Below are 55290 nucleotides of genomic sequence, written 5' to 3' on the forward strand. Positions count from 1 at the left end.
CGCTGCCCGCGACGCCCTGGGTGAACGCTGTCAGGAGGTCCTTGCCGAAGTCGTCGTTCTGGTAGAGCACCGCCACGGTCGCGTTCGGCCGCTGCGCTTTCACGTACTGCGCGTAGGCCAGGCCCTCGGTGCGATAGCTGGGCTGCCAGCCGATGGTCCACGGGTGCTCGGTGCCGGATCCGAATTTGTTCGCCCCGGTGGCGACGAAGATCTGGGGCACCTTGCGCTGGTTGAGGTAATCGGCCACCGCCGAAGACGTTGCGGTGCCCAGGGTTTGGAAGACTGCGAACACCTGATCCTGTTCGACCAGCCGACGGGTCTCCTCGACGGTCTTGGGTGGCTGGTAGCCGTCGTCGCGCACGATGTACTCGACTTTGCGTCCGTCGATGCCGCCCTGCTCGGCGTTGATGTAGTCGAAGTAGGCCCTGATGCCCTTCGGTACCTCGCTGTAGGCCGAGGCCGGGCCCGACAGCGGGTACGCCCCGCCTAGTTTGATGGTGCTGTCGGTGATGCCGGTAGTCTGCTGACCCTGGCAGTCGCCGAGCCCGGCGGTACCGGTCTGCTCGCCACGACCGCCACACGCGGTCAGTGTCGCGAGAAGCGCGGCCGCCATGCCGATGGAGCGGATTGCCCTAGTGCGCATGAGTTTTCCCTTTCCGGACACGATGTCCGAGCCATTGCGTCCACTGGGTGGCCAAGCCGGCCAGACCCTTCGGCGCGAGGTACATGACCGCGATGATCAGCAGTCCGAAGATGACGCCGGGTGCGGCCTGATTGACGTCCTGGGCGAAACTGGGCACGAACATCACGAACAGTCCGCCCAGCAGCGGGCCCCAGGTGGTGCCGAGCCCGCCCACGACCAGCCCGGCCAGCAGCGTGATCGACAGCGTCAGCGCGAAGGAGTCGGGCGAGACGAACGCGATCACCCAGGTGTAGACGCAGCCCGCGACGCCGGCCAGCAGCGCGCTCCAGGCGAAGGCGAGCGTTTTGTAGTGCGCCAGGTTCACCCCGAGCACCTCGGCGGCGATCTCGTTGTCGCGCACCGCGTGCAGTGCGCGGCCGACTCGCGAGCGCAGCATTCCGGCGACCAGCACGAAGCTGATCACGGTGGTGGCAAGCGCCAGGAAGTACAGCCACTGGTCCTCGGCGAGGCCGGTCCACGCGGGCGGTACCGGCTTGTCGACGACGAGTCCCATGGAGCCGCCGGTGACCCCGTCGAATCGCTTGAGCAACGGCACCAGGAAGATCGCGATGGCCAGGGTGACCAGCGCCAGGTACAGCCCACGCAGTCGCAGCGCCGGGACGCCGAGGGCGAAACCCAGGACGAAGGTGACGGCCGCGGCGATCGGGATGGTCGCCAAATACGGTGTGTCCCAATGCTCCATCGCGATTGCGGCGGTATAGGCCCCGACGGCGAAGAACGCGCCGTGGCCGAGCGAGATCTGGCCGGTGTGGCCGACCAGCAGGTTCAGCCCGAGCAGGGTCACCGCGTAGATCATCGCCATGGCCAGCTGGAAGGTGTGGAACGGCACCAGCTGGAACGGGGCCGCGCAGGCGAGCAGCAGTAGCGCTGCCGTCGCGAGCAGTGGCCACCGGATGGCACTGATACGAGTGTGGACGGAATTCTTCTGTGGGACAGTCGGGTTCGCGGTGGCGGGCTTGTCGGAGAGTTTCACTTCGCTCATACTCTTTCCACCGCCGCGTGTCCGAACAGACCTTGCGGGCGCAGCAACAGCACGCCCAGGATGATCACCAGCGGCACACCGATCTTGAGTTCGGTGCCGATCGCGTCGACGTAAGCGCCGGTGAGGGTTTCGGCGACGCCGACGATCAGACCGCCCGCCACCGCGCCGCCGGGGGAGTCGAACCCGCCCAGCGTCGCCGCCGCGAAGGCGTAGATGAGGACCCCGCCCATCATGTTGGGTTCGAGGAACAGCAGCGGCGCCGACAGCACGCCCGAGACCGACCCGACCAGCGCGGCCAGCCCCCAGCCGAGCGCGAGCACGGTGCCGACCCGGATGCCGACGAGCTTGGCCGACTGCGGGTTACACGCCACCGCCCGCATCGCGAGCCCGATCCTGGTGTAGCGGAACAGCAGATACAGCAGCGCCATCACTGCGGCGACGACGAGCAGAACGCCGAGACTGCCGTAGCCCACACTCAGGCCGCCGCCACGTAAAGCCCCCTCCGGGAAGGGATTCGGGAACGATTTGGTCTGATAGGACCAGATCCAGCCCGCGGTGGCATGGATGGTGAAGAACAGTCCGACGGTGACGATCACCAGCGTGATCTCGGGTGCGCCCTCGACCGGACGGATCACCACTCGTTCGATCAGCATGCCGCCGGCGAAGGAGATGGCGAGGGTGAGGATCAGCGCCGCCCAGAACGGCATGATCTGGCTCAGCTGCCAGGCCAGGAACGCCGAGAACATGGCCAGCTCACCCTGGGCGAAATTGACGATCCCGGTGAATCGGTAGATGAGCACCAGGGCCAGCGCGAGACCCGCGTAGATCGCGCCCGCGGAAAGGCCCTCGACGAGTTGCTGCAAGAATTCGATCACGGCTTCACCTGGATTCCCAGGTAGGAGCGGGTGACCTGCTCATCGGCCCTGATCTGCTCGGCGGTACCCGACAAGACGATGCGCCCGGTTTCCAGGACGTGCGCCTGCTTGGCGACACCGAGTGCCAGGTGGGCGTTTTGTTCGACGACGATCACCGTGGTGCGTTCCTCCTCGTTGATGGTGGCGACGATCCCGAACAACTCCTGGGTGACCAGCGGTGAGAGGCCCAGCGAGGGTTCGTCGAGCAGCAGCACGCGCGGTCGCAGCATCAGCGCCCGGCCGATGGCGAGCATCTGCTGCTGGCCGCCGGACAGGCCGCCCGCGGCGTCGCGTTGCTTGTCGCGCAGGATCGGGAAGTAGTCGTAGACGCGGCGCATATCGGTGTCGACGGCGGCGCGGTCACGGCGGGGGTAGGCGCCGAGGCGCAGGTTCTCTTCGACGGTGAGTGGGGCGAAGGTGCCGCGCCCCTCGGGAACATGGGCGACGCCGAGGCGCGCCATCGATTCCGGTGCGCGACCGGATACTTCGTCACCGTCGAGCAGCAGACTGCCGCGAACCTTGATCATCCCGCACAGGGCACGCAGCAGGGTGGTCTTGCCCGCGCCGTTGGGGCCGAGGATCGCGCACACGGCGCCCTGCTCGACCGAAAAGCTGACGCCGTGCAGGACTTTCGCCGCACCGTAGCCGGCATGCAGATCGGTGACTGTCAAGAACGCGGTGCCGGTCGTCGGCCAGTGCTCGCTCATGCCGAAGCCCCCAGGTACGCGCGGATGACGGCCGGATCCTGCTGCACCGCTTCGGGTTTGCCCTCGGCGATCACCTGGCCGAACTCGAGGCAGATCACCCGATCGCAGGTGCCCATCACGAAACCCATGTGGTGTTCGACGACGATCACGGTGAGCGCGAGGTCGGCTTGCAGGCCGCGCAGGCGGTCGGCGAATTCGTCCACTTCCCCGTGACTCAAACCGTTCACCGGTTCGTCGAGCAGCAGCAGTTGTGGCCGCACCGCCAGCGCTCTGGCGAGTTCGATGCGTTTGAGGGTGCCGAAGGGCAGCCCGGCGGCGGGGTGGTCGGCGACCGCGGTCAGGTCGAGGCGTTCGAGCAGTTCGTCGGCCTCGGCATGCAGCAGCTTCTCCTCCTTGCGGACCTTCGGCAACCGCAGTCCGGCTGACACGAAGCCCGCACAGGCCCGGTGGTGCGCGCCGACGAGCACGTTCTCGCGCACCGAGAGGCGGGGGAACAGGCCGAGGTTCTGGAAGGTGCGGGCGATGCCGAGCGCGGCCAGCGCGTCGGGCCGCACCGTGGACAGATCGGTGTCGAGGTAGCGCATGGTGCCCGACGTCAGCCGGTTGCGCCGGGTCATGCAATTGAACAGGGTGGTCTTGCCCGCGCCGTTGGGTCCGATCAGGCCGACCATCTCGCCGGGGGCGACCGTGAACCCGACGTCCTGCAGGGCGGTGATGCCGCCGAAGCGCACCGTCAGGTTGGTTATCTCGAGCATGCGACGAACACTAAGATCGCAGGTCGGACCCCACATCGGACGTTACGGACCAAGAACTGGGCCGTTGCTCGTCCGCTGCGGACAGTGTGACGTGGTTGACACCATGGTCGTGTCCCTGCACACTCCCCGGATATGTCAGCTGGATCACGTTTATCCGTTTCGCCCGAGTCTGCTCAGGTGCAGGCCGAGCGCAGGCGGATAGCGGGCTGCGCCTACGAACACGCCGACGAGATTGCCGACGACGTGATGGCCAAGATCCGCGCCCAGCTGCCCGGCTACGCCACCGCGGGCCCCGGCGTCCTCGACGACGTACACGATCAGCTCGCCCGGCTCAGCCGTACCGGACTCGGCGCGCTGCTCGAACATCGACGCGTGTGCCCGGCCGATGTCGCCTACGCCCGGCAGGCGGCGGCGCGACGCGCCCGCACCGGGCTGCCGCTGGTGGACTACATCGCCGCGTTCCGCCTCGGTCAGCGCGCCATCTGGAAAACGCTGCTCGCGCACGCGGGCGATTCCGAGGCAGGTCAGGCAGCCGTGCTGTCCCTGGCCGGGCCGCTGGCCCGCTACACCGATCTGATCAGTACTCAGGCCACCGACGCGTACCTGGAGTTCCAGCAGTACGTGGCCGCCGAATCCGGGCGCGACTCGCAGGCGCTGATGGACGCGCTGCTCGACGGCGCGCTGCCGGCGAGCGGTCCGCATCTGTCGGTGGCCACCGCGCACGGAATCGGCGCCGAACGCACCGCGCCGGTGGTCGTGGTCACCGCGGTCGTGCTCGATCGGGCCGAGCGCAGCGAGGATTCGTCCGAAAGTCTCGTTCAGGCACGGCAGTTGGTGTCCGCCGCGGTAGCCCGGTGCACGGTCAACGGATTGCGGACGCTGTCGGTGGTACGCGGATCCGAGATCGTCGCGGTGCCCGCGCTCGGTGCGGGCGGCGTGGCCGACGGACTGTGCGAGCGACTGCGCGCGACGCAGGACGAGTTGGGTGCCGAGGGCATCACTCTGGCCGTGGGGGTGAGCACCGCGGTCACCGAGGTCGCCCAGATCCCGCGTGCCTACCGGCAGGCGCAGGCCGCGCTCGAACTGCTGCCCGAGGGTGGCGGGGTACTCGCGCTACCGCAGCTCACGCCGTTCAAATACCTGCTCCTGCGCGCCGATGACACCACCCGTCAGCTGGTGGATCCCCGAATCGGGAGCGCGCTGGCCGAGGACCGGGTGCGCGGCGGGACCCTGGCCGAGACGATCCGCGCGTTCGCCGCCGCCGACATGAACCTGCGCGAAGCCGCCGACACCCTCCACATCCACCTCAATACGGCCAAGTACCGGCTCGGCCGGATCCAGGAACTGACCGGTCGCAATGTGCGCAGCGTGAACGACCTCGTGGAACTGCTGGTGGCCATCGAACTGGCTGCTGTTATAAACGAGGCATGAGCCTCGATCCCGCCATCGCCGCCCGCCTCAAGCGCACCGAGGACGGACTGATCGCCGCGATCGCGCAGGAAAAGGCCACCGGCGACGTGCTGATGATGGCCTGGATGGACGACGAGGCGCTGTCTCGCACGCTGGAAACCCGTAAGGCGACCTACTATTCGCGTTCGCGTCAGCAGTACTGGGTCAAGGGCGAGACCTCAGGACACACTCAGTACGTGCACGAGGTACGCCTGGATTGCGACGGCGACACCCTGCTGCTGATCGTCGATCAGGAGGGCGCCGCTTGCCACACCGGCACCCACACCTGCTTCGACGCCGACGTGCTGCTCGTCGCCGGCTAGTCGCCGTCTTCGACGAGGATTCGGTTCAGCCGGTCGGACAGGGTTTCCCCGAGCACCGCCAGTTGCGCGGTCTGCTTGTCGGTGAGGCCGTCCAGCACGAGCCTGCGTACGGCGTCCACATAGCCGGGGGCCGCCTCGATCACCTTCTCGAAACCCGCGTCGGTGAGAACCGCGTACACCCCGCGTCGGCCCGCGGTGGTGTCGCGGCGCACCCAGCCGAGGCGTTCCAGCTTCGAGACCACATGGGACAGTCGCGATAGCGACGCATTTGCCTTGTGGGCGAGGTCACTCAGTTGCAGCCGATGGCCGGCTTCTTCGGAGAGCAGGCTGAGCACCCGGAACTCGAAATGGGTGAGCCCGGACTCACGTTGCAGCCGGGTGTCCAGCGCCCCGGGAATCCGGGTCATGAGCGCGACGATCGCCTGCCATGCGCGTTGTTCGACGGGGTCGAGCCACTGGGTCATCGACGGTACTGCCTCGCGGCCGGGCGGCGGACATGGTGGGGTGAGGCGCGCACAGTAAAGAGTTTGCCACGACGTCGCTGTGGCGTCCGCGAGTTGGCGGTGGTCGTGAGGTCACTCACATCACCGCGGGGTGCGGGCGAGGGTCACCGATCGCCGGTCATCGGCGGTGTAGTGGGCACCGGCTCCCGCGCCGCGGCCTTGGCGGCCTTGTGACGGCTGAATCCACGCTTGCCCATCAGGGCGAGCACCAGCACGAACAGCACCGCCGCGATGATCGCGCCGACCAGGCAGGCGCCGCGGAACGCGGGCGCGTCGACATCCAGAATTCGCTGACCGGCGTGTGCGGCATTGTTGCCACCGAGCACGATCGTCAAGGTCATCAGATTCGGCAGCGCACAGGCCAGCGCGACGATCACCGCCGCGCCCGCCATGAACTTGCCGCCCTTGCGCTTCCACACCCGCACCGCGAATATCAGCAGCAGCAGTGGTACCAGGGTGAACGCGAACCCGTAGACAAGGCCCCACCAGATGCCCGAGCTGAAACTGCCGTGCACCGTGTTGGCCAGCCGCTGCGCCCACCAGCGGGGGATGAACGAGGACAGGATGAAGTAGGCGGCCACCAGCACCGCCACCGTGGCGAGCGTGATGATCGCCCGGTTGCGCCATACGACGGCGGTGGATTTTTGACCGCTCGACTGCACCTCGCCGGTTGTCATCTGCTCAGCGTAGGTGCGTCGGGGTCGCCGGGCGTCGATCCACCGCCCGGCGATTCGCCGACCGGTACTACTCCCGGGTGGTGCTGCGTTCGCGCAGGAAGGCCAGTGCTTCGTCGGCGTGCACGGCCGCCCGCAGCTCACCGGTGACGATCTTGAGAATCGTGCCGTCGGTGTCGATCACGAAGGTGTGCCGCTTCACCGGGGCGAGCTTGCCGAGCAGTCCACGCTTCACACCGAAGGCGGCGGCCACCGCGCCGTCGCTGTCGGACAGCACGGGGTAGTCGAGGCGCTGCTTGGTGGCGAAACCGGCCTGCACCTCGGTGCTGTCGGTGCTGATGCCGACGCACGAGGCGCCCAGCGCGGCGAACTCGCCGCTCAGATCACGGAAGTGGCACGCCTCGGCGGTGCACACCGGGGTATTGGCGGCGGGGTAGAAGAAGAGCACCACCGGGCCGTCGGCGAGCAAGCCGTCGAGCGAGCGGAGCTGGGCGGACTGATCGGGGAGCTCGAACTGCGGAGCGCGCTGGCCTGGCTGCATGCCCAGACAGTAACGACCGGCGGCCGAGTAAGGAAGATCCCCGCTCGCGGTGGCGAACGGGGATCTTCCGGGGCCTACTGCTCGAGCAGCGCCGCGATGTCGGGATTGCGGATCTGCATCACGTCGAGGATGCCGTGCGCGCGCAGCAGTGGTTCCAGCTCGCGGATGCGGTCGCTGTGCCCGGCGTACTCGTCGGGGAAATTCTTCTTGTCGAGGTCCTGGATGGCCTTGGCGTAGGTGACGAACGAATTGATCGCGCTCGTCGCCACCGCCTGCTGGCCCGGACCGTAGTGCTGCTGCGACGGGACGGCCAGCAGGCCGTCCTGTGCGCCCTGGTGCGAGGGGTACAACATTGCTCCTCTCGGAAAGGGGATACCGCATGCGACATGGAACCCGGGCGAGTGTAGTGATGCCGGTCACTGCCCGATTCGGCGCGGGGTCGGGTCCGCGCGCGTCGGCGGTGGCGCGCCTGGGATGATGGGCAGATGCAGGGCGCGTCGACACCAACCACCACGACCCGCGAACAGTTCCGGCTGCTCGCCGCCGAGCACCGGGTCGTCCCGGTGACCCGAAAGGTGCTGGCGGACTCCGAAACTCCGCTCTCGGCCTATTCCAAACTGGCGGGCGACCGGCCGGGAACCTTCCTGTTCGAATCCGCGGAGAACGGGCGTTCGTGGTCGCGCTGGTCGTTCATCGGCGCGGGCAGCCCGTCGGCGCTGACCGTGGTGGACGGCGAAGCCGCCTGGCTCGGCACGGTGCCCGTCGACGCGCCCACCGGCGGTGACCCGCTGCGCGTGCTGCACGAGACCCTCGAATTGCTGCGCACCGAACGGCTGCCCGGGCTGCCGCCGCTCACCGGCGGCATGGTCGGTTTCCTCGGCTACGACGCGGTGCGCCGGATCGAACGGCTGCCCGAACTCGCCACCGACGATCTGCAGCTGCCCGAACTGGTGCTCATGCTGGCCACCGATCTGGCCGCGTTCGACCATCACGAGGGCGCGATCACGCTCATCGCCAACGCGGTGAACTGGGACGGCACCGATTCCCGGGTCGACGCCGCCTACGACGACGCCGTCGCCCGGCTCGACCGGATGACCGCCGCGCTGGCCACCCCCGCGCCCTCCACGGTGTCGGTCTTCGATCAGCCCGAGCCGCAGTTCCTGCGCAGGCGCACCACCGAGGAATTCGGGGCAGGCGTGCGCCGCCTGATCAAGGAGATCGAGGCGGGCGAGGCGTTCCAGGTGGTGCTCTCGCAGCGCTTCGAAATGGACTACACCGGATCCCCGCTCGCGGTCTACCGGATGCTGCGGGCCTCGAACCCGAGCCCGTACATGTATCTGATGCACATCCCCGACGGCGAGGGCGGTACCGCCTTCTCGATCGTCGGCTCGAGTCCTGAATCGCTGGTCACCGTGAAAGACGGCGTGGCGACGACACATCCGATCGCGGGCACCCGCTGGCGCGGCGAGAGCGCCGAGGACGACATCCTGCTCGAGAAGGACCTGCTGGCCGACGAGAAGGAGAACGCCGAGCACCTGATGCTCGTCGACCTCGGTCGCAACGATCTGGGCCGGGTCTGCCGTCCCGGCACGGTGAAGGTCACCCAGTACCGCCACGTGGAGCGATACAGCCACGTGATGCACCTGGTCTCGACGGTGTCCGGGACGCTCGCCGAGGGCAAGATCGCGCTCGACGCGGTGCGGGCCTGCTTCCCCGCGGGCACGCTGTCCGGCGCGCCGAAGGTGCGGGCGATGGAGCTGATCGAGGAGCTGGAACCGACCCGGCGCGGCGTCTACGGCGGAGTGGTGGGCTACCTCGACTTCGCCGGCGACGCCGACACCGCCATCGCCATCCGCACCGCCCTGCTCAAGGACGGCACCGCCTACGTCCAGGCGGGCGCGGGCGTGGTCGCCGATTCCGATCCGGTCTACGAGGACACCGAGGCCCGCAACAAGGCCATGGCGGTGCTCAAGGCGATCGCGGCGGCGCAGACCCTGCGCACCTACGAAGGCGGGGACCTATGACGGCCACGCCCGGAGCAGACCACACCGATTCCGCCGACCCGGCGGACTCGTCGGCCGACGGTTCGAACTCGTCGGCCGCACGTCCCGCCGAGGTGGCGAGCGTGCGGGCCACCGGAGCCACGGCGGCGAAGCCGATCGTGCCGGTCGTGTTGCTCGCGCTGGCGGCGGCCGGGCTGTGGGCGGCCTCGCGGATGACGTGGGTGACGGTGTACTCGGCCGACGGGCTCACCGAACCGCGCACCGACGACCTCAACGGTGGCGTGTGGTTCGGCGCGCTCACCCCGCTCGCGCTGGTGCTGGTCGCCTCGATCGCGGCGGTGTTCGCGGTCAAGGGCGTGCTGCGGCAGCTGCTCGGGGTGGTGATCTCGGTCGTCGCCGCGGCCGCCGCGGTGCCGGGCTTCGCGCTGGCCGTCGGCGCGGGCAAGACCGCCGACCGGGCGGGGACGCTGGCCGAACTGCCGGTGCGCGCGGTGGTCAGCTCCGCCGACACACACCTGGGGCCGGCGATCCTGTCGATCGTCGCGGCGTGCCTGGCACTGGCCGCGGGCATCCTGCTCACCCGCCGCGCCGGCGAACACACCGAGGTCTCCGACAAATACGACAACCCGGTGTTCCGCAAGGCCGACGCCAGCGCCGCGGTGAGCAAGCAGAACGCGGAGACCGGAACCGCGGCACCACTGTCGGACCGGGTGCTGTGGGACGCGCTCGACGCGGGCACCGACCCGACCGATACCCCTGACGCCCCCGGCGCCGGTCCGGCCGGGGAGAGCAAGTGACCGGCAGCACCCCCGCCGCAGTGACACGCGCGGCGGGCATTTATTCTTTACCAGCATCGGTGAGACAGCGCCCGAGGGGACTCTCGGGCGAGAAGTGCGTCTCCCCAGAAAGGATTCGAGCCAGATGACGGTACTCGACTCGATTCTCGACGGGGTCCGGGCGGATGTTGCCGCTCGCGAAGCCCTCCTCGATTTTCAAGCGATCAAAGCTGCTGCCGCCGCGGTCAAGGGGCCGCTGGACGCACACGCCGCGCTGCACGAGGACGGAATCGGTGTCATCGCGGAAGTGAAGCGAGCCAGCCCCTCCAAAGGCGCGCTCGCCGACATTCCCGATCCCGCCGTGCTGGCCAAGGCCTACGAAGACGGGGGCGCGCGGATCATCAGCGTGCTCACCGAGGGCCGCCGCTTCGGTGGATCGCTCGACGACCTCGATGCCGTGCGCGCCGCCGTGAACATCCCGGTGCTGCGCAAGGACTTCGTCGTCGGCCCGTACCAGATCCACGAGGCCCGTGCCCACGGCGCCGACGTGATCCTGCTGATCGTGGCCGCGCTCGAACAGGACGTGCTCGCCTCGCTGATCGACCGCACCGAATCCCTCGGCATGACCGCCCTGGTGGAGGTGCACACCGAGGAGGAGGCCGACCGCGCCCTCGAAGCCGGTGCGACGGTGATCGGCATCAACGCGCGCAACCTCAAGACCCTCGAGGTCGACCGCGACGTGTTCGCGCGGATCGCGCCCGGTCTGCCCTCGGAGGTCATCCGGGTGGCCGAGTCCGGCATCCGCGGCACCGCCGACCTGCTGGCCTACGCCGGTGCGGGCGCCGATGCCGTGCTCGTCGGTGAAGGCCTGGTGACCAGCGGCAACCCGCGTTCGGCCGTGTCGGAACTGGTGACCGCGGGCACGCACCCGTCCTGCCCCAAGCCGGCCCGGCGGAGCATCCGATGACGGTGCTGCCCCCGGCGAGCGCCGGCGTCGCCCAGCACTCCGACTACGAACCCGACGCGGGCGGCCACTTCGGCGTCTACGGCGGGCGTCACGTCCCCGAGGCGCTGATGGCCGTGATCGAAGAGGTCACCGCCGAGTACGACAAGATCCGCACCGACCGCGGCTTCCTCGACGAGCTCGACCGGCTGCAGCGCGACTACACCGGCCGTCCGTCGCCGGTGTTCGAATGCACCCGGCTGGCCCCGCACGCGGGTGGCGCGCGGATCTTCCTCAAGCGTGAGGACCTCAACCACACCGGCTCGCACAAGATCAACAACGTGCTCGGCCAGGCATTGCTCGCCAAGCGGATGGGCAAGACGCGCGTCATCGCCGAGACCGGAGCGGGCCAGCACGGCGTCGCCACGGCCACCGCGTGCGCGTTGCTCGGCCTCGACTGCGTGGTCTACATGGGCGCGGTCGACACCGCCCGCCAGGCGCTCAACGTGGCCCGTATGCGGCTGCTCGGCGCCGAGGTGATCCCGGTGACCTCGGGTTCGCAGACGCTCAAGGACGCGATCAACGAGGCACTGCGCGACTGGGTCACCCACGCCGACGACACGTTCTACTGCTTCGGCACCGCGGCCGGTCCGCACCCGTTCCCGCTGCTGGTCCGCGATTTCCAGCGCGTGATCGGCCTGGAGGCGCGCGAGCAGATCCAGCTTCCGGCACAAGCGGGCAGACTGCCCGACGCCGTGGTGGCCTGTGTCGGCGGCGGTTCCAACGCCATCGGCATCTTCCACGCCTTCATTCCCGACACGGGTGTGCGCCTGGTCGGTTTCGAGGCGGCCGGTGACGGCGTCGAAACCGGACGTCACGCCGCCACCTTCACCGGTGGCACGCCCGGCGCGTTCCAGGGCGCCTACTCGTACCTGCTGCAGGACGAGGACGGCCAGACCATCGAATCGCATTCGATCTCGGCCGGTCTCGACTATCCGGGCGTCGGCCCCGAGCACGCCCATCTCAAGGACATCGGCCGCGCCGAATACCGGCCGATCACCGACACCGAGGCGATGGACGCGCTGCTGCTGCTCTCACGCACCGAGGGCATCATCCCGGCGATCGAGTCCGCGCATGCGGTGGCGGGCGCGCTGAAGCTGGGCGTGGAGCTCGGCGAGGGCGCGGTCATCCTGGTCAACCTGTCCGGTCGTGGTGACAAGGACATGGACACGGCGGGGCGCTGGTTCGGTCTGTTCGATGATGATGCTGAGGAGCACCAACAGTGAGTCAGCAGTCGCGTCTTGCGAACACCTTCGCTGCCGCGCGCAGCGAGGGCCGGGCCGCACTGATCGGCTACCTGCCCGCCGGTTATCCCGATCTGGCCGGTTCCATCGCCGCGTGCCGTGCGCTCGTCGAATCCGGCTGTGACATCGTCGAGGTCGGCGTCGCCTACTCCGATCCCGTGATGGACGGCCCGGTCATCCAGGCCGCCGCCGAGCAGGCGCTGCGCAGCGGGGTGCGCGTGCGCGATGTGTTCTCCGTCGTCGAGGCGATCGCCGATGCCGGTGGTCAGGCCGTGGTGATGAGCTACTGGAACCCAGTGCTCAAGTACGGCGTCGACACCTTCGCCCGCGACCTGGCCGCGGCCGGTGGCGCCGGCATCATCACGCCGAACCTGATCCCCGACGAGGCCGACGACTGGTTCGTCGCCTCGGCCACGCACAACCTGGATCGCATCTTCCTGGTCGCGCCGTCGTCGACCGAAGAGCGTCTGGTCAAGACCCTCGAGGCCTCGCGTGGCTTCATCTACGCGGCCTCGACCATGGGTGTGACCGGTGCCCGCGACGCGGTCTCCTCGGCCGCGCCCGCGCTGTGCTCGCGCATCCGCGCGCACTCCGACATCCCGATCGGCGTGGGCCTCGGCGTGCGCTCGGGGGCGCAGGCCGCCGAGATCGCCGCGTACGCCGACGGCGTGATCGTCGGGTCGGCGCTGGTCTCGGCTGTGCCGGAGGGTCTCGACGCCGTCCGCGCACTGACCGCCGAACTGGCCGAGGGTGTGCGCTCGGCGACCGTTCGCTCCTAGCAGTTTGCACGAGGGGCCCGGCTGCTGAGGTGCGGCCGGGCCCCTCGCTCGTCACCGGCACGTCGTCCGCCGTCCGGGTCGCGGCAACACGCCCGTAAGCCTCTCCACTAACGTGGGCCGGGTGAACTCAGTCCTGGCCTACATTCCGAGTCCGCCCCAGGGGGTCTGGCAACTCGGACCCTTCCCGCTGCGGGCATACGCGCTGTTCATCATTCTCGGCATCGTCGTCGCCATCTGGTGGGGTGAACGGCGGTGGCGTGAGCGCGGTGGTCAGCCGGGTGCCGTGCTCGATGTCGCGATGTTCGCGGTGCCGTTCGGCCTGGTCGGCGGCCGGATCTACCACGTCGCCACCGACTGGCAGAAGTACTTCGGGGAGGGCAAGCACCCCGTCGAGGCGCTCTACATCTGGCAGGGCGGTCTCGGCATCTGGGGCGCGGTGTTCTTCGGTGCCATCGGCGCCTGGATCGGCTGCCGGATATACAAGATCCCGCTGCCCGCGCTCGGCGACGCGGTCGCGCCCGCGGTGCTGCTGGCCCAGGCGATCGGCCGGCTGGGCAACTACTTCAACCAGGAGCTCTACGGACGCGCCACCGACCTGCCGTGGGGTCTGGAGATCTACGAGCGGTTCGACCCGGAGACCGGCGCGCGCGACATGATGAACGGGGTGTCGACCGGGCGGGTGCTCGAGGTCGTGCAGCCGACGTTCCTGTACGAGCTCGTCTGGAACGTGCTTGTCGTGATCGGCCTGGTGCTGCTCGACAAGCGCTACAAGATCGGCCACGGACGGCTGTTCGCGCTCTACGTCGCGGGCTACAGCTTCGGCCGGTTCTTCGTCGAGTTGCTGCGCAGCGACGAAGCCACCCACATCCTCGGCATCAGGATCAACTCCTTCACCTCCGCACTCGTCTTCCTCGGCGCCATGGCCTACTTCGCCCTGGCGACCAAGGGCCGCGAGACGCCGGCGCAGTTGCAGCCCGACGGCGAGCCGCGCCCGTGGCCGTGGCAGTTCTCCGCGCTGCGCGCCGCCGGCGCGGCCGAGCGCACCGTGCCGTCGACGACCTCCGAGAGCGAGGCTGTCGATGTCACGAAGAAGGCGGATTCCGCTGCGGGGAAACAGGATTCGGCCGATTCGAATGATGTGTCCGATTCCGCCGGCCTCGATGACGCCAAGACGGTCACCGACGCGAAGAAGTCCTGATCCGCGACAGTTTTCGTGGAATCGACGGGCGTCCGGCAACATTGCGGACGCCCGTCGCGATATTCCGGGGTATGGCGAGAGCCGCTCGGGGAAGCACCCGACAAGACAACGGTGGGCAGGACCGGCAACAATGACCCGTGATCGTCGCGGGCGCACCGCCGTTCGGCCGATCGCCACTGGCCGGGGGCCACGACGGGTACCCGCACGAATGATGGAGGACATGAGTGACCGACCCCTACAACCCCAATCCACAGTACGGCCCTGACCTGAGCAAGCAGCCCGACTCCGGTTCGCAGCCGCAGTACGGCCAGCCGGCCTACGGTCAGCCCTCCGATCCGTACGCCCAGCAGCCGCAGCAGCCCGGCTACGGTCAGCCGCAGTACGGCGCGCCGCAGCCGCAGTACGGTCAGCCCGCCGACCCGTACGCCCAGCAGCCGCAGCCGGGGTACGGCGCCGCGCCGTACGGGGCCATGCCGCAGGGCTACAACCCGAACGACCCGGAAGCCCCTTACGGCCGGGACATGTACGGCGTGCCGTTCTCGGACAAGCAGAAGCTGATGGCCGGTCTGCTGCAGATCTTCCTCGGCAGCTTCGGCGTCGGTCGTTTCTACCTCGGCTACACCGGTCTCGGCATCGCCCAGATCGCGGTGACCTGGTTGACCTGTGGTCTCGGCGCCATCTGGCCGCTGATCGACGGCATCATGATGCTCACCGGCAAGGTGCCCGACGCGCAGGGTCGCCCGCTGCGCGACTGATTCCTGCCCACACGGGGATGAACGGGTGCTCTGCTACGGCGGGGCACCCGTTTCGGGTTCACCCACCGGTGTTTCGATCACGGTGAGCGATACTCTGTGTCGGTCTGTGGCGGCGCCGTAGCGTCGCTTGGCCTGCGCGTGCCCCCTACGCGCAGCGGAGAAAGGGATGTCCGTGCGCAAATTCATCGCCGCCGCCGTACTCGCTGTGGTCGCCGCGACGGGCCTGTCGGCCTGCTCGTCCGCGTCCGACCCGAATGTGCTGAAGATCGGTACCGAGGGCACCTACGCGCCGTTCAGCTACCAGGAGGGCGGCACGCTCACCGGCTACGACGTCGAGGTCGCGCGCGCGGTCAGCGAGAAGCTCGGCAAGCAGGTGGAATTCGTGCAGACCCCCTGGGACTCGATCTTCGCCGGTCTCGAGTCCCGGCGTTTCGATCTGGTCGCCAATCAGGTCACCGTGAATCCCGAGCGCACGGCCAAGTACGCGCTGTCGCAGCCGTACACGACCTCCGAGGGCGTGATCGTCACCAAGGCCGACAACACCGCCATCACGTCGCTGGCGAGCCTGGCGGGCAAGACCACCGCGCAGTCGGCCACCAGCAACTGGAGCAAGGTCGCGTCCGGCGCGGGCGCGAAAGTCGAAGCAGTGGAAGGGTTCGTGCAGGCAGTCCAGCTGCTCAAGGCCGGTCGGGTCGACGCCACGGTCAACGACACCCTCGCGGTCGGTGAGTACACCAAGAAGACCGGCGACACCGGCATCAAGATCGCGGCGCAGACCGGCGAGACCAGCAAGCAGGCCTTCGCCGCCCGCAAGGACGACGCCGCGCTCATTTCCGACGTCGACAAGGCGCTGGAGCAGTTGCGTGCCGACGGCACCCTGGCCCGTCTGTCGGAGAAGTACTTCGGCACCGACGTCAGCAAATAGCGGATGGATCCGGCTACCTGGGAGCTGATCCGGCACAACCTGGTACCGATGCTGAAGGCCACGGTGACGATGACGTTGCCGCTCACGGCCGTCAGCTTCGTCATCGGCCTGGCGATCGCGGTCGGTGTGGCGCTGGCGAGGATGTCGACGCGGCGGGTGCTCTCGGCGCCCGCCCGCTTCTACATCTCGATCATTCGCGGCACCCCGCTGCTGGTCCAGCTGTTCATCGTGTTCTACGCGCTGCCGCAATTCGGGATCGTCATCGATCCGTTCCCGGCGGCGGTGATCGCGTTCAGCCTCAATGTCGGCGGGTACGCCGCGGAGGTGGTGCGCTCGTCGATCATGAGCGTGGCGTATGGACAGTGGGAGGCGGCGCAATCGCTGGGCATGACCTATGTCCAGACGCTCTGGCACATCGTGTTTCCGCAGGCCGCCCGGATCGCGGTGCCCCCGCTGTCGAACACCTTGATCTCTCTGGTCAAGGACACCTCACTGGCCTCGACCATCCTGGTCACCGAGCTGCTGCGGACCGCCCAACTCGCCGCCGCGCCCACCTTCGACTTCTTCGCCCTCTACGGCGTCGCGGCGCTGTACTACTGGGTGATCTGCCTGATCCTCGGCTTCGGTCAAACCCGTTTGGAAACAAGACTTTCCAGACATGTCGCTGTCCGGTGACAACTGATTTCGTAAACACATGGGTAACTCGTCGGGAACGCTCGGCCCCCGTCCCGCCGAAACCGCCGGTCCGGTCGCCGGCCGGCTACGACCCTCCGACCGGCCAAATTCACGCAGAGGCGGATGAGCATTAGGCTGGGGGCCGTGATGCGACGGACGAAGATTGTGTGCACCCTGGGGCCGGCCACTGCTACCCAGGATCGTATTCGTGAGCTCGTCGAAAGCGGCATGGATGTGGCCCGGCTGAACTTCAGCCACGGCGACCACGCCGACCACGCCGACAACTACAAGATGGTCCGCGCGGCCTCGGACGAGACCGGCCGAGCGGTCGGCATCCTCGCCGACCTCCAGGGCCCCAAGATCCGCCTCGGCCGCTTCGCCGACGGCAAGACCGTGTGGGCCAACGGCGAGCAGGTGCGGATCACCGTCGACGAGGTCGACGGCACCCACGACCGCGTCTCGACCACCTACAGGGAGCTCGCGCAGGACGCCCGAGCCGGTGACCGGCTGCTGGTCGACGACGGCAAGGTCGGCCTCACGGTGGAATCGGTCGAGGGCAACGACGTCGTCTGCCGGGTCACCGAGGGCGGCCCGGTGAGCAACAACAAGGGTCTGTCGCTGCCCGGCATGAACGTGTCGGTGCCCGCCCTGTCCGACAAGGACGTCGCAGACCTGGAATTCGCCCTGGAACTGGGCGTCGACTTCATCGCACTGTCCTTCGTTCGCTCGCCGTCCGACATCGAACTCGTGCACGACATCATGGACCGCGTCGGCCGCCGGGTCCCGGTGATCGCCAAGCTGGAGAAGCCCGAGGCGATCGAGAACCTCGAGGCGATCGTGCTCGCCTTCGACGCGGTGATGGTCGCCCGCGGCGACCTCGGGGTGGAGCTGCCGCTCGAGCAGGTGCCGCTGGTGCAGAAGCGCGCGATCCAGATGGCGCGCGAGAACGCCAAGCCGGTCATCGTCGCCACCCAGATGCTCGAGTCGATGATCGAGAACTCCCGGCCCACGCGCGCGGAGGCCTCCGACGTCGCCAACGCGGTGCTCGACGGCGCCGACGCGGTGATGCTGTCGGGGGAGACCTCGGTCGGCGCGTGGCCGATCGACGCGGTGCGCACCATGGCCCGCATCGTGACCGCGGTCGAGTCCGAGACGTCGCGGGTGCCACCCCTGACCCACGTGCCGCGCACCAAGCGCGGCGTGATCTCCTATGCCGCCCGCGACATCGGCGAGCGGCTCAACGCCAAGGCGCTGGTGGCGTTCACCCAGTCCGGTGACACCGTGCGCCGCCTGGCCCGCTTGCACACCCCGCTGCCGCTGCTGGCGTTCACCCCGCTGCCGGAGGTGCGCAGCCAGCTCACGCTGACCTGGGGCACCGAGACGTTCATCGTGCCCATGGTGGACACGACCGACGCGATGATCCACCAGGTGGATCAGGCGCTATTGTCGCTGGAGCGTTATCGCAAGGGTGACCTGGTGGTCATCGTCGCCGGTTCCCCTCCGGGTACCGTCGGTTCCACCAACCTGATCCACGTGCACCGCATCGGCGAAGAGGACCACTAGTAGTGAGCAGTTCGATCGATATCGAGACCACCCAGGGCGAGCCGACACCCGATCTGCGGGTGTTGCTCGACCTGCTCGACCTCGAGTCGATCGGCGAGGACACCTTCTTGGGCAACCATCCCGAGAAGGTGTGGAGCCGTACCTTCGGCGGGCAGCTGGTGTCGCAGGCGATCATCGCCGCCGGTCGCACGGCGGGGGAGCGGCCGCTGCACGCGATCAACGCGCATTTCGTGCGCGGCGGCGACGTGAAGAAGCCGATCGAATACCACGTGCAACGCCACCGCGACGGCCGCGCGCTCGCCAACCGGACGGTGACCGCCAGCCAGGACGGCCAGGAGCTGTTCGTCATGCTGGCCGCGTTCCAGGACTGGGGCAAGGGCCTGGAGCACGCGCACGAGGGCCCGGATGTGCCGGATCCCGAGACCCTGCCCCGGGTGGAGGAGAGCTTCGTCGGCTTCGAGGACAAGCTGGAGATGTTCATCAAGGCGCCGCACCCGATCGACATGCGCTACACCAACGATCCGTCGTGGATTCTCAAGGGCACCGGCGAGAAGCTCAACCACAACCGGGTCTGGATGCGCACCGACGGCTCGCTGCCGGATGATCAACTGCTGCACGTGGCCGCGCTGGGCTACTCCTCCGACACCACCGTGCTCGATTCGATCATCACCACGCACGGTTTGTCGTGGGGGCTGGACCGAATTCTCGCGGCGACGGTGAACCACTCGATGTGGTTCCATCGCCCGTTCCGGTTCGACGACTGGGTGCTCTACTCCACCGAGTCGCCGGTCGCGGCCGGTTCGCGTGGTCTGGCGACGGGCCGGTTCTATTCGCGCACAGGCGAATTGATCGCCACGACCGTCCAGGAAGGCGTCATCCGGCACTTCCCGGCTCGCTGAGCGCCGCGGTGGTGCCCCGCTGAGGGCTCGAAGCAGGCCGGATGGCTCAACGCAGTTCGTGGTCGAGTTCGGGGGCGACGACGTCGGTGCGCTGATGGGCGCGCAACGTGAAGGGCACGCCGTGCGCGTGATGCGGCGGGGCCGCGCCGTACACGGCCAGCGCCAGTCCGCGCTCGAGGTCGGCGATGTCGGCGTCGGTGAGATCGGCCGGATCGCCGACCAGGCTCAGCGCGATCTCGTAGGTGTTCTCCGCGCTCGGCTCGCGGCCGGGACAGCCACTGCGCCACTGTGATTCGAGTTCGTGATGAACCGGATCGCTCGCGTCGACGGGCATGGTGAACCGCCAGGCGTAGACGTCGCGCTCGTGTACGTGGTCGTCGAGGACCGTCCGGACACTGGCGACGATGCGGTCGAGGATCTCCGGCGTCACGTACACATGGAGCGAAACATCCGAAATGCGTTTCGGCAAGTCTGTAGTCCCGTCGTGTGTCGAACCTGCAAGGGGTAACCACCCACGTCCGCGCCGAAGTCTAATCCCTGCGAGCCGTGGCGAACAGCCCTAGCTCAGCGCCCGCGCTGCGCGGCGAGGAATGCCGACAGGGGGCCGCCGGGTCCACCGGGAGCTATCACGAGGCCGGGGCGATCGATGCCGCCGGACAGTTTCGTCTGTTCGTGGGGGGCGAGCGCGCCCAGCACGGGGAACAGCAATTCGGCGATACGGTCGCCGACCTCGAGGAACGCCGCGGGCGAAAGGCCGATGGGGTCGGCGATGTTCTCACGGCCCACATAGGCCAGGTTGTTGCGCGCGTGATGCAGTGCGGCAATGGATTTCGCGCCGGTGACCTTGGCGATGCGATGGGCCTCGGCGAGAGTGAAGGTGCGCGGGGCGGTACCGAAGGCCAGTTCACCGACCTGGTCGCGTAACGAATCGGTCATCGTCAGCACCAGATCGGCGCGATCGACCATCTCGGGCTTGAGCTTTCGGGCCTTGAAGCCTGCGGTGTCCCCGCCGAGGCCCTGGATGGTCTCAGCGGCCATCGGGTCGGGCGGAAAACCGACAAGAGCCCTGGTGCCCGCGCTCTCCGCGGTGAGGCCGGGTAGGCCGTGCTCCGTCGCGAACGCCCGGGTGAGCCGTTCGGCGATCACCGACCGGCAGACATTGGAGTTGCAGACGAAGAGCACGTGCATACCGACACCGTAATCGGGTCGATTGTCACGGAGTAGGCCAGAATTGTAACCATCACAAGCGCGGTACTACTTATTCACCTTTCGGTTGAGCGCCGTACATCATTCACGATGCGCAAATCTGTTGTGTGTGACCGTGATACCCGCGAGATAGGGTCAGGAAACCTCACCGTGATCTGTGTCGGTTGTCACTCTTTCGGGTCATAATAATTCGATTCGGAAATAACCGGCGGCACGGACGGCGGGGTGCCGTGCACGCGGCCCCTGGTGGAGAACATCGGCCCGCGCGCGGGGACCACCGGCGCGAACGCCGCCAGGCCCGTCGAGGACGACATGTCGTCGTAGACCGCGTCGATGCCGCCGCGGCGAAAGTAGGCCTCGTGCCAGAAGCCGGTGCCGCCCGAATCGCGCAGGAATTCGCCCCACCACTGCCGGTGCGGTTCCGATCGCGTCCAGCGCTCGAGCGAATCCAGATCGCGCCAGTACTGCCGGGCGCCCCAATGTGGCGGAAACATCGACCACACGATGTCCTCGTGCCGCAGCAAGCCGTCGGGTCGGTCGGCATGTGAGCGATACAACTTCGGGCCGACGCCGAGCAGCCGCAGCATGCCGCGCGGGGTGCGTACCCGCATGCCGAGCAGGATCATCACCAGGTCGGGATAGGAATCCAGGTCGACCGTCGTTCTGTGCACGCGCATGATCGCAGCCCCTTCCACGGTGCTCTCACGGGGTACTACGGGGCAGGGCGGCGTCCGGTTCGACCGGCGGTTCGCTTCCCGGCGCGCCGAGACGCTATAGTGACCGCGGTGCGCCGGGTTGGCGGAACTGGCAGACGCGACGGTCTCAAAAACCGTTGTCCGGAAGGACGTGTGGGTTCGAGTCCCACACTCGGCACCACGGCGGAAGCGCGGCGAAGGCAGTCGCGCTCCGCGGGGGAGTATCCGGCGCAGGGTGTGCGCGATCTCATCGCAGGCGCATTCTGCGCCGAAGCGAAAGGTACTCTTTACATCGCCAGTCGTGGTGTGATCGACAGGCATCGGAATCCAGAGGGGTCGAACCTATGAGCACGAATGCAGCCGGCGCCACGCGTGAGGCCGCGGCCAAGCGGGTCGTCGTCGCCGAGGATGAGGCCTTGATCCGGATGGACCTCGTCGAGATGCTCAAAGAAGAGGGCTACGACGTCGTCGGTGAAGCGGGCGACGGGCAGCAGGCCGTGGAGCTCGCCGAGGAACTGCGCCCCGATCTGGTCATCATGGACGTGAAGATGCCGCGCCGTGACGGTATCGACGCCGCCGCCGAGATCGCGTCGAAACGTGTTGCGCCCGTGGTGATCCTGACTGCTTTCAGTCAGCGTGATCTGGTGGAGCGCGCGCGTGACGCGGGCGCGATGGCCTATCTCGTGAAGCCGTTCACCAAGTCCGATCTGGTCCCCGCGATCGAATTGGCGGCCAGTCGTTTTCATGAGATCACCGCGCTGGAAACGGAAGTCGCGAATCTCTCGGACCGGTTGGAGACCCGTAAGCTGGTCGAGCGGGCCAAGGGTGTGCTCATGCAGACCCAGGGGCTGTCGGAGCCGCAGGCCTTCAAATGGATTCAGCGCACCGCGATGGATCGCCGTACGACGATGAAGGCGGTCGCCGAAGTCGTGCTGGAGAACCTCACCCCGCAGTGACGCGGTTCTGCTCTTACTCCCCGCGCGGGCCGGAAGCAGAAAATGTTTACGTAAGCGAAACAATAATGTGAACTATTGCTGGACAACCGACCTCCGACATGATGCGAATGTGATGCGGATCTAACAAAGCGGCGATATGTTCTCTGCGGGCTGAACGTGGTCGGCCCCCTCGGTGAACCCGGGGAGCACAGGACATAGAGGTGAGACGTGCTCAGTTCGACATGGCGCAGTCGGTCGACGCGAGGAGTTCTGGTTATCGGAGCTGCCGCGTCGTTGGTGTTGTCCGGATGCAGTGACAAGTCGTCCGATGGCGGCGGTGGCGGCAACACCGATCTCTCCATCCAGTCGGTCGTTCAGCTCGATACCGAGGGTAAGGCCGTCGCGACAACCGACGCCGGTGCGGCCGCGGACCCCGCAGGCGACGGCAAGGCCAAGTGCGCGCCCCTGACCCTCGGCATGGCGGGCCCGCTGACCGGCGGCAATGCCGCCCTCGGCATCAACATCATCATGGGCGTGAAGCTCGCGCTCGACAAGCACAACAAGGCCAACCCGGACTGTCAGGTCTCGGTGAAGCAGTTCGACACCGAGGGCAAGCCGCAGATCGCCAGCCAGGTGGTCCCGACGATCGTCGCCGACCCCAACATCGTGGCGCTGGTCGGTCCGACTTTCTCGGGCGAGACCAAGGCGACCGGCCAAATCCTCAGTGAGGCGGGCATGCCCACGCTGACGGCGTCGGCCACGAACCCCACGCTGACCCAGAACGGCTGGAAGACCTTCTTCCGCGGCCTGGGTAACGACAACTCGCAAGGCCCGGCGGTCGCGAACTACCTGACCGGCGAGAAGGGCTTCAAGAAGATCTGCGTCGTGCAGGACAACACCGATTACGGTGCCGGTCTGGCGCAGGCGTTCATCACCGCCGCGGGCCCCGCGGCCGACGCCTCCTGCGGGACGAGCGTCAAGGAAGGTGACAAGGACTTCTCGGCAGCGGTGTCCAAGCTGTCCGCGGCCAAGCCCGACGCCATCTTCTACGCCGGGTACTACGCCGAGGCCGCCCCGTTCGTGCAGCAGCTGCGTTCCGGCGGCGTGACCGCGGCCTTCGTTTCCGCCGACGGCAGCAACGATCCCGAGTTCGTCCGTCAGGCCGGTTCCTCGTCCAAGGACGCGCTGCTGTCGTGCCCGTGCAGCCCGGCGCCGGAGAAGTTCGCCGCCGATTACAAGGCGCTCAACGGCCAGGCTCCCGGCGTCTACTCCGTCGAGGGCTACGACCTGACCACGATCCTGCTCAAGGGGATCGACGCCGGTAAGGTCACCCGCGCCGAGCTGGTCGACTACGTCCGCAACTACGACGGCACCGGTGTCGCCCGCCAGTACAAGTGGGGCGAGACCGGCGAGCTGGCCAACATCCAGATCTGGATGTACCAGGTCAAGTAGTTCCGATGACGTGTGCAGCGGTGCGCGTGGCTGTGTAGCCACGCGCACCGCTCGCCTGACGCGAGAGTAATCATGACATCAGCGGCTTCGCTCGGTGTGACCCTGTTGGCCGAGGGGTCCATCGATTTCAACATTTCCGGGGTGATCGACCAGTTCTGGAAATTGACCGTGGACGGTCTCACCTACGGCTCGATCTACGCCCTGGTGGCGGTCGGCTACACGCTGGTCTACGGCGTGCTTCGCCTGATCAACTTCGCTCACTCCGAGATCTTCATGCTCGGCATGTTCGGCACCTACGTGGGACTGGAACTGCTCGGCTTCGCACCCAGCGGCAACGTGTATTCCCAGGGTGTGCTGCTGACAGTCCTCTACCTGGGCCTGGCGATGCTCTTCGGCATGCTCGTCTCGGGCATCGCGGCGGTGGGGCTGGAACGAGTCGCCTACCGGCCGCTGCGCAGGCGCGGCGCGAAACCGCTGGCCTTCCTGATCACCGCGATCGGTATGTCGTTCGTGATCCAGGAGTTCGTGCACTACATCCTGCCCAAGATCAAGCCGGGTCTCGGCGGCTCCAACGCCCAGACCGGTATCCGGCTCGTGGAGCCGAAGGTGCAGTTCACCTTCCTCGGCGCGCAGGTCACCAATGTGGCGCTGGTGATCATCGCCGCGGCCGTCGTGCTCGCGATCACCACCGAAATCGTCATCAACAGAACCAAATTCGGCCGTGCCATCCGCGCGGTCGCCCAGGACCCCGACACCGCGACCCTGATGGGTGTCTCGCGCGAGCGGGTCATCGTGTTGACGTTCCTCATCGGCGGTCTGCTGGCAGGCGCGGCCGCGATGCTGTACACGCTCTACATTCCCACCGGCATCATCTTCTCCGGCGGTTTCATCCTCGGTATCAAGGCGTTCAGCGCCGCGGTGCTCGGTGGCATCGGCAACCTGCGCGGCGCCCTGCTCGGCGGGTTGATCCTCGGCATCGCCGAGCAGTACGGGCAGATCCTGTTCGGCACCGAATGGCGTGACGTGGTCGCGTTCGTGCTGCTGGTGACCGTGCTGATGTTCCGGCCGACCGGCATCCTCGGCGAGAGCCTGGGGAGGGCACGCGCATGACAGACCTGACGAAAACCCCGAAAGCACCTGTCGCGCAGCAGGATCGGCGTGGCATCGGCGACGCGATCCGGGTCTGGTGGGACGGACTCTCGCGTCCGGCCCAGTGGGCCGTCGGCGTGCCGATCATCGCCCTGCTGGCGCTGATGCCGTTGTTCCCGCCCCCGCTGCTCGACACGCCGGGCGTGAGCTTCGGCGGCGTGATGGCGCAGTTCGCCATGTATGCGCTGATCGCCATCGGCCTGAACGTGGTGGTCGGCCAGGCCGGCCTGCTCGACCTCGGTTATGTCGGCTTCTATGCCGTCGGCGCCTATACGGTCGGCCTGCTGACCAGCCCGAACAGCCCGTGGAATCAGACCGACGGCGGCTGGCTGCAACCCGGCTGGGCGTGGGTGGCCTGCCTGCCGATCGCGATCGCGCTGACCGCGCTCGCGGGTCTGATCCTCGGCGCGCCGACCCTGCGGCTGCGCGGTGACTACCTCGCGATCGTGACGCTGGGCTTCGGTGAGATCGTCCGGCTGATGGCCGACAACCTGGGCGACCTCACCAACGGCAGCCTCGGCCTGTCCAAGATCGCCTATCCCGCCGTCGGCGAGTCCGAGGCGCACCCCGGTGGCTTCTTCTCCCCGGGCAACCTCGGCGACACCAGCAGCTGGAATCCCTTCCAGCGGGCCAGCAACGGCACCTGGTGGTTCTGGCTCGGTATGGTCTTCGTGATCGTGGTGCTGCTGATCATCGGCAACCTCGAGCGCAGCCGGGTCGGGCGCTCCTGGGTCGCCATCCGCGAAGACGAGGACGCCGCCGAGATCATGGGCGTGCCGACCTTCAAGTTCAAGCTGTGGGCGTTCGTGATCGGCGCCTCGGTCGGCGGTCTGTCCGGCGCGATGTACGCCGGTCAGGTCACCTATGTGAATCCCAAACAGTTCGACATCATCTTGTCGATGTTGTTCCTGTGCGCGGTGGTGCTCGGTGGTTCGGGCAACAAGCTCGGCGTGATCGTCGGCGCGTTCCTCATCGCCTACCTGCCGATGCGGTTGCAGTCGGTGCAGCTGGTGTCCAGCGAGTCGACCGGTTATCTGTTGCTCGGCCTCGATGTCGCGCTGCTGATCGGCCTGTGGTTGCTGTGGCGGTGGAAGAAGGACGCGCTGGCCACGTGGGTCCGGCGGACGGTGATCGGCGTGGCGATCGTGGCGGTGATCTTCGGCTTGCTGCTGTTGGGCAGTGTGTTGCTGTTCCGTCCGGGCGGCGCCCAGAACCTCGGTGACCTGAAGTACCTCTACTTCGGCATCGCGCTCGTGGTGATGATGATTCTGCGGCCACAGGGTCTGTTCCCGGTGCGGCAGAAATTGCTCGCCTACGGCAGACAGGTGTACCAGGCGGTCGTGCGCAAGCCGGCGGCCGAATCGATCGGAGCAGGGCAATGACGGGGCCGGGCGCGGGAGACGCGCTGTACGACAACGAAGACATGAAGGCCGGCTACCAGCCGCCGCCCGAGGTCGAGCCGACAGGTGAGGTCGACGTCACCGCGGTGCTGCCCGAACTCGCCGATGCCGAGACCGTCGCCGAGGTGGTCGCGCCGCATCGCGAGATCGAGACCGCGGTGGGCGAGCCATTGCTGCGCACCGACGGTCTGACCGTGAAGTTCGGCGGTCTGACCGCGTTGGACGGGGTCAGTTTCGAGATCCGCCGCGGCGAGATCCTCGGTCTGATCGGCCCCAACGGCGCGGGCAAGACCACCTGCTTCAACGCGATCACCGGCGTCTACAAGCCCTCGGCGGGCAGCGTGCACTTCGACGGTCAGCCGCTGGCCAAGACCAAGCGCAACGAGATCACCCGGATGGGTATCGCGCGCACGTTCCAGAACGTGCGGCTGTTCGGCGAGATGACGGCGCTGGAGAACGTGGTCGTCGGCACCGACGCGCGCCACACCACCTCGGTGCCCGGCGCGGTGTTCCGCACGCCGAAGTTCAAGCGCGAGGAGCGTGACGCCATCGAACGCGGCATGGCGCTGCTCGAGTTCGTCGGCATCGCGCCCCGTGCGGTGGAAAAGGCCCGCAACCTGTCCTACGGCGATCAGCGCAGGCTCGAGATCGCGCGGGCGCTGGCCACCGAGCCCAAGCTCCTGTGCCTGGACGAGCCGGCCGCCGGTTTCAATCCCAGCGAGAAATCGGCGCTGATGGATCTGATCCGCAAGATCCGCGACGACGGCTACACCGTGCTGCTCATCGAGCACGACATGCGTCTGGTGATGGGCGTGACCGACCGGATCGTGGTCCTGGAATTCGGGCGCAAGATCGCCGACGGCCTGCCCACCGAGGTGCGCGAGGACCCGGCGGTGATCGCGGCCTACCTCGGCGTGCCCGACGCGGACACGATCGAGGAAGTGCGCGAGGGATCGGTCGCCGCCGCGGAGGAGGGGGCGACGCCGGTGGCCGACGCCGTGCAGGTGCGATCGCGGGACGAGCCGGAGGCCGTGGTCGAGACCGAGACGCCGCTGCTCGAGGTCCAGGACATGGTCGTGAACTACGGCCGGATCGAAGCGCTGCACGGCATTTCGCTCTCGGTCGCCCAGGGTGAACTGGTGACTCTGCTCGGCGCCAACGGCGCGGGCAAGACCACCACCATGCGGGCGATGTCGGGCCTGCTGCCGCTCACCTCGGGCCGAATCCTGTTCCAGGGCAAAGACATCACCACCATGAAAGCGCACGATCGGGTGGTCGAGGGTCTCATCCAGGCGCCGGAGGGTCGCGGTGTCTTCCCGGGTATGACGGTCGCGGAGAACCTCGACATGGGGTGCTACGGAAGGCCTTTCGAGAAGAAGACCGAGTACCAGCAGACCCTGGACTGGGTCTTCGAGCTGTTCCCCCGGCTGGCCGAACGCCGCAAGCAGATCGGCGGCACGATGTCGGGCGGTGAACAGCAGATGCTCGCCATCGGCCGCGCCCTCATGGCCCGCCCGAAGCTGCTGCTGCTCGACGAGCCCTCGATGGGTCTGGCCCCCATGGTGATCCAGCAGATCTTCCGGATCATCAGCGAGATCAACCGACAGGGCACCACCGTGCTGCTCGTGGAACAGAACGCCCAACAGGCCCTGACCCGCAGTGATCGCGCCTACATCCTGGAAACCGGCGAGGTCACCAAGTCCGGCCCTGGTAGCGCGTTGCTCACCGACCCCGCGGTGATGTCGGCCTACCTCGGCGTCGATTGATCCCTTCTCGGTCCAGCCCGGCCCCTCGGCGCGCTCACTGCGAGCGCGCCGGGGGGCCGTTCCGCTTTCGGGCTGCGAGCCGCCACGATTGCTGTCGGTGGGGGTGCCTAGACTCTGTCGGGTGAGTTCACCGACGACTGCGCAGGCATCGACTCCGACCACTGCCCCCGACGAGCGGCCTACGCTGCTGCTGCTGGACGGGCATTCGATCGCCTATCGCGCGTTCTTCGCGCTACCGGCGGAGAACTTCAAGACCGTCACGGGTCAGACCACCAACGCGGTGTACGGATTCACCTCGATGCTGATCAACCTGCTGCGCGACGAGAAGCCCAGCCACGTGGCCGCGGCGTTCGACGTGTCGCGCAAGACCTTCCGCACCGAGGCGTACCCGGAGTACAAGGCCAATCGCAGTGCCACCCCCGACGAATTCCGTGGGCAGGTCGAACTCACCAAGGACGTGCTCGGCGCGATGGGCATTCCGGTGATGGCCATCGACGGCTACGAGGCCGACGATGTGATCGCCACCCTCACCACCCAGGCGATGGCCCAGGGCTACCGGGTCCTCATCGTCACCGGCGACCGCGACGCGATTCAGCTGGTCAACGACGACGTGACCGTGCTCTACCCGAAGAAGGGCGTCTCGGATCTCACCCGCTTCACCCCGGCCGAGGTGGAGACCAAATACGGCCTCACTCCCGCGCAGTATCCCGACTACGCGGCCCTGCGCGGCGACCCGAGCGACAATCTGCCCGGCATTCCCGGTGTGGGGGAGAAGACCGCCGCCAAGTGGATCCGCGAATACGGCGACCTCGCCACCCTGGTCGACCGCGTCGATCAGGTGAAGGGCAAGGTCGGCGATTCCTTGCGGGCGAACCTGTCGAGTGTGGTGCTCAACCGCCAGCTCACCGAGATGGTGCGCGAGGTGCCGTTGCCCTACACCCCCGACCAGTTGATGAAGGCGCCGTGGGACCGCGACAAGATCCACCAGCTCTTCGACGACCTCGAGTTCCGGGTGCTGCGCGACCGGCTGTTCGACACCCTCGGTTCCCCCGAGCCGGAAGCCGAGTCGGGTTTCGAGATCAGCGGTGGCGCCCTCGATCAGGGCGCGGTCGCCGACTGGCTCGCCGAGCACGCGAAAGCCGGTGCCCGCCATGGCCTCTCGATCGTCGGGACCGGAACGCCGGTCCACGGTGACGCACGGGCTCTGGCGATCGCCGCCGCCGACGGTGAGGGCGGCTACATCGATCTGACCGTCCTCACCCCCGACGACGAGACGGCCCTGGCCGCCTGGCTGGCCGATCCCGAGGTACCCAAGGCGCTGCACGAGGCCAAGTCCGCCGGGCACGCGCTGCGCGGTCGCGGCTTCACCCTGGGCGGTCTCACCACCGACACCGCGCTGTCGGCCTACCTGGTCCGCCCCGGCCAGCGCAGCTTCAACCTCGACGATCTGTCCCTGCGCTACCTCAAGCGCGAACTGCGCGTCGAGGCCGCCGACACGGGCCAGCTCTCCCTGCTCGACGACGAGGACACCCTCGCCGCCGATATCGCCCGCGAGGAGATGCTGCGCGCCCGCGCGGTCGCCGATCTGGCCGTCGCCCTGGACACCGAACTCGAAGCCATCGAATCGACCCCGCTGCTCACGGAGATGGAGCTGCCGTTGCTCGGCGTGCTCGGTCAACTCGAGGAGGCGGGCATCGCGGTCGACGTCGCCCAGCTCGAGAATCTCCAGCAGCAGTTCGCCGACCGCGTCACCGAGGCCGCGAACTCCGCGTACGAGGTGATCGGCAAGCAGATCAACCTCGGCTCGCCCAAGCAGCTGCAGGTGGTGCTGTTCGACGAGCTCGACATGCCGAAGACCAAGCGCACCAAGACCGGTTACACCACCGACGCCGACGCGCTGGAATCGCTGTTCGAGAAGACCGGCCACGCGTTCCTGGAACACCTGCTGGCCCACCGCGACGCGACCCGGCTCAAGGTGACCGTCGACGGCCTGCTCAAGTCGGTTTCCGACGACGGCCGCGTGCACACCACGTTCAATCAGACCATCGCCGCCACCGGCCGCCTCTCCTCGACCGAGCCGAACCTGCAGAACATCCCGATCCGCACCGACACCGGTCGCCAGATCCGCGACACCTTCGTCGTCGGCCCTGGCTTCGCCGAACTCATGACGGCCGACTACAGCCAGATCGAGATGCGCATCATGGCGCACCTGTCCGGGGACGCGGGCCTGATCGAGGCCTTCAATTCCGGCGAGGACCTGCACACCTTCGTCGCGTCGAAGGCCTTCGACATCCCGATCGCGCAGGTGAGCCCGGAGCTGCGCCGCCGGATCAAGGCCATGTCCTACGGTCTCGCCTACGGCCTGAGTTCCTACGGCCTGAGCGCCCAGTTGAAGATCAGCACGACCGAGGCCAAAGAGCAGATGGACGTGTACTTCGACCGTTTCGGCGGCATCCGCGACTACCTGTCCGATGTCGTCGACCAGGCCCGCAAGGTGGGCTACACCCAAACCCTGTTCGGCCGTAGGCGTTACCTGCCCGACCTGGATTCCAGCAACCGTCAGCGCCGTGAATCCGCCGAGCGGATGGCGCTGAACGCACCGATCCAGGGCACCGCCGCCGACATCATCAAGGTCGCGATGATCAACGTGCAGAACGCGATCCGCGAAGCGGGCCTGCGCTCGCGGATGCTGCTGCAGATCCACGACGAACTCGTCTTCGAGGTCGCCGACGGTGAACGCGAGGCCCTCGAAGCCCTTGCGCGCGAACAGATGTCGGCCGCGATCGACCTCTCGGTCCCGCTCACCGTTTCCGTCGGCACCGGCCGGAGCTGGGACGCGGCAGCGCACTGAGCCGGTTCAGGCCGACCCGGCACCCGTTCTACGAGCGCCGAGGCCGGCACCGAACCGGCTCCGGCACGGTCACTTTCGACGCGGGCTTCACCGTTGCCGAATACGAGTACACCTGGCGGCTGCCGGTGTGAGCGCGGAGGCGACCGACCCGGCCCGCACAGCACGATGGGCACCGACCGTGAAGGTCGATGCCCATCGTGGCTGGAACGCGAGATCAGGCGTTGACGGTCACCGCGTCGTCGGCGATCGAGTAGCTGATCGAGCCGTTCTCGAAGTGGCTGATCTTGCCGCCTTCGATGTCCTGCTCGTCGGAGGTCGGGTAGCCGAACCGGCCGCCCGCGCCGCCCTCGGCCTCCCATGCCTGACGGATGGCGCCGTACACGGTCTTGGCCCCGGTCGGGAGCTTGAAGTAGATGACTCCGCCGGTGAATTCCTGGAACTTGCCACCGTTGGCGGCGTCCTGCTCTGCCGAGGTCGGCTCACCCAGCGGGCTGGACGCGCCACCGGCTTCGTTGTAGTGATCGCCGATAGCCCCAGTGACTTCGAATGCCATGTCGAACAATTCCTTTCACGCAGTAACAATTGGCCTAGCGGCCGCGACGCTACCGTGCGATCGGCCGTTCTCGGCGGCGACTCGCGGGAGATTCACAATCTGGTCACACTTTATTAGCCAGTGATTCGCTCGCAGCCGATGATTGGAACCGGCGCACCGTCAGCTACCGATGGTGAGCCCTGCTGCCTCGCGAGGAAGCGGTCGAGGCCGCGTCAGCGAAAACGCTGGACGATAGCTTCGGCGATCTCGCCGGGCTCGTGTTCGGGGATGAAGTGCCCGGCGCCGGGCAGTTCGAGGACCCGGTGGTCGGTGAACGTGTCGCGCATTCGTGGCAGGAACGAAGCGGGACGGAACGCCATGTCCTTCATGCCCCAGACCAGCAGTGTCGGGGTGGCACCGAGTCGAGCGGGCACGTCGGCGGCCAGCTGTGTGAGGAAGGGGCGAGCGGCCAGGATCTGCCCGGGCATCGCGGCGATCCCGCGCCGGGCTTCGGGTGAAGGCTGCACCTTGCGGTAGTGATCGGCCTCGGCCTCGCTGATCGTGTGCCGCAGCTCGCCGAGCAGGAAACGCTCGACGAGAAGGTTGTCGCGCAGAATCCGCCGCTGCATCGGCGAGCTGCGCATGACCCGGCTGAACGCCTTCTGTGGCCAGGTGTCCGTCGGCCACAGCAGGGTGTTGCCGAGCACCAGCCCGCGCACTCGCTCGGCTCGATCGGCACCGACCGCGGCGCCGATCGGCCCACCCCAGTCCTGGCCCATGATCACGAACTGGTCGAGCCCGAGATGGTCGACGAGCTCGCCGACCACCGCGGCATGCTCGGCGATCGTGTAGCTGTACCCGGGTGGCCGTTCGGACAGCCCGAAGCCCGGGTAGTCGACTGCCAGGCACCGGAACCGGTCGCCCAGTTCGCCGATGATCTTGCGGTAGAGAAAACTCCAGGTGGGGCTGCCGTGGCAGAACAGGATGGGGATCCCGGAGCCCTCGTCGATGTAGTGCACCCGGCCCGCCGTCGATTCGAACCAGCGGGATTCGAAGGGGTACAGCGCCTTGTCCGGCGTGAAATCGATCAGCATCGCATCCGTCCCGTCCTCCGGCGTCGAACCGACCCTACGGCCGAAAAGCGCAGCGGTTCAATGACTTCGGTGGATCCGCGGTGAGGTGCGTGTCACTGGTGCCGCCCGGCACCGTGCGGAGAGAGCTGCGTGCCCGTGAGATGCGCGACGTTGTGCCCTGTTCGCCAGGGGGCGAGCCGGCCGACAACTCGATGCGGACACCGTCGCGGTGGGATCCGGCCCGTGACGACCACCTGTGGCAGCATCGGCCCTATGACCGAGACCGTCATCGCGACCCCGCTGCCCGACTGCCCCGATATCGAGCAGGCTTTCGCGATGTCGTGGCCGGTACGACTCGGTGATACCGATGGCGACGACCGGCTGCGGCTCGACGCGGTGGCGCGCTACCTGCAGGACATCGGGTTCGATCATCTCGACGCGGTGCAGGACGGCGACACCCATCAGGCGTGGATCGTGCGGCGCACGGTGATCGACGTGTACGAGCCGATCGTGTTCGGCGACCGCGTCCAGCTTCGCCGCTGGGCCGACGCGCTCTCGAATCGATGGTGTGACATGCGCATTCAGTTGCGCGGGGAGAAGAGCGGGCACATCGAGGCCGCGGCGTTCCTGATCCACATCGACCCCGTCGCCGGCCGTCCCGCGCGGATGAGCGACGCGTTCATGGCGCCGATGCTGGCCAGCACCACCGAACATCGCCTGCGCTGGAAGGCCGCGCTCACCGAACTCGACATCGCGGAGGTGGAAGAGGTGGCGTTCCCACTGCGCGTCACCGACGTGGACCGGCTCGGCCATGTCAACAACGCGGTGTACTGGGAGGCCGTGGAGGAGGCGCTCGCCGCGCACCCGGACCGCCACCGGTTGCCGTACCGGGCGATCGTCGAACACGTCGGTCCGGTGATGATGGGCGACAAGGTGGTGTTGCGGACGAGTTCGCAACCCGACCGCCTGCGCGTCCAGGTCGACGTCGACGGTTCGGCCCGTGCCCTCGCTGCGGTGGAGCCCCTGACCGTGTCCCGGTAAACCCATCGCCGTCACCGGGGCGGATGTTACCGATCCTGAGCTGCGGTGATGGTACTCACGGGTAGACACTCCGGGTGGTGAACCAGGTTGCGGTTTCGCGACGACCGCCCTATCCTCGACTGCGTGCCGAATCCCGCCCGCTGTGCCGCGCTGCTAGTCGCTGACCGCGACCTCGCGGTCGCTGCTGCGCAGACCGCGCAGGAAGCTTCACGGCGAATTCTTCTCGTAGTAATCCGCCGTAGCGGGGTCTGATTCGGACCAGCCCCTACGCTGCGGGCTGTATTTCATCGTTCTGCTGGTCCCACCCTGCCAACGAAGACATCTTCGGGAAGACCTCACCTGCAATGACGCTGACACTGGACCATGCCCTGTTCGCCGCCGCCCCCAAGGGCCTGCGCGCCGAGCTCACCGACCTCGACCCCGCCGCCTTCCTCGACCGGTACACCCGCGCCGACGGATCCATCGCTTTGCGTGAATGGTCTTGTTCCGGAACGGATTTCACCGCCACTCTGGAATTCGCCGACCACCTGCGCACCGTCATCGCCGCCGGCAGCCCGGTGGCCGCGATGACCTCCGCGCTCTACGACGAGGGCTACCCCCTCGAGATCCTGCACTTCCATCAGCGCCCGACCGCCGACGGCATCGCCACCTTCATGCAGTGCGAGTTCAACGGCAGGCGCGGCTGGGCGGTGGCCACCGCCACCGGCAGCGCGGAATCGACCGTGCGCGCCATGATCGCCGGCGTCAACCTGCTCGCGGGCTGACACCACACAGCACACACAAGGGCCCGTTCACCTCGAAAGGTGAACGGGCCCTTCGCGTTACGCAGTATGCGGCGCCGAACTACTCGGCGGTGGAGGACTCCTGCTCGGCGATCTGCTTGCGCACCTCGTCCATGTCCAGATCCTTGATCTGGGTCACCAGGTCCTCGAGCGCGGCGGCCGGCAGCGCACCCGGCTGCGCGAAGACGAGCACACCCTCGCGGAACGCCATGATGGTCGGGATCGACTGGATGTTGGCGGCAGCGGCGAGTCCCTGCTCGGCCTCGGTGTCGACCTTGCCGTAGACGACGTCGGTGTGCTTTTCCGACGAGCTCTCGTAGGTCGGTGCGAAATTGCGGCACGGACCGCACCAGGAAGCCCAGAAATCGACGAGGACCACGTCGTTTCCGGTGATGACTTCGTCGAAGTTCTGCTGGGTCAGCGTCTGGGTGGCCATGACGTCCTCTCCTTGTCGGTGTCCTCGGCTGTAACGCCGGGGCGTCCCACTATCTTCCCCCGATCACGATTCGCTCCTGTCGCGCCTCCCCGTCCCAGCGGCGGACCCCCACGATGAGCGACCGGAAATCGGTGTCGGCCGCGACCGCCCGCACCGCGTCGCCGAGCCGTTCGGGGGGCACGCGCCGCGCCAGAGTCACGTGCGGTGTCCACGCGCCGGGAGCCATGGTCGCCGGGATGCCGGGGCAGGGCGAGACCACCTCGCTGACCCGGCGATGCAGGGCGAGCAGGTCCGCGGTGACGACGACCGCCCTGACCAGGATCGGTCGGCGCGCCCCGAAGACGAGCAGCCCGCCCATACGGATCGGCAGCGGCTCGAACGCGAGCCGTTCGAGCGCGTGGTCGATGCGCGGCCAGATCTCGCGCGCCACCGCGACGGTGATGTGTGGCCGAGCGGTCCCGGCGTGGCGATTGCCCAGGCCCGCTTCGGCAAGAACCGCCCACTGCCTGCGGATCTCCGTCTCGCCGCGCTCGTCCAGGAGCAACTCCACCGACTGCACCATGATCTGCAGAAACTAGTCGCTGCGGCGTGTCCGCACCGCCCACTCGCTCGATCCGGTCCGGGCACGCGCGAGGATGGGGGAGTGAACGGTGTGAAGGCGAACGTGCGACTCGGTGTGATCGACGGCGACGGAATCGGCCCCGAGGTGGTGGCCGCGACCCGGGCGGTTGTCGACGAAGCGATCGGCGCGGCCGGGCTCGCGCCGGTGGAGTGGGTGCCGCTGCTGATCGGGCACGAGGCGATCGCCGCCTACGGCAACCCGCTGCCGGAACAGACCCTGACCGCCCTCGAGGATCTCGACGCCTGGATTCTCGGTCCCCACGACAACGCCTCCTATCCGTCGGACATGCGAGTGGCGCCGGGCGGCGTCATCCGCAAACGCCTCGGGCTCTACGCCAACATCCGCCCCGCCGCCGCGTTCACCGGGGTGCGCGCGATGGCGCCCGCTATCGATCTGGTGATCGTCCGGGAGAACAGCGAGGGCTTCTACGCCGACCGCAACATGTTCGCCGGCTCGGGGGAGTTCCGTCCCACCGAGGACGTGGCGATGGCGGTCGCGGTGATCACCCGCCAGGCGTGCGAGCGGATCGCGCATCAGGCGCTGCGGCTCGCGCGGGGCAGGCGCAAGCGAGTCACCGTGGTGCACAAGGCCAATGTGCTGCCGATGACGACCGGCCTGTTCCGTGATGTCTGTTACGCGGTGGCCGAGCAGTATCCGGACGTGACGGTCGACGACGAACACGTCGACGCGATGGCGGCGCACCTGGTGCGCTCACCCGCCGAGTACGACGTGATCGTCACCGAGAACCTGTTCGGCGACATCCTCTCGGACCTGGCCGGTGAGCTCAGCGGTTCCCTCGGCATGGCCGCCTCGCTCAACTGCTCCGACACGCGCGCGATGGCGCAGGCCGTGCACGGCGCGGCGCCCGGTCTGGCCGGACACAATCGGGCCAATCCCGCCGCGCTGCAATTGTCGGCGGCAATGTTGTTGCGCTGGTTGGCGGTTCGTGACGACAATAGGATGCTCCATGATGCGGCCGACCGCATTACCCACGCCGTGACGGCGACACTGGCGGCCGGTATCGCGACCGCGGATCTCGGTGGCCTGGCTTCCACCAGCGAATTCACCGAGCAGGTCAGTGCCCGCGTGCACCGGAGGTGAAGGTACCCCTTTCACATCGGCTGATTAATCTTCGGTTACTGTCGCACCACGCTGTGTCCGGTTCGCATACATTGCCAAACAGGCGCTGACACGTGGCCGGCGTCGACGTGAAATGTGGAGGCTCCTTTGTCTGTTCGAACTGTCCTCGGCCGTGGCGCCGTGCGGCTGCTGTGTACCGTCGCCGGCGGCGCTTTGTTGTTGACCGGCTGCGCCGAGAACACCGAGGGTGACGGCGCCTCGGTGAACAAGGTGTCGGCGGAGAAGGTCGACGCGCTCGCCGCGGCGGTCCCCGACAAGGTGAAGCAGGCAGGCAAAGTGGTCGTCGGCGTGAACGTGCCGTACCAGCCGAACGAGTACAAGGACGCGAGCGGCAAGATCGTCGGCTTCGATGTGGACCTCCTCGACGCCGTCGCGAGCACCCTCGGACTGAAGGTCGACTATGTCGAATCCTCGTTCGAGAAGATCATTCCCGCTATTCAGGCGGGCACCTACGACGTGGGTATGTCCTCGATCACCGATTCGCGCGAACGCGAACAGCAGGTCGATTTCACGACCTATTTCTCCGCGGGTATCCAGTGGGCCCAGCAAACCGGTAAAGCGATCGATCCGAACAATGCGTGCGGCAAGAAGGTCGCCGTACAGTCCACTACGGTCGAGCACACCGACGAGATTCCCGCCAAGAGCGCCAAGTGCGTCGCCGAGGGTAAACCCGCCATCGAAATGAAGGCATTCGACGAGCAGAGCGCCGCGACCAATGCCTTGGTGCTCGGCCAGGTCGACGCGATGTCGGCGGATTCCCCGGTGACCGCGTACGCGATCAAGCAGAGCGACGGCAAGATCGAGTCGGCGGGCCCGCTGTTCGATTCCGCGCCCTACGGCTGGGCGGTGCAGAAATCCTCCCCGCTGGCGGTGGCCCTGCAGAAGGCGCTGCAGCACCTGATCGACAACGGCAAGTACGGCGAGATCACCACCAACTGGGGTGTGCAGGACGGTCAGATCAAGACCTCGGTGATCAACGGTGCAGTGAGCTGACGTGACCGACGAGAAAGACACGGTGGAGGTGCCCGGACCGGGCACCGAACCCGAACCGATCACAGCGGTCCCCCTACGCAGGCCGGGCCGCTGGATCGCGGCGGCAATCATCCTGATCCTGGTGGGATTGTTCGTCTACGGCGCTGCCACGAATCCCGCCTACCGGTGGGACACCTACGGCAAGTACCTGTTCGACAGCCGGATCACCGCGGGCGCGATCGTCACCTTGGAGCTCACCGTGCTCGCGATGGCGATCGCGGTGAGCCTGGGCACCGTCCTCGCGGTGATGCGCCTGTCGCCGAACCCGGTGCTGCGCACGGCGGCCTGGGTGTATCTGTGGATCTTCCGCGGGACCCCGGTCTATGTGCAGTTGGTGTTCTGGGGTCTGGTTCCCTCGCTCTACAAGCAGATCGACCTGGGCGTGCCGTTCGGCCCGCAGTTCTTCCATCTCGACGTGCAGAGCCTGCAGGCCGCGTTCCTGTTCGCGGTGATCGGCCTCGGCCTCAACGAGGCCGCGTACATGGCCGAGATCGTGCGCGCGGGCATCAACTCGGTCGGTGAGGGTCAGCGCGAAGCGTCGGTGGCACTGGGCATGTCGTGGACGCAGACGATGCGCCGCACAGTGTTGCCGCAGGCCATGCGGGTGATCATCCCGCCCACCGGCAACGAGCTGATCGGCATGCTCAAGACGACCTCGCTGGTCACCGCGATTCCGCTGAGTACCGACCTGTTCGGCCGCGCCCGCGACATCTACGGCGTGAATTTCCAGCCGATCCCGCTGCTGCTCGTCTGTGCCACCTGGTACCTGGCGATCACCAGCATCCTCATGGTCGGCCAGTACTACTTGGAACGCTATTACTCGCGTGGTGCCACCCGGCAGTTGACGGCCAAGCAGCTTCAGGAACTGGCAACGGCGCAGGCGGCGGTGAAGGCGAAATGACCGAACCAGTTGTGGCAGTCCCGCCGATGGTGCTGGCCGACCGCGTGTGTAAGAGCTTCGGCGCGCTGCAGGTGCTCAAGGGCATCTCGCTCGAGGTCCAGCGTGGGAAGGTACTGACCCTGGTCGGCCCGTCGGGCTCGGGTAAGTCGACGTTCCTGCGCTGTATCAATCACCTCGAGCAGGTGAACGCGGGCAGGCTCTACGTCGACGGCGATCTCGTCGGCTACCGGGAGAAGAACGGCAAGCTCTACGAGATGCACGAGCGCGATGCCGCGATCCAGCGTCGCGATATCGGCATGGTGTTCCAGCATTTCAACCTGTTCCCGCACCGCACGGCGCTGGAGAACGTGATCGAGGCGCCCATCCAGGTGCGCGGGATCCGTAAGTCCGAGGCCGTCGCCAGGGCCGAGGAGCTCCTCGAGCGGGTCGGGCTCTCGGCCAAGCGCAACGCCTACCCGGCGCAGTTGTCCGGTGGTCAGCAGCAGCGCGTGGCCATCGCGCGAGCGCTGGCGATGGATCCCAAGCTGATGCTGTTCGACGAGCCGACCTCGGCGCTGGATCCCGAGCTGGTCGGTGAGGTGCTCGCGGTGATGCGCGAGCTGGCCGATTCGGGCATGACCATGCTGGTGGTGACCCACGAGATGGGCTTCGCCCGCGAGGTCGCCGACGAACTGGTGTTCATGGATGGCGGGGTGGTCGTGGAGTCGGGCCCCCCGCGTGACCTGCTGGCCAACCCGCAGCACGAGCGGACCCAAGCCTTCCTGTCACGCCTGCTCTGAGAGACGACACCACAGCCCCCGCGGATTCTCGCGGGGGCTGTGGTGTTCATGGGGTTTCCTGGTCCTTCAGGCGTTCCAGGGAGACCTGGGCCTGGGCGATGCGGCGGATGGCGGCCAGCGCGGTGTCGCCGAGGACGGTCAGGACGACGACCGCGTCGATGATGTCGTCGCGCCCGCCCGCGGACAGGGCGGCCGCTACATCGGTTTCCGCGACCACGCGCGTGCTGTCGAAGTAGGCGGGCAGGGTGGTGGTCGCCCAGTCCCGGTAGCCGAGTTGCGCGAGTCGAACGATGACTCCGGTGAGAGTGTCGATGGCCTGGGGGCTGGGTTTCATGTCCCAGCCGCGCCGCTCCATCTCCGCGCGCACGGCCTCGTAGGCGCGGTCCCATTCGGCGTTGTGGGGCGCGGGCACCGGCGTGGCCAGGCTGTCCTGCGCTACCCCGAGCACATGGAACAGGGGCATCTCGGGGGAGTCGATCGCGGCGAGAACATCGGAAACGGTGGCGACCGGTATCCCGCCCACCTCGATCAACGCGCGGATCAGGCGCAGCCGGCGCAGGTGGTCCTCGCCGTAGCTGGCCTGGTTGGGGCTGCTGCGTTCGCCCGCGGGCAGTAGTCCTTCACGCAGGTAGTACTTGATGGTGGCCACCGCGATGCCGCTGCGTTCGCTCAACTCCGAGATTCGCACTCTTACCTCCGTTGTGTTCCTCCCCCTTGCCTACGTCACTCATAGCGGATAGTCTAGCTATCCATAACGGATAGTATAGCTATCTATCTCTGGGAGATTCGCATGTCAGTCCTGACCGTCCCCTCGCTGCCCCGCCCCAACGCCCCCCTGCACCGTCCGCTGATGTATTTCGCCGCCGTCAACGCCGCACTCGTCGTGGTCGGCCTGATCGGGATGCTGGTCGACGGCCGGGTGATCGCCGGGTCGGCCGCCTGGTTCAAGCCGACCAAGTTCGCGATCTCGTTCGTGTTCTACGGTGTGGCGCTGGCCTGGCTGATGTCGTTGCGGCCCAAGCCTTCTCGGCTCGCCTCGTGGATGGCCACGGTGATCGTGGTCGCCGGGGTGATCGAACAGGTGATCATCTTCGGGCAGGCGATCCGCGGGACTCGCAGCCACTACAACATGACCACCGCCCTGGACGGCACCCTCTGGGTGATCATGGGATCCACCATCGTCGTCCTGTTCCTAGCAACCCTGGTGATCGGGATCGGACTGATGCGCGCACGCCTCGGCGACGCCTCGATCACCTGGTCGATTCGTCTCGGCATCGCGATCACGTTGGTCGGGCTGGCGCTGGGAAATCTGATGCCGCAGCGGGAATCCGGTGTCGAGGGCATCGCGGGCGCACACACGGTCGGAGCTCCCGACGGCACGCCCGGCATGCCGCTGACCGGGTGGAGCACCACCGATGGTGACCTGCGCATTCCGCATTTCTTCGGTATGCACGCCCTCCAAGCGCTGCCGTTGCTCGCGGCACTGCTGGTGGTGCTGGCGCCACGGATCCCGTTGCTGCGGTCGGTGCGCGTTCGGCTCGGCCTGATCATCACCGCGTCCGCCGGGTACGCGGCGGTGCTCGCGCTGGTCACCTGGCAGGCATTGCGTGGGCAGCCGTTGATCCACCCCGATCGGGCCACGCTCACCGCCGCGGCCGCCATCGTCACCGGAGTAGTTGCCGGAGTAATGATCTCGGTCGCGAGCGCGGCCGGTACCCGAAAGGTAGTCACCGCATGAGCACGCTGTTCGACCTGTCGTTCTACGTCACGGTGCCGTTCTGGGCCTTGATGATCTTCGCCCCGACGTGGCGCTGGACCCGCACGATCATCTCCGCACCGTGGATTGTGCTGGCGCCCTTGGTGGTATGGGCGATCGTCGCGGTGCCGGTGCTGGGTGCGATGTGGTCGCTGGTGTCCTCGCCCTCGCTCGACGCGATCACCGAAGCGGTCGCCGATCCTGCCGTGCTGACCGCATTGTGGGCGCAGATCATCGCCTGGGATCTGTTCCTCGGGCGCTGGATCTACCTCGACAGTCGCGAGCGCAATATCCATCCGCTGCTGATGGGGCCGTTGCTGGTCGGCACGATCCTGTTGTCGCCCATCGCGTTTCCGATCTACCTGCTGGTGCGTGAAGTCGCCCGTCGTAGTTCGGCGGTGCCGCAAGCGAGTCCGGTCGCGTAGGGGCCGCGGGCCGGACTCCGGTGAGTCCGGCCCCCGCGCCACCGCGCGCTGACGCACCTCTACAACGGCATCAGGCGGTGCTTGCGCGGGGCCTGCTCGATGTGTTTGTCGCCGAGCAGGCGCAGCGCTTTGCGGATTTCCAGCCGGGTGCTCGACGGCTCGATGACCGCGTCGATATAGCCGCGTTCGGCGGCGATCCACGGGGTGGCGACAGCGGCGTTGTAGAAGTCGACCATCTGCTGACGCACGGCAGGCCGGTCGGCCTCGGGGACGGCGGCCAGCTGTTTGCGCTGGGTCAGGCCCACGGCGGCTTCGGCGCCCATCACGGCGATCCGGGCGGTCGGCCACGCGAGGTTGATGTCGCCGCCGAGCTGCTTGCACCCCATCACCGCGTAGCCGCCGCCGTAGGCCTTGCGGACCACGACGGTGACGATCGGGACGGTGGCCTCGACGACCGCGTAGAAGAAGCGCCCGCCGCGTTTGATGACGCCGATCTTCTCCTCCTCCACGCCCGGCAGCACGCCCGGGGTGTCGACGACGAACACCAGCGGAATGTCGAACGCGTCGCACAGGCGGATGAAGTGGGCGGCCTTGTCCGACCCGCGCGCATCGATCGCGCCACTGGACACCAGCGGCTGATTGGCGACGACACCGATGCTGCGCCCGTCGACCCGCGCGAAACCGGTGATCAGATTGCGGGCGGCGCCATCGCCGACCTCGTGGAACTCCCCGTCGTCGAAGATCCGCAGCAGGACCTCGTACATGTCGTAGCCCCTGCGATCGGAATCCGGTATCAGCGCATCGAGTTCGCGATCGGAGTCGGTGATCTGCGGCTCCAGACCGGGATTGACCAGGGGCGCGCGTTCGTAGCAGTTCGACGGCATGAAGCTCAGATACGTTCGCGCCCACTCGAAAGCGGCTTTCTCGTCGGCCGCCACGTGATGGATGTTGCCGTTGTGGGCCTGATTGAACGCCCCACCGAGCTCGTCGAGGGTCACTTCCTCGCCCGTGGTCTCGCGGATGATCTCGGGACCGGTCACGAACATGTACGCCGACTCGGTCGCGATCAGCACATCGGTATTGATCGGCGAATACACCGCGCCCGCAGCACATTTGCCCAACATCACCGACACCTGCGGCACCACCCCGGACAGCCGGGTCTGGCGCCTGCTCATCTCCGCGTACCAGGCCAGCGAGGTGACCGCGTCCTGCACCCGGGCGCCGCCGGAGTCGTTGATCGCCACGAACGGGCACGCGATATCGGCCGCCAGATCCATCGCCATCGCGACCTTGCGCCCGAACATCTCACCCACCGATCCGCCGAACACGGTCTGGTCGTGGGCGATCACCACCACCGGTCGCCCGTCGATCCTGCCGTGCCCGGTGACCACACCGTCTCCGTAGAGGCCCTCGGCCGCGCCTGGTTGTTTCACCAGCGCCCCGATTTCGGTGAAACTGCCCTGATCGAGAAGTATTTCGATGCGGTCGCGCGGGCTGGGAATTCCTTTCGCCGCACGCTTGGCGATCCCCGCATCCCCCGCGGGTTCCCGCGCCGCCGTCAGATTGTCCCGCAGCTCTTGCAGTTTCGCAGCAGTAGTCGACTCCACCACGCACGCCCTTCCTCGTCCTGGTCGAGCTCTCCTCCATCGGTTAGCCAAAGCGTAACGCTGACGGCCGCGCCGGCATCACCGGCACGGCGGATCGATCCTTGACGAATCACGCGTCCTGACTGTCAGTGCTTACTCGTCGATGGCGCAGGAGTGGTCGCCGAAGGCGATACGCAGCTGCCCGAGCAGCACCTTCGCCGCCGGGCCGGGTGGGGGATCGGTGCGCCAGGCCAGGGCCAGCCGGCCGTGGATGGTGGGGTCGACGATGTCGAGGGATCGGACGCCGAAGGCGTCGGCCTCGGCGGCCGTGAGAGCGGGGACGATGGCGGTTCCCAGGCCGCGCGCGGCGAGCTCGAGCAGTAGTGGGGGAGCGGCGGCCTCGAAGGCGATGTTCGGGGTGAAATCGGCGGCAGCACAAGAGCGTTCGAAAACTCCGCGAAGGCCGGTACCTCGGGTGAGGCAGATGAGGCGGTGATCGGCGAGGGCTCTCAAGGCGATGGAGCCGGCCGCTTCGGTGGGGTCGACGGGTGCGTCTCGGGCGACGGCGGCGACGAGCGCGGTCTCGAGGATCACGTGTAGCCCGATGCCGGAATCCAGTGGGGCGCCGGTCAATCCGGTCAGCGCGATATCGAGTTCACCGTGTTCGACGGCGGCGAGCATCCTTTCCGCCGTGTCCTCGGTGAGGCTGATCCCGACCTGGGGATGGTCGTGGTGGAAATCGGCGAGGACGCCCGCGACATCGAAGACTTCCGAGGCCGCCCCCGAGATCATGCCGAGCCGGACCTGCCCGCGCAGCAATCCGGTGAATTCCCCGACCGTGTCGCCGATCCGGTCGGCGGCGGCCAGGGCGGCGCGCGCGTGTTCGAGCACCGCGGCGCCGACGTCGGTCAGTGTCACGGTGCGCGCGCCGCGGTCGAGCAGGCGCTGCCCGAGTTCGCGTTCGAGTTGCCGGATCTGGGTGCTGAGGCCGGGCTGGGTCAAGTGCAGCCGTTCGGCGGCCCTGGTGAACCCGCCCTCGTCGACGATCGTCACGAAGTAGCGCAGCTGACGCAGTTCCATAACTATCGATTATAGGTATTAGAAGAGCTATCTCTTGTACTTATTGCTTTGCCGCTAGCAGAGTGGAAGACATGACCGATATCGCGACGAAGTTCACCGGCCCCGTCTTCACCCCGGATGACCCCGGGTACGCCGAGGAGATCGCCGGATTCCAAACCGCCTACACCCACCGTCCGGCGTTCGTGGTCGGTGCCCAGCACAGCCAGGACGTGCGCGCCGCGGTCGAGTTCGCCGCACGGCGCGGACTGCCGGTGGCCGTGCAGGCGACCGGACACGGTCTGTCGGTAGCCATCGCTGGCGGGGTGCTCATCACGACCGGGCGCATGGACAGCATCACGGTCGACCCGCGGGCTCGTACCGCGTACGTCGGGGCCGGAGTGCGCGCGGGTGCGCTGGTCGAGGCGGCCGCACGGTACGGGCTGGCGCCGTTGAACGGGTCGTCGCCGTCGGTGGGCGTCGTCGGGTATGTGCTCGGCGGAGGGCTCGGGGTGCTGGCGCGCGCATTCGGTTATGCCGCCGATCATGTACGCCGCATCGAACTCGTCACCGCCGACGGCCGGATGCGCTCGCTCGGTCCGGACGACGAGTTGTTCGGGGCGGTACTGGGTTCCGGCGGGAACTTCGGCGTGGTGACCGGTCTCGAACTCGATCTCGTGCCCGTCGCCGAGATCTATGGCGGCCAGCTGGTTTTCGATGCGCCACTCGTCGACGCGGCGCTGGCGGCATGGCGCACCTGGACCGAGACCGTGCCGAGCGCGCTGACCTCCACGATCGCGGTGCTGACCTATCCCGACATCGCACCCGTGCCGGAATCGCTGCGAGGCCGCCACGTCGCCTCGATCCGGATCGCCTTCGACGGGCCGGGAGAAGAGGGGGAACGGTGGGTCGAGCCCTTGCGGCGGATCGGACCTCGGCTGCACGAGGACCTGCGCACGATGCCCTACGCCGAATCGCACACCATCCACAGTGACCCGCCTTTCCCGCACGCTTACGCCGCGACGAACGCGCTGCTCGCGGAGCTGACACCGCAGGGTCTGTCCGCGCTGCGCGCGTTGACGGCGCCGGGGGGATCGGTCGACGCGGTCATCGACATCCGTCATCTCGGGGCCGCCCTCCGGCACGGTGGCCCGGCCTCGATCGATCATCGCGACGCGGAGTACATCGTGCGAGTGATCACCGGTCCCGGCGAGGGTGACTGCGCACCCGAAGGGCTCGCGCGCATTCGAGAAGCGCTGGCGCCGTGGACGATCGGGCACAGTCTCGCGTTCCTCTACGGCGCCGGCGGTGCGGCGGACGAGGCCCAGACCGCAGTCGGCTACTCGCCGGACACCTACCGGTGGCTGGTGGCGGCGAAAGCGAAGTACGACCCGCGCAACATATTCCGCGCCAACCGCAATATCGCCCCCGGTTCCTAGCGCCGCTTGCTCAGCTCCCCGACATCTACTATCTTAGTGATATCACTCAGATATCGGGAGGATGTCATGGAGCTGCGGTCCGCATTCCGCGTCAATGGATTCGTCGTCGTGCTGGGGTGGCTGGTGTTCACCCTGTTGTTCGGGGCCGCCGCCGTTCTCGCGTTCATCGCCGCCACCCAGCACAACGGTGGCGCACTGGCCTGGGTCGGCGCGGTCGCCGCCGTAGTCGTGATCCTGGTCGTCTGGTTGCTCGCCACCGGGCTGATCATCGTCAACCCCAACGAGGCCAAGGTCGTCACCTTCTTCGGCCGCTACATCGGCTCGGTCAGTGACCCCGGGTTCTTCTCGGTGGTACCGCTCACCGACCGCAAGTCGATCTCGCTGCGGGTGCGCAACTTCGAAACCCAGAAGCTCAAGGTCAACGATGCCGACGGCAACCCCGTCGAGATCGCGGCCGTCGTCGTCTACAAGGTGGTCGACAGCTTCAAGGCCGCCTTCGCCGTCGACGATTACGAGGAGTACGTCGAAACCCAGTCCGAGGCGGCGGTTCGCCACCTCGCCACCACCCACCCCTACGACGCCCACGACGACTCCCGCACCAGCTTGCGCGACGGTGCCGAAGTCGCCGAGGAACTGACCGTCGAGCTGCGCGAACGCACCCTCACCGCGGGTATCGAGGTCATCGAGGCCCGCATCACCCACCTGGCCTACGCCCCCGAGATCGCCCAGGCCATGCTCGTGCGCCAGCAGGCCGCCCAGGTCGTCGCGGCCCGCACCCAGATCGTCGAAGGTGCCGTCGGCATGGTCGCCCTCGCTCTCGACCGCCTCGCCGAACAGGGCACCGTCGAACTCGACGAGGAGCGCAAGGCCAACATGGTCTCCAACCTGCTCGTCGTCCTCTGCGGCGACCGCGCCACCCAGCCGGTCGTCAACACCGGATCCCTCTACTCCTGAGCCGCGGCGATGACCCAGCCGAAGAGGGACCCCAAAAAGATCCTGCTACGGCTCGACCCGGCCGTCCACGAGGCAATAGCCAAGTGGGCGGCCGACGACCTGCGCAGCATCAACTCCCAAATCGAATACGCCCTGCGCCTGGCCCTCGACCAGGCGGGCCGAAAACCCAAGCGCGACTAGGGGAAGGTCGTGTCAGCCGACCCCGAGAACTCGGGTGAGGAGTCGCTGGCGGGTTCGGGTGCCGGATTTGGCGAGGATGGCTTTGACGTGGTCGTTGACGGTGTGTTCGGAGAGGAACAGTTCTGCTGCCAGTTCGTGGGAGTCCAGGCCGGTCGCCAGGAGGGTCAGGACCTGGGCTTCCCGGGTGGACAGGGCGTGGGCTCGGGCGAACAGGTCGAGGCGTTCGGCGGCGGTGCTCGGTTCCAGGGCCACGGCGATGTCGGAACCGATGCGGTCGGCTTTGACGGTGAGCCAGCGGTTGCCGCCCAGGTGGACGCGGGAGGTGGCGGGGCCGAGCGGGACGGCGGCCTCGGTGGCGAGGAGGGCGGCGGCCGCGTTGTAGACCGACGCGGGTACGGGGGGAATCGGTTCGTCCGGGGGGAGCAGGCGCAGCAGCGAATCCGCGGCGGCTGCCGTTTGTGAGCGCACGCGCAGGGTGTCGTCGAGGAGTACCACCGCGGGACCCAGTGGCGCGAGCCGGGCGTCGGATTCGACGAAGGTGGCGCCGACGCAACGGCGCAGGCCGGCGGTGACCGGGGTCGCCAGCGTGCTCAGTTCGCCGAGTTCTGTGGTGGTGAAAGGGGATGCGGTATAGCGGAGCAGTTCGAGGAAACCCCAGCAGCCGTAGCGGTCGGCGAAGGTGACGGTGGCCGAGTCGGTGATGCCGAGATCGTGCTGGGCGGTGCGCCAGAGCAGGGAGAGTCCCGGGTCACCGTCGGTAGCGCCCAGGAGAGAGTGGGCGCCGGTGCCGCGCACGGTGTCCCAGCGATTGAGCACAGTGAGATACCGGGCGCGGATCAAGTCGGGTAGGAGCGCGAAATCCAGGCCGGGGACATCGGCCAGCGGCGCCGTCGCGACCGCGGTGACGGGGTCGGTGAGCGCGAAGACATGGCCGGTGAACGGGATCCGCGCACGGATCTCGACCAGGACGAGTTCCCGCAATCGTTTGGCGGAGTGCTCGGCGCGGCACAGACGGCCGATCCGGTCTGCCAAGGTGCTCGGCACACATCCCAGTCTACGGCGGAAAACCCCCAGGATCAGGGATGTTCCGGTGGCCCGGACCGGCCGACCATGGAGCTACCCATTCGGCACGACCACGGAGGTCACCATGACCGTCACCCTGCACATCGACAACACCGTTCGCGACTACGACGACTGGAAGGCCGCGTTCGACCAGTTCGAGCGATTCCGCGCCGACAACGGCGTTCGCGCCTATCGCGTCGGCCGCGTCGACGGCACGCCACACCGAGTCCTCATCGACCTCGATTTCGACGATCGGGCGGCCGCCGAGGCGTTCCACACCGAGTTGGCGACCGTGCTCGCCACCCCGCGCAGCCGCGCGATGGTGATCAGTCACGAAGCCTCGCTGGTCGACCTGGTCGACGAGCGAATTTCGGCCTGATCGACGCGCCGGGCGCCACACGGGGACAACCGAACTCGAATCCGCCGGTAAATTGATCCGGTGCCCATCTCGTTCGACATTCCTGGAATGCAACAGTTGGACGACACGACCTGGGGGAATCCGGCCACTCGTGACGTCGTCGCGTTGAACTATGTCAACGGCACGCCCGACCTGCCCGCCCGCCTGCACGACCTGAAACGGCTGCGCAGGCGGCTGGCCGAGCACCACGCCCGGACCGGCTGCCTGATCGAGGCCTTCGTGGTGTGGGTCGACCAGTTGCCCGCCCTGCTGCGGGTGGAGAAGACCCAACTGCCGGGGCCGCGCGGTGAGCTCGTGTTCGCGGCGTCGATAGTGGTACCCAAGGATCGGTGCTCGGCGGTGTTCCAGGTGATCTGCCCCGAGACCGGTGTGCCCGGGGCGCGCGAGACCTTGATCGGCAGGCAGGTTCGGCGCGACGAGATGTGCCCGCCGCACCCGTACGCGCCCGGCCTGCGCGGACGGTTGCCCTATCTGCTGTCCGATGACGTTCGCTTCGACGTCGAATTCCCGGATCACGCGCTCACCAGGGCGCGCCGCTGGGTCGCCGACACCGTGCCGAACGTGCGCGTGGACCCCTCCTTCGCCGCGCTGCCCGAGTTCTAGGGCTTCTCGGCGACGAAGATGGCGGTTCCGGGGAAGATCTGCCCGCGCAGCGGCGACCACTGACCCCATTCGCGGTCGAGCCACTCCGGCCAATCCGGTTCGACGATGTCGACCAGGTGCAGCCCGGCGCCGACGATCTCGCGGACCCGGTCACCGATCGTGCGGTGGTGCTCGACATAGGTCGGCACGCCGTCGCCGTCTACCTCTACATAGGGAGTGCGGTCGAAGTACGGGATCGTGGCGGTCAGTCCCGCCTCGCCCGGATCGTCGGGGAAGATCCAGCGCATCGGATGGTTCACCGAGAACACCCAGCGCCCGCCCGGGCGCAACACCCGAGCCACCTCGCGCATCACCAGGGCCGAATCCGCGACGAACGGCACCCCGCCGAACGCCGAACAGGCCAGATCGAACGACGCGTCGGCGAAGGGCAGCGCCTCGGCACCCGCCTGAACCAGGGGTACGCGCGGTCCGCCCTGATCCATCGCGGCCACGCCACGCTCCAGCATCCCCTTCGACACATCGAGCCCGATCGGGAATGCGCCGTGACCGGCCAGCCACCGCGAGCACGGCGCCGATCCGCAGCCGATCTCCAAGATCGTCTTGCCGGTGACGTTCCCCAGGAAGCCCATGTCGCCCTCGTGCAGGCCCTCCGGGCACCACACGAACTCACCGCCCGGGGAGTCGACGCCGAGGAAGTCGGCGTGGGTCTGGTGGTACTGCTCGGCGTCGGCGTCCCACCAGCGGCGATTCGCGCGCTCGCTGTCGCGCGAGTCGATCTTGGTTCGGGTGGTTGCTGAGGTACCGAGCAGGGCGTTGGCCTGCGCGTGGCGTTGGTCGTCGGACACGGCCAACAGGGTATCGGCGTGGTGCGGGGGGTGGTTTGCCCGGCTCGGCGCGGGTCGCGTAGGCTGATGCACGCTGTAGAGGGACGCTGAATTTGATCAGCGGCAAGTGCGACGGTCCGTGCGATACTTTACCGGTATCCCTTCGTCGCGTCGTCGCGGTGATCTCGCAGCGTACCGAAAGATCCAATGTCCGCAACCGACCACAATCCGTCCGGAGCAAACCCACATATGCCCACCACCGTCACCTCGCCGCAGGTAGCCATTAACGACATTGGCTCCGCCGAGGATTTCCTGGCCGCCATCGACGCAACGATCAAGTACTTCAACGATGGCGACATCGTCGAGGGCACCATCGTCAAGGTCGATCGTGACGAGGTCCTGCTCGACATCGGTTACAAGACCGAAGGTGTCATCCCCTCCCGCGAACTCTCCATCAAGCACGATGTCGACCCGAACGAGGTCGTTTCCGTGGGCGACGCGGTCGAGGCCCTGGTCCTCACGAAGGAGGACAAGGAAGGCCGCCTGATCCTGTCGAAGAAGCGGGCGCAGTACGAGCGCGCGTGGGGCACGATCGAGGAGCTCAAGGAGAAGGACGAGGCCGTCAAGGGCACCGTCATCGAGGTCGTCAAGGGCGGCCTGATCCTCGACATCGGTCTTCGTGGCTTCCTGCCCGCCTCGCTCGTCGAGATGCGTCGTGTCCGCGACCTCCAGCCGTACGTCGGCAAGGAGATCGAGGCCAAGATCATCGAGCTCGACAAGAACCGCAACAACGTGGTTCTGTCGCGTCGCGCCTGGCTCGAGCAGACCCAGTCCGAGGTCCGCAGCGAGTTCCTGCACCAGCTCCAGAAGGGCCAGGTCCGCAAGGGCGTCGTGTCCTCCATCGTCAACTTCGGTGCCTTCGTGGACCTGGGTGGCGTCGACGGCCTGGTGCACGTCTCCGAGCTGTCCTGGAAGCACATCGACCACCCGTCCGAGGTTGTCGAGGTCGGCAACGAGGTCACCGTCGAGGTTCTCGACGTCGACCTGGACCGCGAGCGTGTCTCCCTGTCGCTCAAGGCGACTCAGGAAGACCCGTGGCGTCAGTTCGCCCGGACCCACGCCATCGGCCAGATCGTGCCCGGCAAGGTCACCAAGCTGGTTCCCTTCGGTGCCTTCGTGCGCGTCGAAGAGGGCATCGAGGGCCTGGTCCACATCTCCGAGCTGGCCGAGCGCCACGTCGAGGTCCCGGACCAGGTTGTGGCCGTCGGCGACGACGCCATGGTCAAGGTCATCGACATCGACCTCGAGCGTCGTCGTATCTCGCTGTCGCTGAAGCAGGCGAACGAGGACTACAACGCCGAGTTCGACCCGTCGAAGTACGGCATGGCCGACAGCTACGACGATGCGGGCAACTACATCTTCCCCGAGGGCTTCGATCCCGAGACCAACGAATGGCTCGACGGGTTCGACAAGCAGCGTGAAGAGTGGGAAGGCCGCTACGCCGAGGCCGAGCGTCGCCACAAGATGCACACCGCCCAGATGGAGAAGATGGCAGCCGACGCTGCCGCCGAGGCCGCCGCTGGTGGTCCCGTCGCGGGCAACTACTCCTCCGAGACCGGTGGCAGCGCGGCTGCGTCCACCTCCGGTCCGGCCGAGTCCACGGGCGGCTCGCTGGCCAGCGATGCCCAGCTCGCGGCTCTGCGGGAGAAGCTCAGCGGCAACGCCTGATTCAGCGGAAACGCCTGAATCGACAACCGCATCACCGAAGGCCCCGGTCCACACGGACCGGGGCCTTCGGCCTTTTCCGGTGGGTGTAGCGTGTGCGCGATTGCTCCATCCCCCTACGGGAAAGGTGCTTCACTCCGATGAGTTCTGGTCCCTTCGCCGGTCTCAACCGGCGACAGTTCCTCGCGAAAGCGATGGCCGCCGGCGCGGTGGGAACGCTTGCCAGCTGGGCGAATCCGATTATCGACCGAGCTTTCGCCGCCGATCCGGCGGGCATGGGCGGGCTCGGCGATATCGAGCACTTCGTCCTGCTCATGCAGGAAAACCGGTCCTTCGACCACTATTTCGGCACCCTGTCGGGGGTGCGCGGGTTCGGTGAGGCCTCGGCGTCCTGGCGTCAGTACGGGTGGTCGCCCGGAATCGGGCCCACCGCAGAGGGTTTCGTCGAACCGTTCCGGCTCGACACCACCCGCGGCGCCACCCTGGACGGGGAGTGCATCAACGACCCCGACCACACCTGGCCGGGCATGCACAAGGCATTCAACGACGGGCGCAACGACGGCTGGATGCCCATGTCGGTGGCCTCGGTCGGGCCGGGGAACGCACCCGCGGCGATGGGTTACTACCTGCCGGAAGACATTCCGATCCACACCGAGCTCGCGGAGGCGTTCACGCTGTGCGACAACTACCACTGCTCGGTGCTCGGCCCCACCGACCCCAACCGGCTGTACTGGATGAGCGCCACCATCGACCCCGACGGCCTGGCGGGCGGTCCGCTGGTGGAGACGCCGACCCTGCTTCCGAAGAACGTCTACAGCTGGCGCACCTACCCGGAGAACCTGTCCGACGGCGGGGTGCCGTGGAAGATCTACAGCAATCGCGATATCGGTCCGGCGTCGTCGATGATCCTGGACGGCATGATGGGCTGCTTCACCCAGGCCGCCGACCCGAATTCCGAACTGGCGCGCCGCGGTATCGCACCGACCTACCCGAACGACTTCCAGGCCGACGTCGCCGCCAACACGCTGCCCACGGTGTCCTGGGTGGTGCCGTCGGTGCTGCACTGCGAACACCCCGCGCTGCCCGCGGCGTTCGGTGCGCTCGGCATCGTGGGGATACTCGATATCCTCACCTCGAACCCGGCGGTGTGGGAGAAGACCGCGCTGATCATCAGCTACGACGAGAACGGCGGCTTCTTCGACCACGTCACGCCGCCGACCCCGCCGCCCGGCACCGCGGGCGAATTCCTGACGGTGCCACTGGACCGGGTGCCGGCCGCGGGCGGGATCACCGGTCCGATCGGACTGGGTTACCGGGTGCCGTGCATGGTGATCTCGCCCTACAGCCGCGGTGGGTTGGTCGCCTCGCAGACCTTCGACCACACATCCCAATTGCGGTTGCTGGAAACCAGATTCGGCGTCGATGTGCCGAACCTGACCGCGTGGCGACGCGGCGTCACCGGCGATATGACGTCGACGTTCGACTTCGCCGCGGCGCCGAATGCCGCGAAACCGGTGCTGCCCGACCCACGCCCGAAGGCCGACGCGGCGATCGCGCAGTGCGGTCCGAACATCGCGGCGGGCACACTCGGACGGGGTGTGCCGTACCCGGTGCCGCCGAATGCGATGCCGGCGCAGCAGCCGGGGACCCGGCGTGCGCCGAGCGGTCTCGTCGGCGTCTGAGTCGGGGGTGGGCTCGGCGTCGCGCCGGGCCCGCCGTCAGCTCGCGGCCGCGGGCGACCAGTAGCCGGTGGCCATACTCGGGCGTTTGCGCACGGCGGCGAAGCTGTGTCTGGCGGGGGAGAGCAGGGTGGTGAACCAGGAGCGCCGGTATTCGGCGAGAGTCGCTGCGACAGCGGGGAATTCGATGCAGTGCACACCGCCCGGCATACCGAGACGGTGGCGAGCCGCCCGGTGGTTCCTGGTACTCATGATCATCCTCCGGTAGTCGTGCGGCCTTCTCGCCTGCGCGGAAGATTAATCCACGCGACGCGCCCGGCCCGGGATCTTCCACCGCTCCGGGCATGGGCGTGTCGGAGGAGGCGTCCCGGCCCGGCGGCCGGGATGCGAGACTGGGGCCATGTTGCGGATCGGCCTCACCGGAGGCATGGGAGCGGGTAAGTCCACAGTAGCGCGGACGCTGGTCGAGCTCGGGGCGGTGCTCATCGACTCCGACGCGATCGCACGCGAGGTCGTCGCCCCCGGTTCGCCGGGTCTGGCCGCGCTGGTCGAGGAGTTCGGTGCGGGCATCCTGAGCCCCGACGGCAGCCTGGACCGGCCCGCGCTGGCCGCGGTCGCCTTCGCCGATGATGCGTCGCGAGGCAAGCTCAACGCCATCACCCATCCGCTGGTCGGTGCCCGCACCGCGGAACTGATCGGCGAGGCGGCCACCGATGCCGTTGTGGTGCAGGACATTCCGCTCCTGGTCGAGAACGGGCTCGCGCCGCTGATGCAGCTCGTCGTGGTGGTCGGGGCCGAGGAACAGACCCGGCTGCGCAGGCTGGTGGAACACCGCGGCGTTGCCGAAGCGGACGCGCGAGTCAGGATCGCCGCCCAGGCCACCGACGAACAGCGCCGCGCGGTCGCGGATGTGTGGCTCGACAACAACGGTGCGCCGGAGGTGGTCGAGGCGCAGGTCCGGGAGCTGTGGGCGCGACGGTTGGTGTTGTTCGAGGCCAATCAGCGCGAGGGCATCCGGGCGCGTGCCGCCTACGTTCTCGTCACCGACCCGGAATGGGACATGCAGGCACGCAGGATCATCGCCCGGTTGCACCTGGCCTGCGGCGCGTCGGCGGTGCGTATCGATCACGTCGGTTCCACCGCTGTCCACGGACTCCCCGCCAAGGACATCATCGACATCCAGGTGACGGTGGCCGATATGGCCACGGCCGAATCGCTGACGGACGCCTTGACCGGGGCCGGGTTCCCGCTTGCCGCCCACGTGACGCACGACAATCCGAAACCGAGCCACGGCGATCCCGAGGGCACCGACCTCACCCGGTGGGGAAAACGGCTGCACGGCAATGCCGATCCGGGAAGGCCTGCCAATATCCATCTGCGCGTGCGTGATTCGCTCGGCCAGCGGTTCGCGCTCGATCTGCGCGACTGGTTGCGGGCGAACGAGAGCGCGCGCTCGGAGTATCTGGCGGTCAAGCGTGGGGCCGAGCTCGCGGCGGCGGATCTGACCGGCGACGCGGCCGGTGATGCCTACTACGTGGTGAAGGAACCGTGGTTCGACGCGGTCTATCCGGTGGTCACCGAGTGGGCAGGCGCCCACGCGTGAACCGCGTACCAATCTGTTAAACACCAATGTTTCGGAAACTGTCCGCACGCTGTCGCGCGCTGTGTAAATTGTGCGAAGTCACTACAGGGTGACTCGATTCACAGGGAAGTTGTAGCGCGTATGACAACACATCACCGTCAGTTCGGCCGTGCGGGCTTCGGCATCACCGCACTCGGCGCCGTCGCCACCAGCCTCGTGCTCGCCGCTCCGCAGGCCTCGGCCTGGGTCGGTAATCTCGGCGTGGCCGGAACCGACCACAAGGTCGGTTGCAGCTACAAGTTGACCGCGAGCGTCGAGGTCGACCGGCTGACCTCGGTGAAGTTCACCGACAACGGCGTGGATATTCCGGGCAGCCCGGTATCGCCGTCGCTGCTGTCGGGCACCGTGAGCATCACCTGGAAGCCGACCACGGCGGGCCAGCACAAGCTCGAGGCACGTCAGCTGCTGATCAGCGACTCGATCACCGTCACCGTCGGCGCGGCGGGCAGTACCGGCAGCGCGTCGTGCGGCGGTGGCCTCGCGGATCTGTTCCCGAGCCTGTCGGCCGGCTGACACCGGCTCCCCGCACCGCCGGACCCCCTACCGAGGTCCGGGCGGTCCGTCGTTTCGGCGCCAGGTCAGGGTCATCCCGAAGGTGCTCAGCCACTCCTCGAGGGAGTAGCCGTGCGCGGCGATCCCGTCGATCGCCGCGGTCGCGTGTTCGATCGCGGCCTGACACTGCACGGCGTCGAGCAGGCCGTCGGTGTGCGCGGCCAGTAGCTCGTCGACGTCGACGAGCCGGACGTCACGCCGGGTGCGGACCAGGACGTCGAGATAG

59 protein-coding genes, 1 tRNA gene and 1 pseudogene (2 of these 61 only partly in view) are annotated in these 55290 nt (G+C 67.6%); 38 read left to right on the forward strand and 23 right to left on the reverse strand.

The window, feature by feature from the left end:
- The 5 genes in view from ACFWFP_RS27365 to ACFWFP_RS27385 are tightly spaced (each overlapping or abutting the next) and all read right to left on the reverse strand, a layout consistent with a single transcriptional unit that may run on beyond the window.
- Positions 1–643, reverse strand: partial view of an ABC transporter substrate-binding protein gene (locus ACFWFP_RS27365; RefSeq protein WP_379299661.1) — the 5' portion only. Its footprint begins 614 nt before the window's first position; only the first 643 of its 1257 coding nucleotides appear in the window; it begins with the start codon at positions 641–643; the stop codon falls past the left edge of the window.
- Positions 633–1685, reverse strand: coding sequence for a branched-chain amino acid ABC transporter permease (locus ACFWFP_RS27370; protein ID WP_379299663.1), 1053 nt, complete (start codon positions 1683–1685; stop codon positions 633–635). Before ACFWFP_RS27370 ends, ACFWFP_RS27365 begins: the two co-directional genes overlap by 11 nt.
- Entirely contained in the window at positions 1682–2560 is an 879-nt protein-coding gene (locus ACFWFP_RS27375; RefSeq protein WP_379299665.1) for a branched-chain amino acid ABC transporter permease, read from the reverse strand. The genes ACFWFP_RS27370 and ACFWFP_RS27375 overlap by 4 nt, the downstream gene beginning before the upstream one ends.
- Complete coding sequence (locus ACFWFP_RS27380) at positions 2557–3306, reverse strand: ABC transporter ATP-binding protein (protein ID WP_379299667.1); 750 nt, start codon at positions 3304–3306, stop codon at positions 2557–2559. The genes ACFWFP_RS27375 and ACFWFP_RS27380 overlap by 4 nt, the downstream gene beginning before the upstream one ends.
- Complete coding sequence (locus ACFWFP_RS27385; protein ID WP_379299669.1) at positions 3303–4061, reverse strand: ABC transporter ATP-binding protein; 759 nt, start codon at positions 4059–4061, stop codon at positions 3303–3305. Before ACFWFP_RS27385 ends, ACFWFP_RS27380 begins: the two co-directional genes overlap by 4 nt.
- A 177-nt stretch (positions 4062–4238) precedes the next feature.
- Between ACFWFP_RS27385 and ACFWFP_RS27390 the strand changes: the two genes are divergently transcribed.
- The gene (locus ACFWFP_RS27390; RefSeq protein ID WP_379299671.1) at positions 4239–5492 is read left to right on the forward strand and encodes a PucR family transcriptional regulator; all 1254 of its coding nucleotides are present in this window, start codon (positions 4239–4241) and stop codon (positions 5490–5492) included.
- Positions 5489–5833, forward strand: coding sequence for a phosphoribosyl-AMP cyclohydrolase (hisI, locus tag ACFWFP_RS27395; protein WP_379299673.1), 345 nt, complete (start codon positions 5489–5491; stop codon positions 5831–5833). Before ACFWFP_RS27390 ends, hisI begins: the two co-directional genes overlap by 4 nt.
- Here hisI and ACFWFP_RS27400 read toward each other — a convergent pair.
- The 4 genes from ACFWFP_RS27400 to ACFWFP_RS27415 form a co-directional block, all read right to left on the reverse strand.
- Positions 5830–6297: a MarR family winged helix-turn-helix transcriptional regulator gene (locus ACFWFP_RS27400; RefSeq protein ID WP_379299675.1), complete on the reverse strand. Its 468-nt coding sequence runs from the start codon at positions 6295–6297 to the stop codon at positions 5830–5832. The genes hisI and ACFWFP_RS27400 overlap by 4 nt on opposite strands.
- Positions 6298–6440: 143 nt before the next feature.
- Positions 6441–7013 carry a permease gene (locus ACFWFP_RS27405; protein WP_379299677.1) on the reverse strand — a complete coding sequence of 191 codons (573 nt, stop codon included), beginning with the start codon at positions 7011–7013 and terminating at the stop codon, positions 6441–6443.
- A gap of 67 nt (positions 7014–7080) precedes the next feature.
- Positions 7081–7551, reverse strand: a complete 471-nt coding sequence (locus ACFWFP_RS27410) for a peroxiredoxin (protein WP_379299679.1) — start codon at positions 7549–7551, stop codon at positions 7081–7083.
- A gap of 74 nt (positions 7552–7625) precedes the next feature.
- Positions 7626–7904 carry a hypothetical protein gene (locus ACFWFP_RS27415; RefSeq protein ID WP_379299681.1) on the reverse strand — a complete coding sequence of 93 codons (279 nt, stop codon included), beginning with the start codon at positions 7902–7904 and terminating at the stop codon, positions 7626–7628.
- Positions 7905–8036: 132 nt separating this feature from the next.
- Here ACFWFP_RS27415 and ACFWFP_RS27420 point away from each other — a divergent pair, with 132 nt between their 5' ends.
- The 11 genes from ACFWFP_RS27420 to ACFWFP_RS27470 all read left to right on the forward strand — a co-directional run bounded on the left by ACFWFP_RS27420 (position 8037) and on the right by ACFWFP_RS27470 (position 19371).
- Positions 8037–9575 (forward strand): anthranilate synthase component I, encoded by a 1539-nt coding sequence (locus tag ACFWFP_RS27420; protein ID WP_379299683.1) that lies wholly within the window; start codon positions 8037–8039, stop codon positions 9573–9575.
- Positions 9572–10351: a TIGR02234 family membrane protein gene (locus tag ACFWFP_RS27425; RefSeq protein ID WP_379299685.1), complete on the forward strand. Its 780-nt coding sequence runs from the start codon at positions 9572–9574 to the stop codon at positions 10349–10351. The genes ACFWFP_RS27420 and ACFWFP_RS27425 overlap by 4 nt, the downstream gene beginning before the upstream one ends.
- Before the next feature lie 124 nt (positions 10352–10475).
- Complete coding sequence (trpC, locus tag ACFWFP_RS27430; protein ID WP_056824640.1) at positions 10476–11297, forward strand: indole-3-glycerol phosphate synthase TrpC; 822 nt, start codon at positions 10476–10478, stop codon at positions 11295–11297.
- On the forward strand, positions 11294–12559 hold the full coding sequence (gene trpB / locus ACFWFP_RS27435) for a tryptophan synthase subunit beta (RefSeq protein WP_379299687.1): 1266 nt from the start codon (positions 11294–11296) through the stop codon (positions 12557–12559). Before trpC ends, trpB begins: the two co-directional genes overlap by 4 nt.
- Complete coding sequence (trpA, locus tag ACFWFP_RS27440) at positions 12556–13356, forward strand: tryptophan synthase subunit alpha (protein ID WP_378637179.1); 801 nt, start codon at positions 12556–12558, stop codon at positions 13354–13356. Before trpB ends, trpA begins: the two co-directional genes overlap by 4 nt.
- 121 nt (positions 13357–13477) lie before the next feature.
- On the forward strand, positions 13478–14554 hold the full coding sequence (lgt, locus tag ACFWFP_RS27445) for a prolipoprotein diacylglyceryl transferase (protein WP_379299689.1): 1077 nt from the start codon (positions 13478–13480) through the stop codon (positions 14552–14554).
- 224 nt (positions 14555–14778) lie between these two features.
- Positions 14779–15309: an NINE protein gene (locus ACFWFP_RS27450; protein ID WP_378995669.1), complete on the forward strand. Its 531-nt coding sequence runs from the start codon at positions 14779–14781 to the stop codon at positions 15307–15309.
- 172 nt (positions 15310–15481) lie between these two features.
- Positions 15482–16234, forward strand: coding sequence for an amino acid ABC transporter substrate-binding protein (locus ACFWFP_RS27455; protein ID WP_379299845.1), 753 nt, complete (start codon positions 15482–15484; stop codon positions 16232–16234).
- A 3-nt stretch (positions 16235–16237) separates the two neighbouring features.
- Entirely contained in the window at positions 16238–16909 is a 672-nt protein-coding gene (locus tag ACFWFP_RS27460; RefSeq protein ID WP_379299691.1) for an amino acid ABC transporter permease, read from the forward strand.
- 144 nt (positions 16910–17053) lie between these two features.
- Positions 17054–18472 (forward strand): pyruvate kinase, encoded by a 1419-nt coding sequence (gene pyk / locus ACFWFP_RS27465; protein ID WP_379299693.1) that lies wholly within the window; start codon positions 17054–17056, stop codon positions 18470–18472.
- A gap of 2 nt (positions 18473–18474) precedes the next feature.
- Positions 18475–19371, forward strand: coding sequence for an acyl-CoA thioesterase (locus ACFWFP_RS27470; RefSeq protein ID WP_379299695.1), 897 nt, complete (start codon positions 18475–18477; stop codon positions 19369–19371).
- Positions 19372–19417: 46 nt separating this feature from the next.
- On the opposite strand, the gene ACFWFP_RS27475 is transcribed toward ACFWFP_RS27470, so the two are convergent.
- The 3 genes from ACFWFP_RS27475 to ACFWFP_RS27485 all read right to left on the reverse strand — a co-directional run bounded on the left by ACFWFP_RS27475 (position 19418) and on the right by ACFWFP_RS27485 (position 21254).
- Positions 19418–19801 (reverse strand): hypothetical protein, encoded by a 384-nt coding sequence (locus tag ACFWFP_RS27475; protein ID WP_379299697.1) that lies wholly within the window; start codon positions 19799–19801, stop codon positions 19418–19420.
- A gap of 134 nt (positions 19802–19935) precedes the next feature.
- Positions 19936–20559 carry a low molecular weight phosphatase family protein gene (locus ACFWFP_RS27480; RefSeq protein WP_379299699.1) on the reverse strand — a complete coding sequence of 208 codons (624 nt, stop codon included), beginning with the start codon at positions 20557–20559 and terminating at the stop codon, positions 19936–19938.
- Positions 20560–20744: 185 nt separating this feature from the next.
- Entirely contained in the window at positions 20745–21254 is a 510-nt protein-coding gene (locus tag ACFWFP_RS27485) for a monooxygenase family protein (protein WP_379299701.1), read from the reverse strand.
- A gap of 112 nt (positions 21255–21366) precedes the next feature.
- Between ACFWFP_RS27485 and ACFWFP_RS27490 the strand changes: the two genes are divergently transcribed.
- The 8 genes and pseudogenes from ACFWFP_RS27490 to polA all read left to right on the forward strand — a co-directional run bounded on the left by ACFWFP_RS27490 (position 21367) and on the right by polA (position 30825).
- Positions 21367–21453 (forward strand) — tRNA-Leu (locus tag ACFWFP_RS27490).
- A gap of 163 nt (positions 21454–21616) precedes the next feature.
- Complete coding sequence (locus tag ACFWFP_RS27495) at positions 21617–22228, forward strand: ANTAR domain-containing response regulator (protein WP_056824610.1); 612 nt, start codon at positions 21617–21619, stop codon at positions 22226–22228.
- A 273-nt stretch (positions 22229–22501) separates the two neighbouring features.
- Entirely contained in the window at positions 22502–23659 is a 1158-nt protein-coding gene (locus ACFWFP_RS27500; protein WP_378637157.1) for a branched-chain amino acid ABC transporter substrate-binding protein, read from the forward strand.
- 72 nt (positions 23660–23731) lie between these two features.
- Positions 23732–24769, forward strand: a complete 1038-nt coding sequence (locus tag ACFWFP_RS27505) for a branched-chain amino acid ABC transporter permease (RefSeq protein ID WP_379299703.1) — start codon at positions 23732–23734, stop codon at positions 24767–24769.
- Complete coding sequence (locus ACFWFP_RS27510; RefSeq protein WP_379299705.1) at positions 24766–26190, forward strand: branched-chain amino acid ABC transporter permease; 1425 nt, start codon at positions 24766–24768, stop codon at positions 26188–26190. The genes ACFWFP_RS27505 and ACFWFP_RS27510 overlap by 4 nt, the downstream gene beginning before the upstream one ends.
- A gap of 41 nt (positions 26191–26231) precedes the next feature.
- Positions 26232–27095, forward strand: a pseudogene (locus ACFWFP_RS27515) (ABC transporter ATP-binding protein); the annotation flags it as partial.
- Between the two features lie 183 nt (positions 27096–27278).
- Positions 27279–27974 carry an ABC transporter ATP-binding protein gene (locus ACFWFP_RS27520; RefSeq protein ID WP_379299847.1) on the forward strand — a complete coding sequence of 232 codons (696 nt, stop codon included), beginning with the start codon at positions 27279–27281 and terminating at the stop codon, positions 27972–27974.
- 121 nt (positions 27975–28095) lie between these two features.
- Positions 28096–30825 carry a DNA polymerase I gene (polA, locus tag ACFWFP_RS27525; RefSeq protein WP_379299707.1) on the forward strand — a complete coding sequence of 910 codons (2730 nt, stop codon included), beginning with the start codon at positions 28096–28098 and terminating at the stop codon, positions 30823–30825.
- Between the two features lie 214 nt (positions 30826–31039).
- Here polA and ACFWFP_RS27530 read toward each other — a convergent pair whose 3' ends face one another.
- Positions 31040–31378 carry an LGFP repeat-containing protein gene (locus ACFWFP_RS27530; RefSeq protein ID WP_378994054.1) on the reverse strand — a complete coding sequence of 113 codons (339 nt, stop codon included), beginning with the start codon at positions 31376–31378 and terminating at the stop codon, positions 31040–31042.
- A 212-nt stretch (positions 31379–31590) separates the two neighbouring features.
- The gene (locus tag ACFWFP_RS27535) at positions 31591–32451 is read right to left on the reverse strand and encodes a haloalkane dehalogenase (protein WP_379299709.1); all 861 of its coding nucleotides are present in this window, start codon (positions 32449–32451) and stop codon (positions 31591–31593) included.
- A 252-nt stretch (positions 32452–32703) separates the two neighbouring features.
- Here ACFWFP_RS27535 and ACFWFP_RS27540 point away from each other — a divergent pair, with 252 nt between their 5' ends.
- Both ACFWFP_RS27540 and ACFWFP_RS27545 read left to right on the forward strand, forming a co-directional pair.
- Positions 32704–33471: an acyl-[acyl-carrier-protein] thioesterase gene (locus tag ACFWFP_RS27540; protein WP_379299711.1), complete on the forward strand. Its 768-nt coding sequence runs from the start codon at positions 32704–32706 to the stop codon at positions 33469–33471.
- Positions 33472–33815: 344 nt separating this feature from the next.
- Positions 33816–34235, forward strand: a complete 420-nt coding sequence (locus ACFWFP_RS27545) for a 2-keto-3-deoxygluconate kinase (protein WP_379299713.1) — start codon at positions 33816–33818, stop codon at positions 34233–34235.
- A gap of 79 nt (positions 34236–34314) precedes the next feature.
- Here ACFWFP_RS27545 and trxA read toward each other — a convergent pair whose 3' ends face one another.
- Positions 34315–34689 (reverse strand): thioredoxin, encoded by a 375-nt coding sequence (trxA, locus tag ACFWFP_RS27550; RefSeq protein WP_379299715.1) that lies wholly within the window; start codon positions 34687–34689, stop codon positions 34315–34317.
- 49 nt (positions 34690–34738) lie between these two features.
- On the reverse strand, positions 34739–35239 hold the full coding sequence (locus tag ACFWFP_RS27555; RefSeq protein WP_379299716.1) for a 2'-5' RNA ligase family protein: 501 nt from the start codon (positions 35237–35239) through the stop codon (positions 34739–34741).
- Positions 35240–35332: 93 nt separating this feature from the next.
- Here ACFWFP_RS27555 and ACFWFP_RS27560 point away from each other — a divergent pair, with 93 nt between their 5' ends.
- From ACFWFP_RS27560 to ACFWFP_RS27575, 4 genes are all read left to right on the forward strand, one after another.
- Positions 35333–36412: an isocitrate/isopropylmalate dehydrogenase family protein gene (locus ACFWFP_RS27560; RefSeq protein WP_379299718.1), complete on the forward strand. Its 1080-nt coding sequence runs from the start codon at positions 35333–35335 to the stop codon at positions 36410–36412.
- A 126-nt stretch (positions 36413–36538) separates the two neighbouring features.
- The gene (locus ACFWFP_RS27565; protein ID WP_379299720.1) at positions 36539–37444 is read left to right on the forward strand and encodes an ABC transporter substrate-binding protein; all 906 of its coding nucleotides are present in this window, start codon (positions 36539–36541) and stop codon (positions 37442–37444) included.
- Between the two features lies 1 nt (position 37445).
- Positions 37446–38384, forward strand: a complete 939-nt coding sequence (locus ACFWFP_RS27570; protein WP_379299722.1) for an ABC transporter permease subunit — start codon at positions 37446–37448, stop codon at positions 38382–38384.
- A 26-nt stretch (positions 38385–38410) separates the two neighbouring features.
- Complete coding sequence (locus tag ACFWFP_RS27575; RefSeq protein ID WP_379299849.1) at positions 38411–39163, forward strand: amino acid ABC transporter ATP-binding protein; 753 nt, start codon at positions 38411–38413, stop codon at positions 39161–39163.
- 46 nt (positions 39164–39209) lie between these two features.
- Here ACFWFP_RS27575 and ACFWFP_RS27580 read toward each other — a convergent pair whose 3' ends face one another.
- Complete coding sequence (locus ACFWFP_RS27580) at positions 39210–39851, reverse strand: MerR family transcriptional regulator (RefSeq protein ID WP_379299724.1); 642 nt, start codon at positions 39849–39851, stop codon at positions 39210–39212.
- A gap of 102 nt (positions 39852–39953) precedes the next feature.
- On the opposite strand from ACFWFP_RS27580, the gene ACFWFP_RS27585 reads away from it, so the two are divergent.
- Together ACFWFP_RS27585 and ACFWFP_RS27590 are read left to right on the forward strand one after the other, a co-directional pair.
- Positions 39954–40901, forward strand: a complete 948-nt coding sequence (locus tag ACFWFP_RS27585) for a hypothetical protein (RefSeq protein WP_379299726.1) — start codon at positions 39954–39956, stop codon at positions 40899–40901.
- Positions 40898–41344: an ABA4-like family protein gene (locus tag ACFWFP_RS27590; protein WP_379299727.1), complete on the forward strand. Its 447-nt coding sequence runs from the start codon at positions 40898–40900 to the stop codon at positions 41342–41344. The genes ACFWFP_RS27585 and ACFWFP_RS27590 overlap by 4 nt, the downstream gene beginning before the upstream one ends.
- Before the next feature lie 59 nt (positions 41345–41403).
- Here ACFWFP_RS27590 and ACFWFP_RS27595 read toward each other — a convergent pair whose 3' ends face one another.
- On the reverse strand, positions 41404–42951 hold the full coding sequence (locus tag ACFWFP_RS27595) for an acyl-CoA carboxylase subunit beta (RefSeq protein WP_379299851.1): 1548 nt from the start codon (positions 42949–42951) through the stop codon (positions 41404–41406).
- A gap of 132 nt (positions 42952–43083) precedes the next feature.
- Positions 43084–44010, reverse strand: a complete 927-nt coding sequence (locus tag ACFWFP_RS27600) for a LysR family transcriptional regulator (RefSeq protein WP_379299729.1) — start codon at positions 44008–44010, stop codon at positions 43084–43086.
- A 71-nt stretch (positions 44011–44081) separates the two neighbouring features.
- Here ACFWFP_RS27600 and ACFWFP_RS27605 point away from each other — a divergent pair, with 71 nt between their 5' ends.
- The 3 genes from ACFWFP_RS27605 (at position 44082) to ACFWFP_RS27615 (ending at position 46559) form a co-directional block, all read left to right on the forward strand.
- Positions 44082–45425 (forward strand): FAD-binding oxidoreductase, encoded by a 1344-nt coding sequence (locus tag ACFWFP_RS27605; RefSeq protein WP_379299731.1) that lies wholly within the window; start codon positions 44082–44084, stop codon positions 45423–45425.
- Positions 45426–45491: 66 nt separating this feature from the next.
- Complete coding sequence (locus ACFWFP_RS27610) at positions 45492–46379, forward strand: SPFH domain-containing protein (protein ID WP_379226218.1); 888 nt, start codon at positions 45492–45494, stop codon at positions 46377–46379.
- A 9-nt stretch (positions 46380–46388) separates the two neighbouring features.
- Positions 46389–46559 carry a toxin-antitoxin system HicB family antitoxin gene (locus ACFWFP_RS27615; protein ID WP_131816700.1) on the forward strand — a complete coding sequence of 57 codons (171 nt, stop codon included), beginning with the start codon at positions 46389–46391 and terminating at the stop codon, positions 46557–46559.
- Positions 46560–46571: 12 nt separating this feature from the next.
- On the opposite strand, the gene ACFWFP_RS27620 is transcribed toward ACFWFP_RS27615, so the two are convergent.
- A complete protein-coding gene (locus ACFWFP_RS27620) occupies positions 46572–47603 on the reverse strand; it encodes a LuxR C-terminal-related transcriptional regulator (protein WP_379299733.1) in 1032 nt (343 codons plus the stop codon).
- A 103-nt stretch (positions 47604–47706) separates the two neighbouring features.
- On the opposite strand from ACFWFP_RS27620, the gene ACFWFP_RS27625 reads away from it, so the two are divergent.
- Positions 47707–48000 (forward strand): hypothetical protein, encoded by a 294-nt coding sequence (locus tag ACFWFP_RS27625; protein ID WP_379299735.1) that lies wholly within the window; start codon positions 47707–47709, stop codon positions 47998–48000.
- 87 nt (positions 48001–48087) lie between these two features.
- Positions 48088–48642: a hypothetical protein gene (locus ACFWFP_RS27630; protein ID WP_379299737.1), complete on the forward strand. Its 555-nt coding sequence runs from the start codon at positions 48088–48090 to the stop codon at positions 48640–48642.
- On the opposite strand, the gene ACFWFP_RS27635 is transcribed toward ACFWFP_RS27630, so the two are convergent.
- Positions 48639–49487, reverse strand: a complete 849-nt coding sequence (locus ACFWFP_RS27635; RefSeq protein WP_379299739.1) for a class I SAM-dependent methyltransferase — start codon at positions 49485–49487, stop codon at positions 48639–48641. The two genes, ACFWFP_RS27630 and ACFWFP_RS27635, sit on opposite strands and share 4 nt — an antisense overlap.
- 228 nt (positions 49488–49715) lie before the next feature.
- Here ACFWFP_RS27635 and rpsA point away from each other — a divergent pair, with 228 nt between their 5' ends.
- Both rpsA and ACFWFP_RS27645 read left to right on the forward strand, forming a co-directional pair.
- The gene (rpsA, locus tag ACFWFP_RS27640; protein WP_056824523.1) at positions 49716–51194 is read left to right on the forward strand and encodes a 30S ribosomal protein S1; all 1479 of its coding nucleotides are present in this window, start codon (positions 49716–49718) and stop codon (positions 51192–51194) included.
- A 137-nt stretch (positions 51195–51331) separates the two neighbouring features.
- Complete coding sequence (locus tag ACFWFP_RS27645) at positions 51332–52873, forward strand: phospholipase C (protein ID WP_379299741.1); 1542 nt, start codon at positions 51332–51334, stop codon at positions 52871–52873.
- Positions 52874–52909: 36 nt separating this feature from the next.
- Here ACFWFP_RS27645 and ACFWFP_RS27650 read toward each other — a convergent pair whose 3' ends face one another.
- On the reverse strand, positions 52910–53122 hold the full coding sequence (locus ACFWFP_RS27650; RefSeq protein ID WP_379299743.1) for a hypothetical protein: 213 nt from the start codon (positions 53120–53122) through the stop codon (positions 52910–52912).
- 148 nt (positions 53123–53270) lie between these two features.
- Between ACFWFP_RS27650 and coaE the strand changes: the two genes are divergently transcribed.
- Together coaE and ACFWFP_RS27660 are read left to right on the forward strand one after the other, a co-directional pair.
- Positions 53271–54473: a dephospho-CoA kinase gene (coaE, locus tag ACFWFP_RS27655; protein WP_379299745.1), complete on the forward strand. Its 1203-nt coding sequence runs from the start codon at positions 53271–53273 to the stop codon at positions 54471–54473.
- A gap of 120 nt (positions 54474–54593) precedes the next feature.
- On the forward strand, positions 54594–55025 hold the full coding sequence (locus tag ACFWFP_RS27660) for a hypothetical protein (protein ID WP_379299747.1): 432 nt from the start codon (positions 54594–54596) through the stop codon (positions 55023–55025).
- Positions 55026–55052: 27 nt separating this feature from the next.
- Here ACFWFP_RS27660 and ACFWFP_RS27665 read toward each other — a convergent pair whose 3' ends face one another.
- Positions 55053–55290, reverse strand: the 3' portion of a protein-coding gene (locus ACFWFP_RS27665) for a DUF402 domain-containing protein (protein WP_379299749.1). Its footprint extends 314 nt past the window's final position; the window shows 238 of its 552 coding nt (coding positions 315–552); its start codon lies off the right edge, out of view; its stop codon occupies positions 55053–55055.

The sequence above is a fragment of the Nocardia sp. NPDC060249 genome (genome assembly GCF_042728755.1).
In the GTDB taxonomy this organism is placed as follows: domain Bacteria; phylum Actinomycetota; class Actinomycetes; order Mycobacteriales; family Mycobacteriaceae; genus Nocardia.

What these genes read in the sequence shown, in the direction of transcription:
- ACFWFP_RS27575 (WP_379299849.1), top strand. Translation starts at nt 38,411, where the DNA reads ATGGTGCTGGCCGACCGCGTGTGTAAGAGCTTCGGCGCGCTGCAGGTG.
- ACFWFP_RS27610 (WP_379226218.1), top strand. Translation starts at nt 45,492, where the DNA reads ATGGAGCTGCGGTCCGCATTCCGCGTCAATGGATTCGTCGTCGTGCTG.
- ACFWFP_RS27590 (WP_379299727.1), top strand. Translation starts at nt 40,898, where the DNA reads ATGAGCACGCTGTTCGACCTGTCGTTCTACGTCACGGTGCCGTTCTGG.
- ACFWFP_RS27530 (WP_378994054.1), bottom strand. Translation starts at nt 31,378, where the DNA reads ATGGCATTCGAAGTCACTGGGGCTATCGGCGATCACTACAACGAAGCC.
- ACFWFP_RS27495 (WP_056824610.1), top strand. Translation starts at nt 21,617, where the DNA reads ATGAGCACGAATGCAGCCGGCGCCACGCGTGAGGCCGCGGCCAAGCGG.
- ACFWFP_RS27420 (WP_379299683.1), top strand. Translation starts at nt 8,037, where the DNA reads ATGCAGGGCGCGTCGACACCAACCACCACGACCCGCGAACAGTTCCGG.
- ACFWFP_RS27535 (WP_379299709.1), bottom strand. Translation starts at nt 32,451, where the DNA reads ATGCTGATCGATTTCACGCCGGACAAGGCGCTGTACCCCTTCGAATCC.
- ACFWFP_RS27370 (WP_379299663.1), bottom strand. Translation starts at nt 1,685, where the DNA reads ATGAGCGAAGTGAAACTCTCCGACAAGCCCGCCACCGCGAACCCGACT.
- ACFWFP_RS27605 (WP_379299731.1), top strand. Translation starts at nt 44,082, where the DNA reads ATGACCGATATCGCGACGAAGTTCACCGGCCCCGTCTTCACCCCGGAT.
- ACFWFP_RS27540 (WP_379299711.1), top strand. Translation starts at nt 32,704, where the DNA reads ATGACCGAGACCGTCATCGCGACCCCGCTGCCCGACTGCCCCGATATC.
- ACFWFP_RS27600 (WP_379299729.1), bottom strand. Translation starts at nt 44,010, where the DNA reads ATGGAACTGCGTCAGCTGCGCTACTTCGTGACGATCGTCGACGAGGGC.
- ACFWFP_RS27520 (WP_379299847.1), top strand. Translation starts at nt 27,279, where the DNA reads ATGGTCGTGAACTACGGCCGGATCGAAGCGCTGCACGGCATTTCGCTC.
- ACFWFP_RS27380 (WP_379299667.1), bottom strand. Translation starts at nt 3,306, where the DNA reads ATGAGCGAGCACTGGCCGACGACCGGCACCGCGTTCTTGACAGTCACC.
- ACFWFP_RS27425 (WP_379299685.1), top strand. Translation starts at nt 9,572, where the DNA reads ATGACGGCCACGCCCGGAGCAGACCACACCGATTCCGCCGACCCGGCG.
- rpsA (WP_056824523.1), top strand. Translation starts at nt 49,716, where the DNA reads ATGCCCACCACCGTCACCTCGCCGCAGGTAGCCATTAACGACATTGGC.
- ACFWFP_RS27650 (WP_379299743.1), bottom strand. Translation starts at nt 53,122, where the DNA reads ATGAGTACCAGGAACCACCGGGCGGCTCGCCACCGTCTCGGTATGCCG.
- ACFWFP_RS27545 (WP_379299713.1), top strand. Translation starts at nt 33,816, where the DNA reads ATGACGCTGACACTGGACCATGCCCTGTTCGCCGCCGCCCCCAAGGGC.
- ACFWFP_RS27660 (WP_379299747.1), top strand. Translation starts at nt 54,594, where the DNA reads ATGACAACACATCACCGTCAGTTCGGCCGTGCGGGCTTCGGCATCACC.
- trxA (WP_379299715.1), bottom strand. Translation starts at nt 34,689, where the DNA reads ATGGCCACCCAGACGCTGACCCAGCAGAACTTCGACGAAGTCATCACC.
- ACFWFP_RS27460 (WP_379299691.1), top strand. Translation starts at nt 16,238, where the DNA reads ATGGATCCGGCTACCTGGGAGCTGATCCGGCACAACCTGGTACCGATG.
- trpC (WP_056824640.1), top strand. Translation starts at nt 10,476, where the DNA reads ATGACGGTACTCGACTCGATTCTCGACGGGGTCCGGGCGGATGTTGCC.
- ACFWFP_RS27510 (WP_379299705.1), top strand. Translation starts at nt 24,766, where the DNA reads ATGACAGACCTGACGAAAACCCCGAAAGCACCTGTCGCGCAGCAGGAT.
- ACFWFP_RS27400 (WP_379299675.1), bottom strand. Translation starts at nt 6,297, where the DNA reads ATGACCCAGTGGCTCGACCCCGTCGAACAACGCGCATGGCAGGCGATC.
- hisI (WP_379299673.1), top strand. Translation starts at nt 5,489, where the DNA reads ATGAGCCTCGATCCCGCCATCGCCGCCCGCCTCAAGCGCACCGAGGAC.
- ACFWFP_RS27410 (WP_379299679.1), bottom strand. Translation starts at nt 7,551, where the DNA reads ATGCAGCCAGGCCAGCGCGCTCCGCAGTTCGAGCTCCCCGATCAGTCC.
- ACFWFP_RS27385 (WP_379299669.1), bottom strand. Translation starts at nt 4,061, where the DNA reads ATGCTCGAGATAACCAACCTGACGGTGCGCTTCGGCGGCATCACCGCC.
- trpB (WP_379299687.1), top strand. Translation starts at nt 11,294, where the DNA reads ATGACGGTGCTGCCCCCGGCGAGCGCCGGCGTCGCCCAGCACTCCGAC.
- coaE (WP_379299745.1), top strand. Translation starts at nt 53,271, where the DNA reads ATGTTGCGGATCGGCCTCACCGGAGGCATGGGAGCGGGTAAGTCCACA.
- ACFWFP_RS27645 (WP_379299741.1), top strand. Translation starts at nt 51,332, where the DNA reads ATGAGTTCTGGTCCCTTCGCCGGTCTCAACCGGCGACAGTTCCTCGCG.
- ACFWFP_RS27485 (WP_379299701.1), bottom strand. Translation starts at nt 21,254, where the DNA reads ATGCGCGTGCACAGAACGACGGTCGACCTGGATTCCTATCCCGACCTG.
- ACFWFP_RS27585 (WP_379299726.1), top strand. Translation starts at nt 39,954, where the DNA reads ATGTCAGTCCTGACCGTCCCCTCGCTGCCCCGCCCCAACGCCCCCCTG.
- ACFWFP_RS27415 (WP_379299681.1), bottom strand. Translation starts at nt 7,904, where the DNA reads ATGTTGTACCCCTCGCACCAGGGCGCACAGGACGGCCTGCTGGCCGTC.
- ACFWFP_RS27625 (WP_379299735.1), top strand. Translation starts at nt 47,707, where the DNA reads ATGACCGTCACCCTGCACATCGACAACACCGTTCGCGACTACGACGAC.
- ACFWFP_RS27505 (WP_379299703.1), top strand. Translation starts at nt 23,732, where the DNA reads ATGACATCAGCGGCTTCGCTCGGTGTGACCCTGTTGGCCGAGGGGTCC.
- ACFWFP_RS27405 (WP_379299677.1), bottom strand. Translation starts at nt 7,013, where the DNA reads ATGACAACCGGCGAGGTGCAGTCGAGCGGTCAAAAATCCACCGCCGTC.
- ACFWFP_RS27630 (WP_379299737.1), top strand. Translation starts at nt 48,088, where the DNA reads ATGCAACAGTTGGACGACACGACCTGGGGGAATCCGGCCACTCGTGAC.
- ACFWFP_RS27480 (WP_379299699.1), bottom strand. Translation starts at nt 20,559, where the DNA reads ATGCACGTGCTCTTCGTCTGCAACTCCAATGTCTGCCGGTCGGTGATC.
- ACFWFP_RS27615 (WP_131816700.1), top strand. Translation starts at nt 46,389, where the DNA reads ATGACCCAGCCGAAGAGGGACCCCAAAAAGATCCTGCTACGGCTCGAC.